Source organism: Nocardioides astragali, from assembly GCF_024436375.1.
GTDB classification, from domain to species: domain Bacteria; phylum Actinomycetota; class Actinomycetes; order Propionibacteriales; family Nocardioidaceae; genus Nocardioides; species Nocardioides astragali.
Window position 1 is genome coordinate 612718 of sequence record NZ_JAFMZM010000001.1, and the last position, 56981, is coordinate 669698.

Consider the following 56981-nt stretch of genomic DNA (forward strand, 5'->3'; position numbering starts at 1 on the left):
GCCGTTGTAGAGGAAGGACGAGGACATCTTCTTCGTCTGCTCGGTCAGGTCGTGCGGATAGGCCTCGACCACGCCACCGCCCGCCTCGGCGATGAGGTCGAGGGCACCCCTGATGGCCACTTCGGTGACGCCTCGGCGGCGGTAGCGGCGGTCGACGAAGACGCAGGTGATCCGGTAGTCGGGGTCGGCGACCTTCTCCGCGTCGTACTGCTTGCGGTGGTGGATGGTGGGCAGCTCGGCGGGCGTGCCGTACTCGGCCCACGCGATCGCCTCGTCGCCGTCCATCACGAGCGCCGCGTGCGCGGCCCCTTCCTCGACGAAGCGCTTCTTCAGCGCCCGGTTGGCCTCCGCGCCCTGTCCACGCTCGTCGGAGTCGGGGTGGAACCAGATGCACCAGCAGCCGCCGAAGATCCCGTTGTGCCGCTGCACGAGGGCGTCGAAGGCCGGCCAGGTCTCCGGGGTCAGGGGGCGGACCTCGTACGTCGCGTCAGTGCCGGTCGTCGCGCTCATGCCCCGACCGTACGACGGCTGACGGACGTTGTGCGTCCGGATCAACGCTCGTTCATGGGTGGGTCATCGAGTCGACGTCCAGCGCGGCATCGAGCTGCTCCTCGGTCAGGTCGCCGCGCTCGACGTAGCCCATGGCGATCACGGTCTCGCGGATCGTGGCGCCCTCGGCGAGCGCCTGCTTGGCGATCTTCGCGGCCGCTTCGTAGCCGATGTAGGCGTTGAGCGGCGTGACGACGGAGGGGGACGACTCGGCGTAGCGCCGCATCCGGTCGGCATCGGCGGTGATGCCGTCGACGCACCGCTCGGCGAGCAGCACGGTCGAGGTGGACAGCACATGGATCGACTCGAGGAGCGCGTGCGCCATGACGGGCATCATCACGTTGAGCTCGAAGTTGCCGGCCGCGCCGGCCCACGCGATGGTCGCGTCGTTGCCCACGACGCGGGCGCACACCATGAGTGTCGCCTCGGGCAGCACCGGGTTCACCTTGCCCGGCATGATGCTCGAGCCCGGCTGGAGATCGGGCAGGTGGATCTCGGCGAGCCCGGTCGTGGGACCCGACGACATCCAGCGCAGGTCGTTGCAGATCTTGGTGAGGCCGACCGCGATCGTGCGCAGCACCCCCGACAGCTCGACGAGCGAGTCGCGCGTCCCCTGTGCCTCGAAGTGGTTGCGCGCCTCGGTGAAGGGCTGACCGGTCCGCTCGGACAGCGCGGCGATGGCCCGCTCGGCGAACGCGGCCGGCGTGTTGATGCCGGTGCCCACGGCCGTGCCTCCCAGCGGCAGCTCACGGACCCGGGGCAGGACCGACTCCACCCGCTCGATGCCGTGACGGAGCGTCGCGGCGTAGCCGCCGAGCTCCTGCCCGAGCGTCACTGGCGTGGCGTCCATCAGGTGGGTCCGACCCGCCTTGACCGCGTCGGCGTACTCCTCGGCCTTGGCCTCGAAGGACGTCGCGAGCCGGCCGAGGGCGGGGACGAGGTCGTCGACCACGGCCAGCGTCGCCGCGACGTGGATGCTGGTCGGGAACGTGTCGTTGCTGCTCTGCGAGGCGTTGACGTGGTCGTTGGGGTGGATGTCCACCCCCGCCCGTGCGGCCAGGGTGGCGATCACCTCGTTGGTGTTCATGTTGGAACTGGTCCCCGAGCCGGTCTGGAAGACGTCGAGGGGGAACCCCCCGTCGTGCTCACCTGCGACGATCGCGTCGGCGGCGCGCACCACGGCCTCCGCCTGGTCGTGGGTGATGACACCCAACCCGGCATTCGCGGTCGCGGCGGCCGCCTTGACGTGGGCCAGCGCCTGGATGTGGCGTGGCTGCAGCGTCAGGCCACTGATCGGGAAGTTCTCGATCGCTCGCTGGGTCTGCGCCCGCCAGAGGGCCTCGCGAGGAACTTCGACCTCGCCCATGGAGTCGTGCTCGGTGCGTGTCTCGCTCACCCGCTCGACGCTACCCCCGGGCGCTCACCCGATGGAACCGCACGTCAGGGTGGAACAGGATGGTCCGCCGGGCACGCCGTAGGTCAGGTCGGCGCGGGACTCCCACTCGTCGACCCAGGCGCCGGTGTCGTAGAACGCCGTCCAGCCCGGCAGCACCCCGGTGCTGGAGCCGCTCACCGGGCGGGTCGACCCGTCCGGCAGTGTCACCTCGACGACGTCGTGCTCGCCGGCGACGTAGCCGATCACGCCGTAGTGGTGGCCCTCGCCGTCAGCGTCGGCGGCCTTGCTGCCGCCGTAGAGCCGCAGGTCGGGGTCGCCCGGCTCGGTGCCGGGCTGCACGGCCCAGACCGTACGTCGCAGCGTCCGGCCGTCGTCGATGCCGGCCATCAGGACGTCGACCTCGGCGTCCTCGCTTGTGCGGAGGTCCACGCCTCGCAGGCGGGCGACGTAGAGGACCTCGGTGCCTCCATCGAAGGTGCCCATCGGGAGGACCTCGCCCACCACGGTGCCCGACTCCTTCGTGTACTCCGCGGGTCGGACGAACCGGCACGCCATCACCCCGCACACCGAGGGCTCGGTGTCCTCGAGCAGGTCCTCGAGGGTGCGACTCTCGACGTCCTTCGGGCGCGGACGCGTCTTCTCCTGTCCCGCGGACGCCGGGCCGGCGGGGTCAGGAGCCGTGGCCTCCGGACCACCCGAGGCGACCAGGGCGGTCGGGACGCCGATCGCGCCGACGACGGCCAGCGACGCCAGCCCGGTGACGATCCGGCGGCGGGTCCGCAGGCGGCGGCCGGCGTGCCGGATCGCGGTGAGGTCGGGGGATCCGGTGGCGGCCGGCTCCGCGGCCACGAGGCGGTCGAGCTCGTCGTGATGACTGGTCATGGTCGGTCCTTTCCTGCGGTGCTGTGGGCCGAACGCAGCCGGGACAGGGCGCGGGACGCGGTGCTCTTGACCGTCCCGGTGGAGACGCCCAGCTGTCGGGCGACCTCGCTCTCGGGCGCGTCGAGGTAGTAGCGCCACACGATGATGCTGCGTTCGCGGGGCGAGAGAGGCGCGAGGAGCTCGCTGAGCTCGGAGCGGTCGTCCACGGGGGCCTCGCCACCGTGGACCCACCCGTCCCCGATCCGGTCCACCGGGACCGGCCGCCGTCGGCGTACGGAGTCGATGTAGCCGTTGACCAGGGTGCGGTGGACGTAGGCATAGGCACCCTCGCGGGTCACCCGGCCCCAGCTCGCGTAGGCCTTCGCCAGCGCGGACTGCACGAGGTCCTCGGCCTCGTGGCTGTCGTGGGAGAGCAGCCAGGCCGCGCGCCGCAGTCGCGGCCATGCTGCCGCCACGAACTCCTCGAACTCGACGTCCAGGTCACTCCGTGCCATCGAACCCCCCTCATCCTCTTCTCGCCCATCCCTACGCAGCAGGGACGTGGAAGGTTGAGTCAGCGCCGCGGGTACCGCCGAACGCCGACCCGGGGCGGCGCCAGAGCGCGTCCCGACCGTACCTTGACGAATAGGTAACCGATAGGTTACCAATGAGGCATGGACCCGTTCGCTGCACTCGGAGACCCGGTCAGGCGTGACCTGGTGGCCCGGCTGTCACGAGCGCCCGCGCGGGTCGTCGACCTGGCGGCCGACCAGGCCATCAGCCGTCCGGCCGTCAGCCGGCACCTGCGGCTCCTCGCCGAGGCTGGCCTGGTCGTGGCGGAGGACCGGGGGCGCGAACGGCACTACCGACTGCAGCCGTCCGGGCTCGACCCCGTCACCGACTGGCTGGCCGGCCTCGAGCCACCGGCCCGGTTCGCCGCGTCCGCCCTCGACGGTCTCGACCTCGAGGTGCGCCGGACGACACGCGAGCGCTCCGCCGACCGAGCCGCCGACCGATCCACCCACACCACCACCGAGGAGACGGCATGACCACCACCCCCCAGCCCACCGGGCGCAGGGAGACGAGGAACGGCGAGACCTTCCTCGTGTTCGAGCGCACCTTCCGCGCGCCGATCGAGGACGTGTGGGCAGCGGTGACCGAGTCCGACCGAATGGGCCGCTGGATCGGGGTCTGGACGGGAGATCCGGCGAGCGGCTCCATCACCTTCCGGATGACCGCGGAGGGCGACGACGTGCCCGACGAGACGATCTGGATCGACGAGTGCGTCCCGCCACGACGACTGGTCATGCGCGCGGCACAGCCCGTGGCGGAGGACCTCCTGTGGGCCTGGGAGATCGACCTCGCCGAGGCCGACGGCACGACCACGCTGACCTTCGCCCAGGGCGTGACCGACCCGGTGCTCGCGGAGAGCGTCGGTCCCGGCTGGGACTACTACCTCGACCGCCTCGTGGCCGCCGAGACCGGCGAGGACCTCGACGCGATCGACTTCGACGACTACTACCCGGCGCTCAAGGACCACTACCGCACCCAGCTGGCCTGAGACAGGGCCGTCGCACGGCGTGCCCCCTTGGTCCGCACGCGAGCGCTGGAGAGCATGGGGGCATGCGGTCACTGCGTCTCGGGATCGGCTTCGGCATGACCATCGTGCTCATGGGGGTCGGATCTGCCTGCTCGGCCCTCGGCGGCGACGACACCGAGCCGCCGTCGCGCACCGCCGACGAGCTGGCCGCGGCGCTGTCCGAGCACTCCCTCGGGGAGGTGCCACTCACCGACGAGACCGACCGCGCCGCGTTCGCCGAGCTGGTCGCGCCCCTCGGGGACGTGCCGGTCGCGGTGGAGGTGGCCTCGGTCGACGAGCCCGAGGATGCCGCCGAATCAGGGGCGACGGCGACCCTCGCCTGGCAGTGGGACCTCACCGACGCCGACGCGTGGACGTACGAGACCACGGTCGCGCTCGTGCCCGTCGAGGACGGGTGGCAGGTCGACTGGACCCCGGAGGCGCTCGCGCCCGAGCTGGCCGACGGCGACACGCTCGGCCTGCGGACGCAGAAGCCGCAGCGCGGCGACGTCATCGGCGACGGTGGTGCGGTGCTGGTCACGGAGCGCCCGGTGCTGCGCTACGGGCTGGACAAGACCAAGGTCGAGGGTCCCCAGGTCGCCCGCAGCGCTCGGCGTATCGCCCGCGTCCTCGACGTGGACGAAGCGTCGTACGTCGAACGCGCGGAGGCCATGGGACCCGAGGCCTTCGTGGAGGCGATCGTGCTGCGCGAGGACGACGCCCTCGAGGTGCTGCCCGAGTTCAGGCGGATCCGGGGAGCGCTCGCGGTGCGCGACAACATGCCGCTCGCCCCCTACCGCGAGTTCGCCGCCCCCCTGCTCGGCCGCGTCGGTCCGGCCACGGCCGAGCTGGTCGAGGGGTCAGGTGGCCGCATCGCCGCCGGCGACGAGGTGGGACTGTCCGGACTGCAGGCGCGCTACGACGAGCAGCTCCGCGGCAGTGCCGGCACAGCCGTCGTCGCCCGCGACGCGGACGACGAGCTGCGCACCCTGTTCGAGGTCCCGGCCACCGACGGCGCCGACCTGGTCACCACCCTCGACCCGGTGCTGCAACAACGCGGCGAGGACGCGCTGGCGACCCTCGGCGAAGGCGCACCGGCCAGCGCACTCGTCGCCATCCGGCCCTCGGACGGCGCGGTTCTCGCCGTCGCCAACGGCACGGGCGGGACGGGCGCGGACCTGGCGTCGACCGGCCACTACGCCCCCGGCTCCACCTTCAAGATCGTCAGTGCGCTGGCGCTGCTGCGCTCCGGCCTGACCGTCGGCGACGTGGTCTCGTGTTCTCAGACCACCGTGGTGGACGGACGCTCGTTCAAGAACTACGACGACTACCCGTCCTCGTCCCTGGGCGAGATCACCTTCACCGAGGCGATCGCCCAGTCGTGCAACACCGCCCTGATCGGCAACGCGGACCGGCTGGCGTCCGGCGACCTCGCGGCAGCCGCGCAGGCGCTCGGGCTCGGCACGGACCACGACCTCGGCTTCCCGGTCTACTTCGGCCAGGTGCCGCCGCCGACGACCGAGACCGGTGCGGCGGCCGACATGATCGGGCAGGGGGCCGTGCTCGCCAGCCCCTTCGCCATGGCCACGGTCGCCGCGTCCGTCTCGGCCGGCCGGGCGGTGCTGCCGGTCCTCCTCCCCGACCACCAGGTCGAGCAGACGCCGCCGGAGGTCCCCCTGACCGAGGCAGAGGCCGGCACGCTGCGGGGGCTGATGCGGGCGGTGGTCACGTCCGGGTCGGGACGCTTCCTGCTCGACGTGCCGGGTGAGGTCGGCGCGAAGACCGGAACCGCCGAGCACGGCGAGCCGGATGCCTCGGGGAGCCTGCCGACCCACGCCTGGATGATCGCCACCCGAGGCGACCTCGCGGTCGCGGTGTTCGTGGAGACGGGCGTGTCGGGCTCGCAGACCGCCGGACCCGTGCTCGAGGCGTTCCTGCGCTGAACCTCAGCGTCGCGCGAGGTAGAGGTAGTACTGCTCGTGACGTTCCTGCAGCAGCACCTCGTGAGCCTGCTCCTCCGCGACGCCGAAGACCTCCTGCATCGCCTCGAGCAGCTCCGGGGCGGCGTTCGCCGACCACACCACGAGCACGCCACCGGGACTCAGCAGGTCGTGGCACCGGCGCAGGAACTGCTCCTCGTAGACCGCCTCATTGGCCTCGTGCACGAGGTAGCCGGGCCCGTTGTCGACGTCGAGCAGCACCAGGTCGTACGTCGAGCGGGCCTCCGCGATCGCCATCGTGATGTCGGCGTTGACCACCGTCGCGCGGGCGTCGGCGAGCACCGCGGGCCCGTGGGGCACCGTCCCGTCGCGCATCCACTCGATGAGCGGCTCCTCGATCTCGACGACCACCGCCCGCTCCACGCGGGGGTCGGCCAGCACCCGCTGCAGGGTGAAGCCCAGCCCCAGACCGCCGATCAGCACGGCGGCCGGGTTCTCGACCAGGTCGAGGGCCTGCGCCGCGAGCTCGATCTCGCTGGTGGTCTCCAGGGTGTCCATGACGAAGACGCCGTTGACGCGCAGCTCGAGCACGTCGGGCGCCGTCTCGGACGTACGACGTCGCAGCACCACGTCGCCGCGCTCGGTCTCCGCCCGCGCGATCTCCACACTGTCCACGGGAACCATCCTGCCCATCTCTCCCTTCCTGCCCAAAGGCCCCCCGGGGTGTGCACGGGCGGCCCCGAACGGCGGCGACGTTGCTACGTTGAACAGGTGTACACCGTGGGTCGAGCTGCAGAGCTCACCGGCGTGCCTGCCGGGACCCTGCGCAAGTGGGAGCAGCGCTACGGCGTCGTCAACCCGCAGCGGACCTCGGGCAACTACCGCCTCTACGACGACGAGGCGGTGCGCCGGTTGAGCGTGATGCGCAGCCTGGTCGACGCGGGCTGGTCCGCGCAGGAGGCCGCCCGGCGCGTGATCGACGACGCGGCGACCGCGCAGGCGGAGATCGCGCGTCCGGAGGAGTCCGCGACCGACCCTCGCATCGAGGAGCTCATCGCGTGCGCGGTGGACTTCGACGTCCCCCGTCTCGAGAAGGTGCTCGACGAGGCCTTCACGGACGCTGACGTCGTCTCGGTGGTCGACGACTGGCTGATGCCGTCACTCGTGCACCTGGGCAAGGCGTGGCAACGGGGTGAGGTCACCGTGGCCGGGGAGCACTTCGTGACGTCCGCCGTGCACCGCCGGATGGCGTTCACCTTCCAGACGCTGCCGGCGGCCATGAACAGCGGCCCGCGGGCGGTGGTGGGGCTGGCGCGCGGGGCCCGCCACGAGCTCGGCGTCCTGGCCTTCGCCCTCGTGCTGCGCTCCCACGGCGTTCCGGTGACCTACCTCGGCGGCGACCTGCCGCTCGAGGCCTGGGTGGGCACGGTCGGCCTGATCTCACCGGCCGCGGTCGTGCTCGCCGTGCCGATGATCGAGGACATCCCCGCCGTCCGCGAGGCCGCGGCGGCGCTGATGCCCCTGAGCCCGGTGCTGCTCGGTGGCGCGCACCAGGACGAGGTCGAGGGTCCCCGGCACCTCGGCCACCGCGCCGGTGCCGCTGCCGTGGCACTGGCAACGCAGCTCGCCGCCGCGAGCTGAGTGGCTTGACAGGTTACGTCATACGGACGGGGCATCCGCTCGCGCCGTCCGCATGACGTCCGGTGCTCCGGTCCGGGCCAGGACGTCTCCACCGAGGGCCTTTCGAGCACGTTCTCCACAGGCCGAACGCCACCTACGGGCGCGCCGTCGGTGGGACGACGCAACCTCACCCGCATGCCGAAGCAGACTCCGTACAACGATCCGAGGTTCGCCCGCGCCCGGAAGGAGGCCGTCAGGCAGGGCGGAGTGCTGTCCCGGCCGCAGCTCTATGCACTCGGCATCACCCGCCACGAGATCCGCGGCCAGGTCCGCGCCCACCGGTGGCAGCTGGTCGGGGACCAGTCCGTGTGCCTGCACAACGGCGAGGTCTCCGACGTCGGCCACCAGTGGGCGGCCGTGTTCCAGGGTGGTCCGCGGGCCTGCCTCGACGGCGCGTCTGCGCTGGTCGCGGGAGGATTGGAGCGCTACACGGTGCTTCAGCACCGGGTGTCCGTGCCCCGCGGGGCGCGTGTTCGACGTTCGCGGCTCTACGACATCCGCCAGACGCGGCGATGGGCCGCGACCGACCTGGCTCCCTCGGGGATTCCGCGCACGCTCCCCGACGTCGCCGGCGTCCGGGCAGCCCTGTGGGCAGCGTCGGACCGACAGGCGGTCTACGTCCTGACGCTCGTCGTCCAGCAAGGTCTCGCCTCGGCCGACCAGCTGGGACTTCAAGCTCTTCGCATCAGCCGCGACCGGCGCCGCCGCCTGGTTCACACCACGATCCTCGACCTTCTCGACGGTGCCCGTTCGCTGGGCGAGGTCGACGTCGTACGCGCTCTCCGCCGGCGGGGCCTCCCACCACCGACGCGCCAGGTCCTGAGGTGCGACCGGCACAACCGCTACTACCTCGACCTCTACTGGGAGGACTTCGGGCTCGTCGTCGAGATCGACGGCATCCAGCACACCTGGGCCACGAACGTGGTCGGCGACGCGTTGCGCCAGAACTCCCTCGTCCTCGCCAGCGACCGCGTCCTCCGGCTACCGCTCCTGGGTCTGCGACTCGAGCCGGAGGCCTTCTTCGAGCAGATCGAGGAGGCGCTGGTCGTGGGTGGCTGGCGGCGACCGGTGGGGACGTCATACAGAGCGCGCCTGCGTTGACCCCCACCGTATGACGTACGCCTACTCGGCCGAGCGCACCCGGATCCCCGACTCCAGGAGCGAGCTCAGCGGCACCGTGACGGCGCCGGAGGGATCGGTGAAGAAGTCGTTGCCCTTGTCGTCGACGACGATGAAGGCGGGGAAGTCCTCGACCTGGATCTTCCACACGGCCTCCATGCCGAGCTCCTCGTACTCGATGACCTCGACGGACTTGATGCAGTCCTGCGCGAGGCGAGCAGCCGGGCCGCCGATCGAGCCGAGGTAGAAGCCGCCGTGGGCGGCGCAGGCCTCGGTGACCTGCTTGGAGCGGTTGCCCTTGGCCAGCATGACCATCGAGCCGCCGGCGGCCTGGAACTGCTCGACGTAGGAGTCCATCCTGCCCGCGGTCGTAGGACCGAACGAGCCGGACGGCATGCCCTCGGGCGTCTTCGCCGGGCCGGCGTAGTAGACCGGGTGGTCCTTCATGTACGCCGGCATCTCCTCACCGGCGTCGAGGCGCTCCTTGATCTTCGCGTGCGCGATGTCGCGCGCCACGACCAGCGGCCCCGTCAGCGACAGCCGGGTCTTGACCGGGTGCTTCGACAGCTCCGCGAGGATGTCGGCCATCGGCTGGTTGAGGTCGACGGCCACGACCTCGCCGCCGGAGATGTCGTCGGAGACGCCGTCGGTGGGCATGTAGTGGGCGGGGTCGGTCTCCAACTGCTCGAGGAAGACGCCGTCGGGCGTGATCTTGCCTAGCGCCTGGCGGTCGGCCGAGCACGACACGGCGATCGCGACCGGGCACGAGGCACCGTGGCGGGGGAGACGGACGACACGCACGTCGTGGCAGAAGTACTTGCCGCCGAACTGGGCGCCTATCCCGAACGACTGGGTGAGCTCGAAGACCTTCTCCTCCAGCTCGGTGTCGCGGATCCCGTGGGCGCTCATCGAGCCCTCGGTCGGCAGGTCGTCGAGGTAGTGCGCGGAGGCGTACTTGGCGGTCTTGAGCGCGAACTCGGCGCTCGTGCCACCGATCACGACGGCGAGGTGGTAGGGCGGGCAGGCCGCCGTGCCCAGCGACCGGATCTTCTCGTCGAGGAACTCCATCAGCCGCGTCGGGTTGAGGACGGCCTTGGTCTCCTGGAAGAGGAACGACTTGTTGGCCGAGCCGCCGCCCTTGGCCATGAAGAGGAACTTGTACTCCGGGACGTCCTTGGCCGGCGTGGAGTAGAGCTCGATCTGGGCCGGCAGGTTGGTGCCGGTGTTCTTCTCCTCGAACGTCGTCAGCGGCGCGAGCTGGGAGTAGCGGAGGTTGAGCCGGGTGTAGGCGTCGTACACACCTTTGCTGATCGCCTCGCCGTCGTCAGCCCCGGTGAGCACGCCCTCGGACTTCTTGCCCATCACGATCGCGGTGCCGGTGTCCTGGCACATCGGCAGCACGCCGCCGGCGGAGATGTTGACGTTCTTGAGCAGGTCGAGAGCCACGAAGCGGTCGTTGCCGGACGCCTCGGGGTCGTCGATGATCTTGCGCAGCTGCGCGAGGTGTCCGGGCCTCAGGTAGTGGCTGATGTCGTGCATCGCCTCCTCCGTGAGCCGCCGGATCGCCTCGGGGTCGACCTTGAGGAAGGTGCGGCCGTCGACCTCCACGGTGGACACGCCCTCGGTGGTGATCAGCCGATAGGGGGTCTCCGCGGCGCCGTTGGAGCCGGCGGTGGGCAGGAGGTCGGAGTAGCGGAAGTCAGCCGTCGTCACGAACGATCAATGTAGTCGCGCGATCGCCCCGGCGTGCGGCCGGGACCGGCGATCGGACCTCCACGAGGTCGGAGAGGCGGAGTGCGTCGATCCGCCGCAGCAGGGGTACGTGGCCCCGCGCGTTGGCGTGCGCGCGCCGCAGCAGCCGCGCGGCGATCAGGCCCTGGCCGTGCGCGAGAGAGAGCTCCGCTGCCCGCCAGCGGCAGTAGCCGGCGTCGTGGGGTCGGTGGATCCTGTCCCACAGATCTGCGGCTTCGGTCCAGTGCGTCACGGTCGCGGTGTCGTCGAGCCGGGCGAGCTCGGCCCGCCAGGTGGCGTACGTCGCGGGCATGGCCACGTGGGGCGCTGCGGGCCCGAAGGGGTCGTCGGACCACTGCCGACGCCACAGCTCGAGCATGTCCGAGAGCCCGGTCGCCAGCTCGTCGCGCCGCGGGGGATCGGCGAACGCCAGGTCCGCCGCTGCCCGGGCGGCCAGGGTGAGCAGGGTGCCGGTGTAGGGCGACCACGACGTCGTTGTCTCCTCGGCGATGCCGTCGCCGATCCGGCGGAGCGCCGTCCCCGGCTGGTCGAGCCAGAGGTCACACAGGGCCTCGACGCTCAGCTGCGCCTGCCGGTGGCTGCTGGTGTCGAAGTCGAGGGCGGCCACGGCCTCCAGGCGCTTGCTCGCGCCGTCGAGGTCGCCGCGCAGCACGTCGACCCACGAGCGCATGACGTGGAGGAAGCGGGTGGTCTGCCGAGGTCGGTCCTTGGTGTAGGGCCTGATCAGGCGCATCGCCTTGGGCACCGCGCCCTCACTGATGCGCGCCTCGACCACGTTGCAGACCAGCAGCGTGCTGAGGATGAACAACCCGATGTCGGCCTCGCGGGTCGCCTCGAGCCCCGCTTCGGCTGCCTCCGCGATCTCGTCACCACTGGCGCAGCACATCAGCAGCAGGTCGGTGTGGAAGGTCCCGAGCCACACTTCGCCGAAGTGGTCGCCTGGCACGTGCATGCGGCTCGCCTCGTCGGCCGCGCTCAACCCTGCCTGGGTGCGGCCCGCGACGACGTCATGCCAGGCGCGTTCGATCAGCACCTCGCGGTGCAGCGCGAGGTCGCCGAGCCCGGCGCTGAGGTGGAGTGCCTCGGCCGTCACGTCGTCGGCCTCCTCGTACCGTCCAGCGGCGCGCAGGGCGCTGGAGTGGTCGCCCATCGCCTGCACCCTCGCGACCTGGTCGTCGAGGTCGGCGAGGGCCGCGACGGCTTCCTGGGCGAACAGCACGGCCGTCTCCGGATCGGTGGCGACCATGACCTGGCTCGACCGGCGGAGCGCGAGCGCGTGCTCCGCAGTGGTCAGGTCGGCTCCGAGCGCACGTGCCTCGTCCACCAGTGGCGCGGCCTGGACGGTCCGACCCTGTCCGATCATCGCGTGGACTGCCTCCAGCAGCAGCTCCGCACGCGTGACTCCGGCCGCGGCCGGCGGGGGTCCGTCGCCGGGCCACAGCGCCAGCGCCCGCTCCCAGTGTGCGGTCTCCTCGGCGCGCGCCTGCCGGGCGCACGCGGCGCGGGCGGCGGTGACTCGCCACCGGAGCTCCTCACCCGGGTCCGTAGCGCGTCGCCAGTGCTCCGCGACCTCCGCGGCAGCCGGGCTGGAAGCAGCAGCAAGCACTCCGGCCACGCGTCGATGGGCCGAGGTCGCCTCTCCCGGTGTCAGCTGGGTCCGCACGGTCGCGGCGAGCATCGGATGGCCAAGGGCCACGTCGGAGGTGTCGTAGGGGCCGGCCAGCAGGTGCCGGATCACCAGCTCGCGAAGCGCCTCGTCGAGCTCGGCCCCGTCCATCGCGGCCGCGGCGCCCACCACCCCCGGGGGAAGTGGACGGTCGGCGGCGGCGGCCACCGCGACCAATGCCCGGGCGCTCGGAGTGAGGCCGTCGAGGTGGCTCGCCAAGGCGTCCGACAGGCGGTCGGGGAGCTCGTCGCGGGTCATCGACCGGGCCAGCTCCCGGGTGAACAACGGCAGGCCACGGCTGATCCTGTGGACCCGCTCGAGCTCGGTGCGGGTGGGGTGTGCGCCGACCAGGAGCCTGATCTGGTCCTCGGTCTCCTCCGCTGTCAGGGGCGGGAGGTCGATGCAGTACGTCGCGTCGCGCCGCACTCGCTTCAGCCACGCGTCCGCAGCGGACGACTCACCTCGGCGCAGGGTGCCGACCACCGGGACGCGACAGCTGCCGACGGCCAGCCGCTCCAGGCAGGCCAGCGAGCCTGCGTCCGCCCACTGCAGGTCTTCCAGGATCAAGGCCACCGGGCGCTGCCGGGCCAGGGAGGACAGGACCGACTGCACGGCGGCGAACATGCGATCGAGCGCGAAGCGGTCCTCCGCGTCGACGAACGCGGTCTCGAGCTCGGGCAGGATCCGACGCAGGGAGGGGCCGACGAAGTCGGGGCACTCGGCCAGCGCCCGGTCGAGCCACACGCCGTCGTCCTGGGCATGAACCTCCCGAAGGGCGTCTGCGACCAGGGCGAAGGGCTCTCCCGCCAGCAGTGCCCGCCCGCGAGCGTGGGCGACCCAGCACGACACCTCCTCGGACGCCGTGGCGACCAGCGTCGTCTTGCCCAGGCCGCCCTCGCCGACGACGAGGACGAGCCCGCTGCCGGCTTCGAGGTGGCGGCGCAGGACGACGAGCTCGGCCCGGCGGCCGGCGATCCTGCGCGACGAGGGGACGCGGCGGCTGCCACCGGCCGTGGCGGCGAGCCACAGCTCCCTGAACTGCGTGACGTCGCCCGACAGTGCGAGGACCAGGGCCTCGAGTGGCCCCCACGCGGGAAGGTGCGGCAGGGAGAAGACATGCGAAAGGGTGGTGTGGGAGCAACCGGCCGCCCGGGCCAACCGGCGCAGGCTGGGCCGACCGGCCTCGCTGTGCAGGCGGTGCAGCTCCTCGACGAGGTCGTGGTGGGGACCGGGCTCGAGGTCCGGCACGTGCAGTGCGCCCATGGGTCTCCTCCCACCCCGTCCTCAGTCTCAGGATCGACCGGTCGGCGGCCCTTGTCCAGCGTCCTTGGGGGAGTCAGCGGCGGCGGCTGCCCCGAGGCCTCTGCTACGGTCGCGGTGTCCCCACGGGAGCTCGCGGCAGCGGGCTGAGAGGGAGCTGAAGTCCGCTCCGACCGTTACACCTGATCCGGGTAATGCCGGCGAAGGAAGCGATCCGATGCTGTCCCATTCACGTGTGGCCCGGCTCTTCTGCCTGGTCTCCACCACCGACGAGCTCGACCTGCTCGAGGACCTTGCCGCAGCAGGCGTCACCGGCTTCCAGGTCCGCGACAAGGGCGCCACCACCCGCGAGCTGGTCGCGCTGACCCGGCTCGTGGTCGCCGCGGTGCGGCCGGCCGGCGCGATCGTCGTCGTCGACGACCGCGTCGACGTCGCGCTGGCGGCCGGGGCCGATGGCGTCCACCTCGGGGCCGACGACCTGTCGATCGCCGATGCCCGCCGCGTCGCACCGCACCTGGTCATCGGCGCCACCTGCCGCGACGCCGATGCCGTCCGGCTGGCAGCGGCCGATGGCGCCACGTACGCCGGGTTCGGGCCGGTCTTCACCACGTCCAGCAAGGCCGGCCTGCCGGCTCCTCTGGGTGTCGAGGCGATCAGGGGAGCCGCGGGGGTGCTGCCCCTGATCGCCATCGGCGGGATCGACGTCGTGGGCGCCCGCGCGTCGCGCGCGGCCGGCGCCCACGGCGTCGCCGTCATCGGCTCGATCTGGCGACATCCCGATCCCGTGGCAGCCGCGAAGGAGCTCGTGACGGCGGTCGGCTGATGCGCGTGCACGTCCTCGGCGGCGGCATCATCGGGCTCGCCTGCTCGGCGGAGCTGGTCGGGCGCGGCCACGACGTCACGGTCGTCGACCCGGCCCCGGGGTCGGGCGCGAGCCGCGCCGCCGCGGGCATGCTCTCGCCGGCGGGGGAGGCCTGGCACGGCGAGGGGACCCTGCACGCGCTGGGTGTCGCCTCCGGCCGGTTGTGGCCGTCGTACGCCGCAGCGCTGGCGCTGCCAATGCACGACTCCGGCACCTTGCTGGTCGGCGTCGACGCCGGCGACCGTCAAGAGGTCGAGCGCCAGGCCGCGCTCCTCGCCACCCACGGCGAGCGGGTCGAGGTGCTCGACGGTCGCCGGGCCCGTGCCCTCGAGCCTGCCCTCGCGCGCGTCACCGCCGCGGCCGTGCTGGCGCAGGACCGTGCGGTCGACCCCCGCGCCGTGGTGGCGGCACTGCTGTCCAGGCTCGGACCGCGCGTCGTGCCGCAGGCCCCGAGCGATCGGCCGGACGCGACGGTGATCGCCACGGGCGCGCACCTGCCGAGGCCGTACGACCATCTCGTGCGCGGCGTGCGCGGCGAGATCCTGCGCCTGAGGGGCGACGTCGGACTGCGGCGCGTGGTGCGGGGGTGGGTGCGCGGCGAGCCGGTCTACGTCGTGCCGCGTCGCGACCGCAGCGGAGGCCCGGGCGAGGTGGTGGTCGGCGCGACCTCCGAGGAGCACGACGGCCCGCCAGTGGTGACCGCCGGTGGCGTACGCCGCTTGCTGGCCGCCGCGACCGAGCTGGTGCCCGGTCTCGACCGGGCCGAGCTGTGCGAGGCGCTCGCGCGTGATCGCCCAGGCACCGCCGACAACCGGCCACTCGTCGGCCCCACCGGCGATGCCGGCGTCTTCCTCGCCGCCGGCCACTTCCGCCACGGCGTGCTGCTCGCCCCGCTGACCGCGCGACTGCTGGCCGACGCCGTGGAGGGCGCCGCCCCCGACCCCACGCTCGACCCGCGCCGCTTCGCGGCCCACACCCTGCAGGAGGACTCATGAGGATCACGCTCAACGGGTCGGTCGTCGTGACCACGGCCCCGACCGTCGCACAGCTGCTCGGCGACGTTCCGCCCGGCCGGGCGGTCGCCGTCAACCGCGAGGTGGTGCCGCGCTCTGCGCACGTCAGCCATCCCGTCACCGACGGTGACGAGGTCGAGGTCGTCGAGGCGGTGGCCGGCGGATGACCACCCCACGACGTTCTTCTCCTCCGCTGCGCTCCCCCGAACAACGACGCGGGGACCCCCGGATGAGCCCTCTCGTGATCGCGGGCGAGACCCTGGACTCGCGCCTCTTCCTCGGCACCGGCGGCCTGCCGCGGCCCGAGCTGGTGCGACCGGTGCTCGAAGCCGCGCGCCCCGCGCTGGTGACGGTGAGCATGCGGCGTACGTCCGGCAGTGCCCCCGGTGGACTGCTCGGCATCCTGCGCGACGTCGGGGCACGGGTGCTGCCCAACACGGCCGGGTGCCTCTCGGCCGGCGAGGCCGTCCACACCGCCCGGCTGGCTCGCGAGGCGCTCGGCACCACCTGGGTCAAGCTCGAGGTGGTCGGCGACGAGCGCAGCCTGCTCCCGGACGCGGTCGAGCTGCTCGACGCCGCCGAGACGCTGGTGGCCGAAGGGTTCACGGTGCTGCCCTACGCGCCGGCCGACCCCGTGCTGGCCCGGCGCCTGGTCGACGCCGGCTGTGCGGCAGTGATGCCGCTGGGGTCGCCGATCGGTTCCGGCCTGGGCGTGCTCGACCCGCACGCGATCGAGGCAGTGGTGGCCGCGGTCGACGTCCCGGTCGTGCTGGACGCCGGCATCGGCACCGCCTCCGACGCGGCCCTGGCGATGGAGCTGGGCTGCGCGGCGGTCCTGGCCGCGAGCGCCGTCACCCGAGCCGACGACCCGGTGGCGATGGCACGGGCGCTGCGCCTCGCGGTCGAGGCCGGACGGGCGGCGCGTCAGGCCGGGCGGATCCCGCGACGGGCCGCGGCCCGGTCGGCGAGCCCGCTGGTGGGCAGGGTCTCGTGATCCCGCGACTGGTGCTGCTGACCGATCGCTCCCAGCTCGCCCTCGGGCGAGGACTGAGCCGGACGGTCACCGAGTGCGTCGAGGCCGGCCTGCGTGCCGTTGTCGTGCGCGAGCACGATCTCGAACCGGCGGCCCGCACCGCGCTGGTGCGCGAGCTGACCGAGCTGCCCGGACTCCTCGTCATCTCCTCGCGCATCCACGGCGCCGCGGCGGACGGCCTGCACCTCGCGGCCCGGCAGCGCGCTCCCCAGCACGGTCGGTGGGGCAGGTCCTGCCACTCGCGCCAGGCGGTCGCCCGATCGGCGGCCGAGGGAGCGTCGTGGGCCACCTTGTCGCCGTACGCCGAGAGCGCGAGCAAGCCGGGCCGAGGCTCCGTCCTCGCCCCGGCCGACCTCGCCGGCCACCCGATCCCGGTGCTCGCCCTGAGCGGGATCGGCCCGCACAACGCCGCCGGTGCCGTTGCGGCCGGAGCCCACGGGGTTGCGGTGATGGGCGCCGTGATGCGTGCCGACGATCCGGCCGGGGTCGTGGCCGAGCTGCTGGCCGCGCTGGTGGACGTGCCGGGTCGGGACGGGCTGCGGTGAGCACGCCGCCCGTGGTCCTCACCGTCGCCGGCACCGACTCCGGGGGAGCCGCCGGGATCGCGGCGGACCTCGCCGCGATCGGACACCTCGGCTGCCACGGCGCCTGCGTCGTCACGGCCGTCACCGCGCAGGACACGACCGGCGTGCACGCCATGCACGCGGTGCCGATCGACGTGGTCGACGCCCAGGTCGGCGCCGTCCTCGACGACCTCCCGGTGGCGGTCGTGAAGACCGGGATGCTCGGCACGCCGACCGTGGTCGCGCTCGTCGCGGACCGCCTCGGCCACCTGCCGCTGGTCGTCGACCCGGTGCTGGCCGCGACCAGCGGTGCGGTCCTCGGCGACGGGTCCGTGATGGACGCCTACGTCCAGGAGCTGTTGCCGCGCGCCCTCGTGGCGACCCCCAACCACGACGAGGCCCGCGTCCTCACCGGCCGCGACGACCCACCGCCTGACCTGGCCGCTCGGTTGGCCGACCTCGGCTGCGCCGTCGTGCTGACCGGCGGGCCCGAGTGGCGGCCGGGCCGGAGGGCGACGAGCTGCACCGACTGGGTGTGCCTGCCCGGCGGACGGCCCGAGCCGCTCGCCCATCCCGCCGTCGCGACGAGCGCCGACCACGGCACGGGGTGCACGTTCGCCAGCGCTCTGGCAGCCCTGCTGGCGCATCCGTTGGCGGAGACGCGCGGACATTGCCCCCACCCGGACGCGGGCTCCCCGCCTGCGGACCTCACCGCCGACGTACTGGTGTCCGCGTGTCTCCGCGCCGCGGCCTACGTCACCATCCAGCTCACCACCAGCAGCACCTGGCGCCTCGGCCGCGGCCGTGGCCCCGTCGCCCACACACCACCAGCCCAGCCACGCCACACCTGAGGAGAGTCATGACCGTCCACGAGGCCCACACCCGCATCACCGCCGGCGAGCTCGACGTGCCGTTCACACGCGTCGCGCTGACCAACGGCGAGACGTTCGACCGCTACTGCACCGAGGGCCCCGGCTCCGACCCCCAGGTCGGGCTGCCGCCGCTGCGCGCGGACTGGATCGCTGCCCGCGCCGACACCGAGGAGTACGCCGGTCGCGAGGGTCAGCTGCTCGACGACGGTCGCTCCGCCGTACGCCGCGGCAGCGTCGCCGAGCAGTGGCGTGGAGTGGCGCGTCCACCGCGGCGGGGCACCAACGTCACCCAGATGCACTACGCCCGCAGGGGCGTCGTCACCCGCGAGATGGAGTACGTCGCCGCGCGGGAGGGCTGCGACGTCGAGCTGGTCCGCAGCGAGCTCGCGGCGGGGCGCGCGATCATCCCGGCCAACGTCAACCACCCGGAGGCGGAGCCGATGATCATCGGCAAGCGGTTCCTGGTGAAGGTCAATGCCAACATCGGCAACTCCGCGGTCACCTCGAGCATCGCTGAGGAGGTCGACAAGCTGACCTGGGCCGTCACCTGGGGAGCCGACACGGTGATGGACCTGTCGACCGGCGACGACATCCACACCACGCGCGAGTGGATCCTGCGCAACTCGCCGGTGCCCATCGGCACGGTCCCGATCTATCAGGCGTTGGAGAAGGTCAACGGGGAGGCCGACCGCCTCACGTGGGAGATCTTCCGCGACACCGTCATCGAGCAGTGCGAGCAGGGCGTCGACTACATGACGGTCCACGCCGGTGTGCTGCTGCGCTACGTCCCGATGACCGCGGACCGGATCACCGGCATCGTGTCGCGCGGTGGCTCGATCATGGCGGGCTGGTGCCTGGCCCACCACGAGGAGAACTTCCTCTACACCCACTTCGACGAGCTGTGCGAGATCTTCCGGCAGTACGACGTCAGCTTCAGTCTCGGCGACGGGCTGCGCCCGGGCTGCACGGCGGACGCCAACGACGAGGCGCAGTTCTCCGAGCTTCGGACGCTGGCCGAGCTGACGGCGCGGGCCTGGGAGCACGACGTCCAGGTGATGGTCGAGGGTCCTGGCCACGTGCCGCTCAACCTGGTCGAGGAGAACGTCGTGCTGCAGCAGGAGTGGTGCCACGGTGCGCCGTTCTACACGCTCGGCCCTCTCGCCACCGACATCGCACCGGGCTACGACCACATCACCAGTGCCATCGGCGCCGCCACCATCGCCATGCACGGCACCGCGATGCTCTGCTACGTCACGCCCAAGGAGCACCTCGGCCTGCCCGACCGCGACGATGTCAAGACCGGGGTGATCACCTACAAGCTCGCGGCCCACGCCGCCGACATCGCCAAGGGCCACCCGGGAGCGCGGGACTGGGACGACGCCCTCTCGAAGGCGCGCTTCGAGTTCCGCTGGCGCGACCAGTTCGCGCTGTCGCTCGACCCGCACACCGCGGCGTCGTTCCACGACGAGACCCTGCCGGCCGACAACGCCAAGACGGCGCACTTCTGCTCGATGTGCGGGCCGAAGTTCTGCTCGATGAAGATCAGCCAGGACGTGCGCGCGCGCTTCGGCTCGGACCTCCGAGCCGGGCTGGACCCGGAGGTGGGCATGAAGGAGAAGTCGGCCGAGTTCGTCGAGCTCGGTGGCACGGTCTACGTCGACGCCCGCGCGTCCGAGCGGTCCTGAGTTCGCGAAGTCAGGTCGCGCTTCCCAGCATGTGCAGCGCCACGAACGTGCCGAGGAAGGCGCCGCCGTAGCAGACCGCCGCGACCAGGAACCTGTGCTTGACCTGTAGCCCGTCGTAGAGGGTGAAGCGGAACCGGTGCGCGGCGTGGACCAGCATCATGACGAACGCCCCGAACAGCACGAGGAACGTGATGGGGTGCCCGACGACGGCGGCGAGGTGCGCATGGTCCGGCGGGTCGAGCCACCCGAGCGGGAAGGCCAGCGCGAACAGGAAGGCCAGCACGGGCAGGAAGATCGCGGCCATCACCCCGCCGCCGCTGAACGCCAGCCAGAGGAAGGGCTCGACCCGGAACTTCATGGGTGGGGTGCTCATCTCGTCACCAACCAGAGCACGAACGCCGACACGACGGCCAGCGCGGCGTACTGCGCCCCGATGATCGCTCTCGGCGGCACCCGCCGCCCGCCGACCTGGAGCACCATCGCCTGCGGGGTGAGCGAGAACCAGGTGACCGTGTGCAGGACGACGAAGGCGAAGGCGACCACGTTGAGCACGACCAGCCACGGCGAGGCGGCCCAGTCGAGGAAGTCGGCGTACGCCGTCTCCCCGCGACCGACGGCGCGGACGAACAGCAGGAGGTAGAGCACCAGCCACGCGATGAACAGGCTGCTCAGCTCGCGCATCACGAACACGAAGTAGCTGGGCTTGCGCGTCCACCAGAACACCGGCGGCGTACGCCGGTAGTGCAGGTCCGTGTCCGTCGCCGAGCGCTCCATGGCCTCGCCCGTCATCGTCGCAGCGCCCGGGGGAGGAGGAACATCTTGACCGACTCCTGGGCCGCCTTCAGCTTGTAGCGCTGGATCGCGGCGGCCGGGTCGACGTGCTTGGGACACACCCTGGTGCACTCACCGACGAACGTGCAGCCGTAGACACCCTCCTCCTCGATCAGCACGTCGAGCCGCTGGCGCGCGCCGTGGTCGCGCGAGTCGAGGTCGTAGCGCTCGGCCAACGCGATCGCGGCCGGCCCGATGAACTCGGGCTCGAGACCGTAGACCGGGCACGCGGCGTAGCAGAGCATGCAGTTGATGCACATGCTGAACTGTTTGTAGGCGTCGAGCTCCTCGGGCGTCTGGAGGTATTCCCCGTCGTCGACCGACTGCTCCTCGTCGCGGATGATCCAGGGGCTGACCCTCGGCAGCTTCTCCATGAAGTCGCTGATGTCGACGACGAGGTCGCGGATGACCGGGAAGTTGGCGAGTGGCTCCACCGTGACCGGCCCGGGCGCGTAGTCGCTCAGGAAGGTCGCGCACGTCAGCTTCGGCTCCCCGTCGACGTTCATCCCGCAGCTGCCACAGATGCCCATCCGGCAGGACCAGCGGTAGGCCAGGGTGGTGTCGACCTCGTTCTTGACGTGGTTGAGCCCGTCGAGGACCGTCCACTCCTCCCGCTGGGGCACGGTGTACTCCTGCCAGCCGGGGTCGCGGTCCTTGTCGGGCCGATACCTCGCGACCCGCATCGTGATCTCGTCGGTGATCTCGTCGGTGATCTTGTCTGCGATCTCGTCGGCGTCAGCCATCTCCCCCTACCTCCCGTAGATCCGCTCGCCTGGGGGCCAGCGGGTGATCGTCACCGGCAGCTGCTCGACCCGCGGCGTGCCGTCGGAATCGCGGGTCACCAGCTGGTGGACGAGGAACTTCTCGTCGTCACGACTCGGGAAGTCCGTGCGTTGATGGGCCCCCCGTGACTCCTCGCGCTGCATCCCGGACGCGAGCATGCACTCGGCCACGTCGAGGAGGTTGGCCAGCTCGAGCGCGCCGACGAGCTCGGTGTTGAAGGTCCGGCTGGTGTCGCGGACGCCGATCCTCTTCGCCCTCTCCTGCAGCTCGCGCAGCCGGTCGGCTCCCTTGGTCATCTCCTCGCCGGTGCGATAGATGCCGGCCGATTCCTCCATGGTGGCCTGCATCTCCGTACGGATCGTGGAGACGTCCTCCTCCCATGGCACCCGGTCGAGCAGGTCGTGCTCGATCCGGCGCGCCTCGTCGGCGGCCTGGGCCGCGACCACGTGCGGCGCCGCGGTCGCACCGGAGGCGTGCTCCGCCGCGGCGCGTCCCGCCCGGGCGCCGAAGACCAGGCACTCCGGCAGTGAGTTGGACCCGAGCCGGTTGGCGCCGTTGATGCTCACGCATGCGGTCTCGCCCGCGGCGTAGAGCCCCTCGAGGCCGGCCGCGCCGTTCACGTCGGTGTGGACGCCGCCCATCATGTAGTGGACCACCGGTCGCACGGGGATCAGGTCGGTGACCGGGTCGATGCGCTCGTACTTCAGGCACAGCTCGCGCACGAACGGCAGCCGGGCGTCGATGAGCTCGGCTCCCAGGTGGCGCAGGTCGAGGTGGACGACCGCGCCGTAAGGCGTGTCCAGCGTGCGGCCCATCTCCTCCTCGTGCACGAAGGCCTGGGAGATCCGGTCGCGCGGGCCGAGCTCCATGCTGCGCAGCTCGGGGGTCGGCGTCGGCTTCCCGAGGTCGTAGTCCTGGAGGTAGCGATAGCCGTCCTTGTTGAGCAGCCAGCCGCCCTCGGCCCTGGTGGCCTCGGTGATCAGGATGCCGGAGAAGGGAAGGCCGGTGGGGTGGTACTGGACGAACTCCATGTCCTTGAGCGGAGCGCCCGCCCGGAAGGCCAGCGCCATGCCGTCGCCGGTGTTGATGTTGGCGTTGGTGGTGAAGGGGAAGACCTTGCCGCATCCACCGTTCGCGAGCACGACGGACTTGGCCGTGATCGCCTGGATCCGCCCGGTGTGCAGGTCGACGGCCACGAGCCCGTGCACCCGCCCGTCGTCGACCAGCAGCCGCGTCACGAACCACTCGTCGTAGCGCGTCACCTCACGGAACTTCAGCGTGGTCTGGAACAGCGCGTGCAACATGTGGAAGCCGGTCTTGTCGGCGGCGTACCAGGTGCGCTTCTTCTTCATGCCGCCGAACGCGCGGACCGCGATGTGCCCGTCCGGTTGCCGGCTCCAAGGGCATCCCCAGTGCTCGAGCCGCAGCAGCTCGCGCGGGGCCTCGTGGACGAACGCCTCGATCGCGTCCTGGTCGCCGAGCCAGTCGCTCCCCGAGATCGTGTCGTAGATGTGCTCCTCGAGACTGTCGTCCGCCGCGGCCACCCCTGCGGCGCCGCCCTCCGCGGAGACGCTGTGGCTGCGCATCGGATAGACCTTGGACACCACCGCGACGTCCAGGGTGGGATCGGTCTCGGCCACTGCGATGGCGGCACGAAGCCCGGCGAGACCGCCGCCGACGATGAGCACGTCGTGGGCGGCGACGACCGCGCCGTCATTCACCCCGGAGCTCCTCGTCGAGGACCACTCGCCCGTGGTGGTTGACGACCTGGTTGTGGACGCTGCCGTCGTGGAACTCCTCGTGGTGCGTCTGGCACCCACATGCGAAGCGCAGGTCTCGTGTCGCCAGGCCTTGCAGGTCCTCGGTGACGAGCTCGTCGCCGTCCTGCACCCTGCCGCACGGCGCGGTCATGGCCTCGAACCTTTTCGCGGTGGACGTCACGGCGCACCTCCTGCAGCGGGGCGGGAGGACGCGCCCCTACCTACCTACAGATTCCTCCTCACCGCCCGGAATGTGAAGAGGAGCTGAGCTGCACGTGCTACGCCTGGCGCCAAGGGGCGACGAGGGCGGTGAGGTCGGAGGACAGCTCCTGCTGCAGCTTGGGACCGAAGGTCACCCGGTGCACGCCCATCACCTGCAGGTCCTCCAGCGACCCGGCGGCCGAGCCGGTGCGCGGGTTGGCGATGACGTTGACGGGTCCGGAGACCGCGTCGAGCACCGCCTGCAGGGACGCGGCATCCGGTACGCCGACGGGGTAGACGCACCGGGCTCCCGCCTCCTCGCAGGCGAGCAGCCGGGTGATCGCCTCGCCGACCGGGTCGGAGAACTCGTCCTTCTTGAGGAACACGTCGGTGCGGGCGTTGATCACCACGTCGACCCCCGCTGAATCGGCAGCCTGGCGGATCGCGCCGATGTAGTCGGCGTGCTCGGCCGCGGAGCGCATCCGGCCCTCGGAGTGCACGGTGTCCTCGATGTTGAGGCCCACCGCGCCGGCCTCGAGCATCCGCTCGACGAGCTCGGCGGCGGCGGTGTCGTAGCCGGACTCGAGGTCGGCGGTCACCGGGACGTCGGGCACGGCCGAGCAGATGCGGCGTACGCCGTCGAGGGCGTCGTCGAGCGACATGTCCTCCTTGTCGCCCTGGCCGCGGGAGTCGGCCAGCGGGTGGCTGCCGATGCTCAGCGCCGTGAAGCCGGCGTCCGCGACGACCCGGGCGGACCAGGCGTCCCAGACGTTGGGGAGGACCAGCGTGGAGCCGGTGTGGTGCAGCTCGAGGAGGGTGGTGGCGCGGGTGGCGATGTCCATGCCCCGAGGCTGCCACGCCGGTGGGCACGGGCATAGAGGCCGTCCGCGCCGCGTTGCACCGGCATGGACGTACCCGAGGCCGTGCACGACTCGATCGTCATCGGCGCCGGCCAGGCGGGTCTCGCCGCGTCGTACTTCCTGCGCCAGCGCAGGATCGAGCACGTCGTGCTGGACGCCAACCCGTACCCGGGCGGCGCCTGGCAGCACCGGTGGGCCTCCTTGGGCATGGACGACGTCCACGGAGTCGCCGACCTGCCGGGCTCGACGGCTCCCACGCGATCCGCCCGGGCCGCCAACGCCGTGGTGCCGAACTACTTCGGTGACTACGAGCGCGAGCAGGGCCTCCCGGTGGTGCGCCCGGTCCGGGTCGACCGCGTCGAGAGCGAGGGCGACCTCCTCGTCGTCCGCGCGGGTGAACAGGAGTGGCGGACCCGGACCCTGGTCAACGCGAGCGGGACCTGGACCCGCCCGTTCGTGCCGTTCTACCCCGGCATCGGCTCGTTCGCGGGGGAGCAGGTGCACACTGCGCACTACCCGGGCGCGGAGCACTTCCGCGGCAAGCGGGTCCTGGTCGTCGGCGGCGGCGCGTCGGCCGTGCAGTTCCTCGGCGAGCTGGCTCCGGTGACGGAGACGCTGTGGGTGACGCGGCGACCGCCCGTGTGGCGCGAGGACTTCGACGCATCCGCAGGCCTCGCGGCGGTGACCGCGGTCGAGGAGCGCGTACGCCGTGGGCTGCCGCCCGCGAGCGTGGTGAGCGTGACGGGGCTGGCGCTGCGCCCCCAGGAGCAGGAGGCTGCCCGGCTCGGTGCCTACGAGCGGCTGCCGATGTTCGACCGGATCGAGGCCGACGGCGTGCGGTGGTCGGACTCGCCGCGCGCAGCCGGTCGGTTCGAGCGCGTCGACGCGATCCTCTGGGCGACCGGGTTCCGGCCGGCTGTCGACCACCTCGCGCCGCTGGGCCTGCGGACGCCGGAGGGTGGGATCGAGCTGGAGCCGGTGCGCGGCAACGTGCAGGGGGCCACCACCGCGGTGCGCGACCCCCGCGTGCAGCTGGTCGGCTACGGGCCGTCGGCGAGCACGATCGGCGCGTCGCGGGCCGGTCGGCAGGCGGCGCTGGCGGTCTCCCGGGCACTGGAGTCCCGAGCCGCCTGAGGGACCGATCTCGACTGTCGCTGTCAACATCTGTCAGCCCGTGTCAACCACCGTCGCGGCGGCCGCACGGTAGTCCCATCAGCCGATCCGAGAGCGGATCGGCACCACGAAGGGACACCATCATGAACACGACCACCACCATCCGCCGTCAGATCGCCGCATGCGCCATCGCCGCCATCGTCGTCCCGGCATTCGCCGCCTGCGGTGAGGAGATCGCGCCGCCGACCCAGGACGTCGGCCGCAACCAGGTCGACAAGCAGGACCGTCAGGCACCGGCGCCGCGCACCACGGGAAACCGGTTCGACTTCGGCGACGAGTACGGGACGGCGAAGGTCCCCGAGCGCAAGGCTCGGCCGGCCGGGAGCGGGACCCGGAACCGGATGGACTTCGGGGACGACGGCCGCTGAGGACCCACGGGGAGAGGGCGGCGACCGGCCGGGTCGTCGCCCGGTCCCTGTCCCTGGCCGGGCAGGCGGCCGGTCGTCGCCCACCTCCTCACGTCTTGCCGCGCGTCCGGACGATCGCCTCGGACAGCGGCACGTGCTCTCGGGCGTCGGTCGCCGCTCGACCGAGCAGTCGACCCGCGACCGTGCCACGACCTTCGCGGAGCGCGACCTGCGCACCCCGCCAGCGGCAGTACGCCGCGTCGTGGGGGCGGGTGAGTCGGTCCCACTCCGAAGCTGCGGAGACCCAGGCCTCCACGGTCCCGTCGCCCCGGATCCTCGACAGCTCGGCGCGCCACGACCTGGACCAGGCGGGAACGGCCACGTCGAACGCCTCCTCGCCGAACGGGTCGACGAGCGCACCTGCCGCCATGTCGCGGAGCTGATCCGTCACCCGGTGACGCTCCGTCGCGGTCGCGGTCGCGGTCGCATTCGCGATCTCGAGCCGGTCGGCGTGCGCCCGCGCATGGACGCAGACCAGAGGCGCGGCCATCCGCGCGGCCTGGGTCGACAGGGTCACGTCCAGCGCCTCCTGGAGGAGCGCTAGTGCCGCGTCGACCTTTCCGGCCCAGAGCTCGACGTCCGCATGCCACGGGATCCCCTCCGCCCAGTTCTGGTTGTGGTTGCGGACCAGGGCGTCGGCGGCGCGAGACCGTTCGAGCGCGGCGCGCACGTGGCCTTGCCGGAGCTCCACCGCACCGAGCATGAGGTGGCCGATCGCCGTGTCCACGGTGGGGCCCGAGCGCGTCACCGGACGGAGCACCTCATGGGCTGCCCCCACGTCGCCCGAACGCAAGTGTGCCTCGCACACGTTGATGCGGAGCACCATGCCCACCTCGGTGTGCACCAGGTTCCGGGCCTCACCCTGTCGCAAGGCATCGCGGGCGGTCTCCTCGACGTCTGCGCCTGGCGCCGCGGCGTGCAGCAGGATGTCCGTGGTGGTCGCGGCGAGCGCGAGGTCGCCCAGCGGGTCGGGTTCCGGCAGCTCGGTGGTGAGTGCGCGACGTGCAAGGGTGAGGGCTGCTTCGAAGTCGCCGGTGTGCATCGTCAGCCAAGCCTCCCCGCCCAGGATGCGTCGCCTCCACCGCGGGTCGTCGAACTCCTCGAGCGCGTCGAGGACGCGATGCAGGTTTGTCTGTGCCTCTGCATAGCGACCCGTCAGGACGAAGGCGGTGCCCCGATTCGCGAGCAGCGCCATCAGCTCCGCGGACGGCGGCAACGCGTCGTGCAGGGTGAGTGCCTCGTCCAGAAGGACCAGACCGTGTTCCGTGCTCCCTTGCTCGCACAGGACCCTGCCGACCCGGTGCAGCATCGCAGCGCGTTGGCGGTCAGGAAGATCGAGCGCCTCGGCCCGCCGGGCCAACGCCCCGCTCACCTCGGTCTCACCGATCTCGAACGCGGTGTCGAGTGCCGGGACCAGCACGTCCCACAGCTCCATGTCGGCCGGGACACTGCCGCGGTCCCACAGCTCCAACACGCGCAGCCAGGCGTCGAGCTCGTCCCGGTAGGCGAACCTGTCGCCAGCCCGGCGCGCGGCAGCCACCCGATACGTGGCCTCGAGGTCTGGACGCCCCGCCGCCTGCCAGTGCCCGGCGATCTCGCCGGGCTCGATGTCAGGCTCCGTGGCCAGCGCCTCCGCCAGGCGGGCATGCACGCGCGCTGCCTCGCCGGGCAGCAGCCGGCGCTCGATCGCCTCGGTGAACAAGGGATGCGCCAGACCTGCGTCGTTCCCTGCGTGAATCCGCAGGAGGCCGCGGCGCTCCAGTGTCCTGAGCGCGCCGTCCGCCTGGTCGGCTTCCAGTCCGCTCGCGGAGAGCAGGGTCGCGGGTCCCAGCCGCCGCTGCGCCACCCCGAGCACCCGCGCCACCCGCCAAGATGCCCCGTCCAGGTCCCCGATCCTGCGGTCGAGGAGCTCCGCCAATTGCCTCGGCAACCCGGCATCAGGCGCCATCGTCGCCAGCTGGGCGGTGTAGAGCGGGAGACCCTGGCTGCGGACGTGGATCAGCTCGACGGCGTCGCCGTCGAGCTCCGACCCCATCAGCAGCCGGAGCTGCTGGGCGGTCTCGCCCGGGCTCATCGGTCCGAGGTCGACCGAGGCCACCCCCGGAGTCCACCGGGCTCGCGAGAGCCACTCAGAGTGACCCGCGGACACGTCCGGGTCGTCGGAGCGCCAAGTGACCACGAGCGGGACGTCCGACGGACGATTCACCAGGTGCGTCAGGAGGTCGAGGGTGCTCCGGTCCGCCCAGTGGCAGTCCTCCACGTGCAGGGCCAGGGAGCGTGTGGCCGACATCGCTCCCAGGAGTGCGCCGATCGAGGAGAAGAGCCGTTCCAGGCCCCACGGATCGTCCTGTTGAGGCGCGGGCGCGTCATCCTGCAGCTCAGGCAGCAGGCGACTCACGGAGGCGCGCACGTACGGCGGGCAGTCGGCGAGTCCTTCCTTCATCCACTGCGCGTCATCGATCAGGTAGAGGCCTCGCAACACGTCGACGACTGGCAGGAGCGGCACCTCGCTCGACAGCTGGAGGCAATGTCCGACGGCGACGACCGTGTCGACGGACGCGGCCGCCGCACCGACGAGCGTCGTCTTGCCGATGCCGGCCTCGCCGGTGACGAGGAGGAGCCCGGTGCCGGACTCGAGGTGTCGTCGTACGGCGGCCAGCTCGGCGGTGCGTCCGGCGATGGGCGGCGTCGGGGCTGGGCTGCCGTCGGCCGGGCCGGACGCGCTCAGCCAGAGGTGGTGAAAGGCCGCGGGGTCGCCGCCCATGGCCTCGACGAGCAGCTCGAGGGTGCCCCAGGTCGGGAGGGCGGGGGCGGAGAAGACTTTGGAGACGGTGGTGTGGGAGACGCCCGTGTCGCGGGCGAGGGTGCGCAGCGAGGGCCAGCCGGCACGGTGGTGGAGGTCGTGCAGGGCGGCGACCAGGTCGCGGTGCGGGCCCGGCGGCAGGTCTGCGCGGGGGAGTGCGCTCATGTCGGAGCCCGCGTCGCCGCGATGGCGTCCGACAGCGGAACGTGCTCACGGGCATCGGTCGCCGCTCGCGCCAGGAGCCGGGCGGCGATGGTTGCCTGGCCCTCACTCACCGCGACCTGGGCTGCGCGCCAGCGGCAGTACGCCGAGTCGTGGGGGCGGGTGAGCCGATCCCACTGGGCGGCGGCACGGCTCCAGACCTCCGCCGTGGTCTTTCCATCGATCCGGGAGACCTCGGCACTCCACGACGCCAACAGGGCCGGGACGGCTGCGCCGAGCGCCCCTGGGCCGAACGGGTCGACCGTCGTGTCCGCCGGCAGCCGGTGGAGCCGCGCGCTGACCCGACGACGCTCTGCCTCTCCTGCCTGCCTGGCGTCGAGATCGTCGGCGTGAGCACGCGCGAGCATGCTGAGAAGCGGCGCGGCCAGGCGTGAGGCCTCCCCAGTGAGAGCGATGGCCAGGGCCTCGTGCAGGAGGGACAAGGCAAGCTCGGGCCGTCCGGCCCAGAGCTTGACCTCCGCGTCGAGCGGAACGCCCTCCGTCCAGTTCTGGTCGCGGTTGCGGACCTGCTTGTCGGCGGCGGAGCACCGGTCGAGCGCCGCGTCCAGGTGGCCCTCGCGCAGCTCGACCGCGGCCAGGACGGCGTGGGCGGAGGCGGTGGTCGTGGAAGCCACGGTGGAGGCGACCTGCTCGATGACCTCGCGGGCCGCCCGCACGTCGCCCGCCCGCAGATGGGCACAGGCCACGTTGGCTCGCACCAGGACGTTGAGATAGGTCTGCTCCAGGTTCCAGACCTCGACCTCGTGCAGCGCATCACGCGCGGCTTCCTCGACGCGAGCGGCCGGGGCGGCGGCGTGGAGCAGGATGTCAGTGATGTTGATCGCGAGGGACACGTCCGCGATGGGATCCGGTTCGGGCAGCACGATCTCCTGGGCGCGTCGGGCCTCCGCCAGCGCGGCCTCGACGTCACCGGCCCACATCCGGAGCCAGGCCGACCAATTGAGGACTCGCCGTCTCTGTCGCAGGTCCTCCCGCGCGTCGAGCGCGTCCAGGGCCCGTCGGAGGTCCGACTGCGCCTCCGCGAAGCGGCCGGCCTGGATGAAGAATCCGATCCGTACGTCCAGGACCTCCACCAGGTCGACGGACGGTGGCAGCCGTGCGAGCAGCGCGACCGCCTGGCCCAGATGGTCCACGGCCGGTTCGACCATCCCCTGGTGCCACCTGAACTCGCCGGCTCGCTGCAACACCCGCGCGCGGGCACGGTCGGGCAGGTCGAGGTCCAACGCCCGCTGGACCAGTGGCTCGCCGGTGTCGAAGTCAGCGAGCTCCATCGATGCGTAGAGAGCCCTGGACAGCACGTCCCACAGCTCGATGCCTTCCCCCACGTGGCCGGCGTCCCAGAGCTCCAGCACCCGCAACCACGCATTCAGCTCATCCCGGTAGGCGAACCGCTCGCCCGCTTGGCGGGCCGTTGCCAGCCGCGGTGCGACCTCGAGGTCGGGACGCCCCGCCGCCTGCCAGTGGCCGGCGATCACGCCGGGCTCGTCGTCTGGCTGAGCAGCCAGCGCCTCCGCCAGCCGGGAGTGCACGACTGCGGCTTCGCCGGGGACGAGCCTGCGCGCGATGGCCTCCACGAACAGAGGGTGCGCGAGCCCCGCGTCGTCTCCGTTGGTACGACGCAGGATCCGCCGTTGTGCCAGCGTCCGCAGCGCGTCATCCAGGTCGACAGGGTCCAGGCCGCTCGCGGCGTGCAAGGTCTCGCGATCCAGCGGCCTCTGGGCGACGCCGAGGACGCGAGCGACGTGCCATGCGGCGCCGTCGAGGTCACCCAGCCGCCGGTCGAGGAGCTCCGCGAGGTGACGGGGCAGCTCCTTGTCCGTCGGGGCCTCCAGGAGCTGTGCGGTGTACAGCGGAAGTCCCTGGCTCCTCGCCTGGATCCTCGCCACGGCTTCTTCGTCGATGTCTGTGCCCGCGAGCAACCGCAGCTGGTGCGCCGTCTCGTCGAGGGTCAGCGGCCCGAGGTCGAGCGTGGCCACACCCGAGGTCCACCGAGTCCTGGACAGCCACTGGGAATGACCGTCCGCGACGTCGGGGTCGCCCGTGCGCCAGGTGGCGACGACGGGGACTCCGGATGGACGAGTCGTCATGTGGGCCAGGAGGTCCAGCGTGCTGCGATCCGCCCAGTGGCAGTCCTCCACGTGGAGCCCGAACGGCCTGGTCGAGGCAAGCGCTTGCAGGGTGCCCACGACCGAGGTGAACAGACGCTCCAGCCCCCAGGGGTCCTCATGCAGCTGCGTCCCCTCACCGGCCCCGAGCTCAGGCAGCAAGAGGCTCAACGACGTGCGCACGTACGGGGGGCAGTCCGCGAGCGCCTCCTTGATCCATTGGCCGTCGTCGCACGCGTAGGTGAGGCGCAGCGCATCCACCAGCGGCAAGAGCGGCACCTCGGCGGAGAGCGGCAGGCAGTGTCCGACGGCGACGAACACGTCGGTGGCCTCCGCGGCGGCGGAGACGAGGGTCGTCTTGCCGATGCCCGCCTCGCCGGTGACGAGCAGCAGCCCGCTGCCGCCCTCGAGGTGGCGTCGTACGGAGTCGAGCTCGGACGTACGTCCCGCTATGCGCGGCGTCGTGGTGGCGCTGCCGCCGATGGGGCTGGACGCAGTGAGCCAGAGGTCGTGGAAACGGGCGGGGTCGCCGTCCATCGCCTCGACGAGCAGCTCGACGGTTCCCCAGCTCGGCAGGGACGGTGCGGAGAAGACCTTGGAGACGGTGGTGTGGGACACGCCGGTGTCGCGGGCGAGCGTGCGCAGGGACGGCCAGCCGGCGCGGTGGTGGAGGTCGTGCAGGGCGGTGACCAGGTCGCGGTGCGGGCCGGGCGGCAGGTCTGCGCGGGGGAGTGCGCTCACGAGCCTGCCCTCCCTTCCGTCGTGCGGGGCACACCACCAGAATCGACCCGCTCCACCGGCCTGTCCACGTGATTGCTGCGTGGTCCGGACCGCCGTGCTGCCTGAGGCCCCGATCTCCTCGACTGCGGAGGCCGTCGCAGGGCCTCGTTGGGGTGGTGCGGGGGACAATCGCGACATGGGTCCACGAGCGTGGGGCGGTGCGTCGGTGGCCGCGCTCGCCCTCGTGGCGTGCACCTCGACGCCCTCGGCGGACACCAGGACCGCGCCGGGCGCCGGAGCCGACGACGCGGTCGTGACACCGGGGCCGGGCGAGATCACCCTGGCCTTCGCCGGCGACGTGCACTTCGAGGCCGACCTGCGCCGGCTGCTGTCGCGGCGAGGAGCCCTGGGTCCCGTCGCACGCACGCTGCGTAGCGCCGACGTGGCGATGCTCAACCTCGAGTCGCCGATCACCGACCGGGGGACGCGGGACCCCAAGGAGCTCGAGGCCCCGGGCAATCGCTACCACTTCCGCACCTCGCCGCGCGCGCTGGACGTCCTCGCCGATGCCGGGGTCGACGTGGTCAGCGTGGCCAACAACCACGTCGGCGACTTCGGCCAGGCCGGACTCGCCGACACGCTCGCCGCCGGCCGCGCCAGTGACATCGCGATGGTCGGCGCAGGCCGTGACGTGGCTGAGGCGTTCACCCCGCACCGCATCCGGGTGGACGACGTCGGCGTCGCGTTCCTCGCGGCGGACGCGGTCTTCCGTGAGGGGGCGAGCGACGTGTGGGCCGCTGGCGCGGACAACGCGGGCGTGGCCGCCGCGCGCGAGGCGCGGCCGGAGGAGCTGCTGGCCGCCGTGGAGGACGCTGCCGAGCTCGACGACGTGGTGGTCGTCTACCTGCACTGGGGCCTGGAGTACCAGGCCTGTCCCAGCCAGCGGCAGCGGTTGCTCGCGCGCAACCTGGCGGAGGCCGGGGCGGACGTCGTGGTGGGCAGCCACACCCACGTCCTCGGCGGATCGGGCTGGTCAGGTGACACCTACGTCAGCTACGGCCTGGGCAACTTCGTCTGGGACCACGACCGCCAGCCCGACACCGGTGTCCTCACCCTCACCGTGGACGCAGACGGCGTGGTCGGCGACGCGTGGACGCCGGCGCGCATAGCTCCGGGCGGCAAGCCGCGCCCGGTCCGCGGGGCCGGTCGGGCCGAGGCCATCGAGGCCTGGGAGGACGGCCGGTCCTGCACGGGCTTGGGCGCCGCCCGCGGCGAGGCGCAGGCGGACGACCCTGCGTACGCCGCCACGATCCAGAGGATCGACGCCAGGCTCCGCCAGCGCATGCAGGCCAGCCACCGCGCGGGCTGCCCGGTGCCGTTGCGCGACCTGCGCTACCTCCGGATGACCCACCGCGACTTCGACGGCCGGGCGCGCACGGGCGAGATGGTCGTGCACCGCAGGTGGGCGCGTGGGGTCGCCGACGCCTTCGGCGAGCTGTACGAGGCGGGGTGGCCGATCGCGCGCATGCGCCTGGTCGACGACTACGACGGCGACGACGACAGGTCGATGGCGGCCAACAACAGCTCGGGGTTCAACTGCCGTCGCGTCGCGGGTCAGCGGAGCTGGTCGGCACACGCCTACGGGGCGGCCATCGACCTCAACCCGGTGCAGAACCCCTACGTCCGCCCGGGTTCCGTCGTGCCGCCGAGCGGCAGGCCGTACGCCGCTATCGACCGCGGCAGCACGGCACCCGTGCCGCTCGGCGTGATCCGGGCGCGGGACCTCCCGGTCCGCGCGTTCGCCCGCCTCGGGTGGCAGTGGGGCGGCTACTGGCGCTCGTCCAAGGACTACCAGCACGTCGCGGACCCGGCCACGCCCTAGCCTGAGCAGCATGGGCCTGCGACTGGTGGCGACCGACCTCGACGGGACTCTTCTGCGCGACGACCACACCCTCAGCCTCCGCACTCGTGCGGCCCTCGAGATGGCGCGCGGTGAGGGCGTGCTCGTCGTGCCCGTGACCGCGCGCCAGCCGATCGGCGTACGCCACCTCGCGGAGGCGGCAGGCTTCACGGAGTGGGCGGTCTGCTCGAACGGGTCGCTGGGCGTGCACCTCACCACGGGGGAGAGGCTCTTCGAGGAGGAGGTCGCCGTCGCGGCGCAGCGGCGTTTGGTCGCGGCTCTCGCCGAACGGGTTCCGGGCCTGTTCCACGTCAGCGTCCGCGACGGCGGAGACAGCTTCGTGGCGCAGACGGGCTACGCCGCGCTGGCGACGTTCGACGACCACAAGCGCGATGTCTCGACCATGGGAGGCCACGACCTCGACGTGGTGCTGGCCGAGCCGAGCCTCAAGCTCATCGTGCGCCACCCCCACCTGACCGTGACCGATCTCCTCGCCGCCGTGCGTGGCCTCGGCCACGACGACGTCGCGGCGACCCACTCCGGCGCGCCCTTCGTGGAGGTGATGGCGGCGAGCGTGAGCAAGGCGTGGGGTGTGGCGCGGTTGTGTGAGCGCCTAGGCATCGACCGCGAGGACGTCGTGGCCTTCGGTGACGCCCCCAACGACGTGGAGCTGCTGGCTTGGGCTGGTCACGGCGTCGCGGTGGCCAATGCCGCACCCGCGGCGTTGGCTGCAGCCGACGAGGTCACCGCGAGCAACGAGGAGGACGGGGTGGCCCTGGTCCTCGAGCGGCTGCTCGGGGCCTGAGCTGCTGACGCCTGTCATGCCCCGGGGCGGCGCCGGCTCGGTAGGCTGGCGCCATGGGGGAGATCGAGAACCGCCCGCACGACCCGTCGCAGATGCGCATCTCCGACGCCGACCGCCAGCGCGTCGCCGACGTGCTGCGCGACGCCGCCGGTGACGGCCGCATCGACCTAGGTGAGCTCGAGGAGCGGCTCGAGCTCACCTGGCAGGCGAAGACCTACGGCGAGCTGGTGCCCATCACGATCGACCTGCAGGCCACCGGCCCGGTCACCCCTCCCGCGGCGACACCCGCGCGTCGTACGCCGTCCGCGGTGCCCGCGGTCGGTCACCACTCCTCGACGGCGATCATGGGGGAGTGCAAGCGCCAGGGCGTCTGGGCGGTGCCTGAGCACCACAGCGCCTTCGCGCTGATGGGGTCGGTCGTCATCGACCTGCGCGAGGCCCAGCTCGCCGCCCACCACACGCAGATCAACGCCAGCTCGATCATGGGCGAGGTCAAGATCATCGTCCCGGCCGACATGCACGTCGTGGTCGACGGGACCCCGATCATGGGGGAGTTCGGCCAGGCCAAGGACAAGGTCCCGGCCCAGCTGGGTCCGCACTCGCCGACCATCCGCGTGCGTGGCATGGCGATGATGGGGTCGGTGACCGTGCAGCGACTGCCGCCGCCCGGGACGCCGAAGAAGTTCCTCGGCTCCTACTGACCGCGGCGAGCGTTGGCCGGCCCCGTGGATCCGCGCACGACCAGGTGGGTCGGCAGCGTGAGACGGGTCTGCTCGGGCGGGCGTCCCGCCAGCAGGTCCAGGACCATGCGGCTGGCCGCCTGCGCCTGCTCGACCACGTGCTGATCGATGGTCGTGATGTCGAACAGCTCGCCGAGCTCGTGGCCGTCCACCCCGATGAGGGACACGTCCTCAGGCACCCGGAGTCCGTGCCGGCGCAGCACGGTGGTGGCAGCCACGGCGATGTCGTCGGAGTAGCAGAAGACCGCGGTGGGGGGCTCGTCGAGCGCCAGCAGCCGCTCCATCCCGACGGCCCCCGCCGTCACGCCGTAGGGGGCAGTGACGAGCAGCGCCGGGTCGTGGGGCAGGCCGTGGCGCGCCAGCGCGTCGAGGTATCCGGTCCGACGATGCCGGTCGCTGGCCCACTTGGCGCCGTCGGTGTCGCTGGTGCGGATCATCCCGATCCGGGTGTGTCCCAGGCCGATCAGGTGCTCGACGGCCTCGACGCCGATGGCGACGTCGTCGACGTACACCGACGGGAAGTCGCGCAACCGGAAACCCGCGACGACCACCTCCACCCCCATCAGGTCCAGCCGGTCCTCCTCCTCCGGCCGGATCGGCAAGGTGATGAGGACGACGGCGTCGACCTTGCGGCGGGTGGGCAGGTCGCGGAAGAACTGTGCCCGTTTCTCCGCCGAGCTCACCTGGTAGATCAGCACGTCGAGGTCGGCACTGCGCAGTGTCGACTCGACGGTGGCAAGCATGGTGCAGGCGAACCAGCTGTCCAGGCGCGGGAGCACGATGGCGACGCTGCGGGTCGCCCCGCGCAGCGACGCCGCAGCCGGCGAGACGACGTAGTCGAGCTCGTCCACGATCGACAGCACGCGACTCCGGGTCCGTGCACTGACCCCGGGGAGGTCACGCAGCGCGCGAGAGACAGTGGCGATCGAGACCCCGGCACGCCGCGCGACGTCGGCCATGTTGACGGGGGTGGCCGGAGTCTGGTCGTCGGTCATCACTGAACCTCCCGCCCGCGCGTCACTAGGGTGAGCCCGTGACCGCATCGCACTCGTCGTCCCCGCTCGCCCTGGGCGTCGCCACCGCGTCCTACCAGATCGAGGGCGCGGTGACCGAGGACGGCCGCGGCCCGTCCATCTGGGACACGTTCACCGCCCAGCCGGGTCGGATCCGTGGCGGTGACGACGGCGCGGAGGCCTGCGACTCCTACCACCGCCTGGACGACGACGTGGCGCTGATCCGCGGCCTCGGGGTCGACGCCTACCGCTTCTCGCTGGCGTGGCCCCGGATCATGCCCGAAGGTCGCGGGCGGGTGGAGACGCGCGGTCTCGACTACTACGAGCGGCTCGTCGACGCCCTGCTCGCCGCCGGCATCGAGCCCGTCGCCACCCTCTACCACTGGGACCTGCCGCAGCCGCTCGAGGACGCCGGAGGTTGGCCGGCACGCCAGACGGCCGAGGCCTTCGTCGAGTACGCCGGCGCGGTGCACCGGCGCCTGGGCGATCGCGTGACGTCGTGGGCCACCCACAACGAGCCGTGGTGTGCGGCCTACCTCGGCTACGCCGCCGGCGTGCACGCGCCGGGTCGCCGCGAGGGGGCTGCGGGTCACCGCGCAGCGCACCACCTCATGCTGGGGCACGCCTGGGCGCGCGAGGCGCTGCCCGGGGCCCACGTCGGCATCGTCCTCAACCTGGCGCCGGTCTGGGCGGAATCCCCGGAGGCGGAGCGGGTCGCCGACGGCGTGGACGCGATCCGCAACCGGGTGTGGCTCGACCCCCTGGTCGACGGGGCGTACGACGACAAGCTCCTTGCCGTCGCACCGGTGCTGGCCGACGCCGAGCTCGTGCGCCCGGGCGACCTCGAGTCGGTCAAGGGATCCGCCGACTGGCTGGGCATCAACTACTACACGCCCGTCCGGCCGCAGGTGGCTGCCGGGCGGGGGGAGGCGCATCCCGAGCAGGACGCCTACCCCGGTGTGGAGGGTCTCGAGCTCGTGGTGCGCGAGCCGCGCACGGACATCGGCTGGGAGATCGAGCCGCGGGGCCTCGAGGAGCTCCTCGTGCAGACCTACGAGCGGACCGGACTGCCCCTGGTCATCACCGAGAACGGCGCGGCGTGTGCCGACGCCGACGTCGTGGACGGGAGGGTCGAGGACGCAGATCGCATCGACTACCTCCGGGGCCACCTGGCTGCGGTGGACCGGGCCCGAGAGGCCGGTGCCGACGTGCGCGGCTACTTCGTGTGGACCCTGCTCGACAACTTCGAGTGGGCCGAGGGCTACGCCAAGAAGTTCGGGCTGGTCCACGTCGACCGGTCCTCTCCCTCGTTGCCGCGGACGCCCAAGGCGTCGTACCACTGGTTCGCCGAGCAGGTGGCGGCGCCCGCGCAGGGGCGAGGCGCCGCCGGCCTGCTCACCCCTTGACGCTCCCCGCCAGCAGGCCGCGAACGAAGTAGCGCTGGAGCGACAAGAACACGACCAGCGGCACGACCAGGGAGACGAAGGCGCCCGCGGAGAGCAGGTGCCAGTCCTCGCCCCGCTGCCCCGCCAGGGCAGCCAGGCGCACCGTCAGCGGTGACACCGACGGGTTGCCGCCGGCGAAGACGAGTGCCACCAGCAGGTCGTTCCAGACCCAGAGGAACTGGAAGATGCCGAAGGCTGCGATGGCTGGGGTCATCAGCGGCAGCATGATCCTCGAGAAGATCTGCACGTGCCCGGCTCCGTCGACGCGCGCGGACTCGATGAGCTCCCCGGGGATCTCCCGCATGAAGTTGTGCAGCAGGAAGATCGCCAGTGGGAGCGCGAAGATCGTGTGGGAGAGCCACACCGTGTAGAAGCCGCCCCCGGGAGCGTCGTTGCCGGCGAGCGGCATGAGGTTGAACGGCGGGTCCACGTAGAGCCGCAGCAGCGGGATCATCGTCACCTGGATGGGCACGATCTGCAGCGCGAAGACCGCGACGAAGAGCGTGTCACGACCCCTGAACGGGATCCACGCGAACGCGTAGGCCGACATGACCGCCAAGCTGATGGGGATCAGGACCGACGGGATCGTGATGACCACCGAGTTGATGAGGTAGGTCGCCAGGTCGACGTCCGCGCCGCTGATGACCTGCCTGTAGGAGTCGAGCGTGAACTGCGGGTCGGTGATGACGTTCCACCACCCGTTGGTCTTGACCTCCGCCTCGGGGCGGAACGAGGAGACAAAGAGGCCGAAGGTCGGCAGTGTCCACAGGATCGCGATGACGATCGCGGCCGCCGAGGCCCAGCGTCCGGAGAGGCTCTCCCGTGCGGCGCTGCTGGCCGTCCTGGGCGGTCGAGTCGGGGTCCCGGCTGCGGGAATCGTGGGGGTCGTGGTGGTCATCGTGCCTCCAGACGACGCATCTGACGGATGTTGTAGACGACGATCGGCGTCACGAGGACGAAGATCAGCGTCGCGAGCGCCGCACCGAGGCCGAAGTCGAACGACCTGAAGCTCTGGACGTAGAACTCGTACGCCAGGACGCTGGTGCCGAACTGCCCGCCGGTCGCGGTGCGGACGATGTCGAACACCTTGAGCGTGGTGATGCTGATCGTGGTGAGCACGACGATCAGCGAGGGCCGGATGCTCGGCACCGTGATGTAGCGGAACAGCTTGAGCCCGTTGACGCCGTCGAGCCTGGCCGCCTCGACGATGTCGTCCGGGATCGCCTTGATGGCCGCCGAGAGGATCGTCATCGCGAAGCCTGCCTGGACCCAGACGATGATCACGATGAGGAAGAGCGTGTTCCAGGGCTCGGTGAGCAGGAAGCGGTAGGTGTCGAAGCCGGCCTCCTTGAGGAGACCGTTGAGGACACCGAGCTGCCCCTGCTCCTTGTCCTTGTAGTCGTAGACGAACTTCCAGATGATCGACGCTCCGACCAGGGAGATCGCCATGGGCAGGAAGATCAGCGCCTTGGCGAACTTCTCGAAGCGGGACCGGTCGATGAGCACGGCGTAGACCAGGCCTATGCCCGTCGCGAGGAGCGGTGTCAGCACCACCCAGACGGCCGTGTTCTGCAGCACCTGCAGCAGGTCGTCGTTGGTGAAGATCCTGCGGTAGTTGTCGAGGCCGGCGAAGTTGGCGCCGTCGCCGCCGAGCAGCGGTTGGTAGGCGGAGCCGAAGAACGACTGGTAGATCGTGCGGGCGGCGGGGTAGAGCAACCCCACCGCGATCAGCAGCATGGACGGGGCGATGAACGCAGCCGCCTGGATCCGCTCGCCGCTCCGCGAGCGAAGTCGGGTCGTGAGGAGCAGGATCACTCCCATCACGGCGAAGAAGAGCACGACGGCGAACGCCATCTGGACGAGCTTGTCGGTGGATGTCATCCGATCCTCCAGGGTCGGGGGAGGGGAACGGAGCGCCCGGGGCTGACCCGGGCGCTCCGTTCACCGGGTCAGCTCGGCCAGGAGTCCTCGATCTTGTCGAGGGTCGCCTGGGTGTCGGCACCTGTGATCCAGTTGGTCATCTCCGACCAGAACGAGCCGGCACCGACCGCGCCGGGCATCTGGTCCGAACCGTCGAAGCGGAAGACCGCCTCGGGGTCCTGGAGGATTTCCGCCGACAGCTGGTCGATCGGGCTCTTCAGGTTGGCGATGTCGAGACCGGTGTTGGCGCTCACCCAGCCACCCGGGGTGGCCTTGGCCTTCTCGTTGGCCCAGACGTCGGAGGACAGGAAGGTCTGGAAGGCCTGGACCTCCGGGGCGTCGCGGAACGCCGCGACGAACTCGCCGCCGCCGAGGACCGGCGTGCCGAACTCCTCGTTGGTCGTCGGCAGGTAGAAGGCGAACGCGTCGCCGGTCTCGGACACGTCCGTGCCCTCGGGCCACTGCGCGGCGTAGAAGGAGGCCTGGCGGTGCATCGCGCACTCACCGTCGAGGATCGGCATGCCGCCCTCCTGGAACGCGGTGGTCGCGATGGACTTCACGTCGCCGATGCCGCCGTTGACGTAGTCGGGGTTCTTGAGGATCTCGCCGACCCGGTCGAGCGAGTCGACGATGGCCGGGTCGTTGAAGGGGATCTCGTGGTTGACCCACTGGTCGTAGACGTCGGGACCGGCGTCGCGCAGGACGACGTCCTCGAGCCAGTCGGTGGTGGGCCAGCCCGTGGCGTCACCGGACTCGATGCCCGCACACCACGGCTTGGTGCCCGAGTCAGCGATCTCGTCGGAGAGGGCGATCATGTCGTCCCAGGTCTCAGGGACCTCCCACCCGTTCTCCTCGAACATCGACGGCGAGTACCAGACGAACGACTTCACGTTGGCGCCGAGCGGGGCGGCGTAGAACGTGTCGTCGACCGTCCCGTAGGCCTTCCAGTCCTCGCCGAAGAACTCGTCGACGTTCTCACTGACGGGCTCGGGTGCCTCCACCACTGCGTCGGTGTCGCGCACCAGCGTCTGGAGGAGACCAGGCTGCGGGATGTAGGCGATGTCGGGTGCGTTGCCGCCCTGGACGCGGACGACGAGCTGGGCCTCGAACTCAGAGGACCCTTCGTAGGCCACCGTGGCGCCGGTGCAGTCCTCGAAGACCTTGTAGGACTCCTTGTGGACCGCGTCCTCGGGCGCGATGATCGACGTGTAGACGCTCACCTCCTTGCCGCTGAGGTCGCCGAACTGCTCGAGCTGGGCGCACTCGGGCTTGCCGGCTCCGGGCGCGTCACCGCTGACCTCGTTGTTGCCATCGCCTCCGCCGTCGTCGGCGCAGGCAGCGAGTCCGAGGCCGGACATCGCGATGACCGCGACAGTGGCCAGACTCTTTCGGGTCCGTGTGTTCTTCATGTCGACGTTTTCCCTCTCTATGGGTGCGGCCATGGCGGGATGGATGCCTCGGCTCGTCGGTGCGGGTGCTGGCTGTCTCGTGTGACAGACATCACCCCATGATGAAAACGTTTGCGTTGTGATGCGTCAACCGCTGACCGAGTCACGGTTCCGTAACGGTCGTCCGCTGGAGTTCGGGGTAGGGTGCGGCACGTGTGACGGGGCTCACGTCCCGTTGCTCATTTCCCTTCCACTACGGATCGTCCGGCACGTACCTGCCGGTGAAGGAGCAGACAATGGCAACAGTGACGTTCGAGAAGGCGCAGCGGTGGTATCCGGGTGCCGATGAGGCGGCGGTGCCGGGCATCGACCTGGAGATCAACGACGGCGAGTTCATGGTGCTCGTCGGCCCGTCGGGGTGTGGGAAGTCCACGACCTTGCGGATGCTCGCGGGGTTGGAGGAGGTCAACGACGGCAAGATCTTCATCGGGGACCGCGACGTGACCAACGTCCCGCCGAAGGACCGTGACATCGCGATGGTGTTCCAGAACTACGCGCTCTATCCGCACATGTCGGTCGAGGAGAACATGGCGTTCTCCCTCAAGATGGCCAAGGTCCCGACCGAGGAGCGCAAGAAGCGGGTCGCGAAGGCGGCCGAGATCCTCGGCCTGACGGAGTTCTTGCAGCGCAAGCCCAAGGCGCTCTCGGGCGGGCAGCGGCAGCGGGTCGCGATGGGGCGGGCGATCGTGCGTGCCCCGCAGGTGTTCTGCATGGACGAGCCGCTGTCCAACCTGGACGCCAAGATGCGGGTGCAGACCCGCACCGACATCGCGCGGCTCCAGCAGGATCTCGGTGTCACCACCGTCTACGTCACCCACGACCAGGTCGAGGCGATGACGATGGGCGACCGGGTCGCGGTGATGAAGCTCGGTGTGCTGCAGCAGGTCGACACCCCGCTGAAGCTCTACGACAAGCCGGCCAACCTGTTCGTCGCCGGTTTCATCGGCTCACCGCAGATGAACCTCCTCGAGGGCGTCGCGGCCGAGGACGGCACGGTCAAGGTCGGGGGCTACAACGTTCCCGTCGACCCGACCGCCGAGCGCAAGATGAGCGGGCGCATCACGGTCGGGGTCCGCCCCGAGAACTGGCGTCTCGTCTCCGACGCCGAGAGCGGCCTGCCGGTGCGGGTCACGGTCGTGGAGGAGCTCGGCGCCGACAGCTTCGTCTACGGCACCTGCGACGTCGAGGGCGTGCCCTCCAGCGTGATCGTCCGCATCGCCGGGCGGCACCACCCGCAGAAGGGCGAGATGCTCTACGTCACGACCGACCCCCAGCACGTCCACGTCTTCGACACCGACACCGGGGAACGTCTCTCCGCCTGACGGACCGATCCCGTCGACGCAGGCCCCGGGAGCAGCGCTCCCGGGGCCTGCGTCGTGATTCGCCATACTGTCTCCCGTGACCTCGGACGCTGGCTTCCAGGACAGGATCGAGGCGTGGGCCCCCGACCTGCGCCGGACGCTCGAGCGGGTCTACGGACCCGACGCGGCTCCCGACGTGACCGCTCGGCTGCTGGACCTGGCTCGTGCCGCGCACGAGTCGCGTCCCGACGACCTGGGTGAGCTCGACGAGCGGCGCCTGCGCGAGCCCGACTGGTTCCAGCTGCCCTCGATGATCGGCTACGCGGCGTACGCCGACAGGTTCGGCGGGACGCTGGCGGAGGTCGGGGAGCGGACGGCGTACCTGCGCGACCTGGGCGTGGGCTACCTCCACCTGATGCCGCTGCTGACCCCCCGACCGGCTCCCAACGACGGCGGCTACGCGGTGATGGACTACCGGTCCGTGCGCCCCGACCTCGGCACCACCGACGACCTGCGCTCGCTCGCGACGACGCTGCGCGAGCAGGGCATCAGCCTGTGCCTCGACCTGGTGCTCAACCACGTCGCGCGCGAGCACGAGTGGGCCGTCGCGGCCCGGGCGGGTGACCGCGACAAGCGCGCCTACTTCCACGTGTACGACGACCGCGCTGAGCCCGACGCCTACGAAGCCTCGCTGCCGGAGGTGTTCCCCGACTTCGCACCGGGCAACTTCACGTGGGACGACGAGCTCGCCGGGTGGGTGTGGACGACCTTCAACGACTACCAGTGGGACGTCAACTGGTCCAACCCGTCGGTGCTGTGCGAGTACGCCGACATCATCCTGGGCCTGGCGAACCTGGGTGTGGAGGTGTTCCGGCTCGACGCGATCGCCTTCCTCTGGAAGCGGCTCGGGACCGACTGCCAGAACCAGCCCGAGGTGCACGAGCTCACACGCGCGCTGCGCACCGTCGCGCGGATCGCGGCTCCGGCCGTCCTCTTCAAGGCCGAGGCGATCGTGGGCCCGACGGACCTGCCCGCCTACCTCGGCGTGGGCGACCACGCCGGCCGGGTGAGCGACCTGGCCTACCACAACGGCCTCATGGTGCAGGTCTGGTCGATGCTCGCGTCAGGAGACGCGCGCCTGGCCGCGTACGCCCTCCAGCAGCTGCCGCCGCCACCGTCGACGACCGCCTGGGTCACCTACGCCCGGTGCCACGACGACATCGGCTGGGCCATCTCCGACGAGGACGCGCGCGCGGTCGGGCTCGACCCGGTCGCGCACCGACGGTTCCTGTCCGACTGGTACTCCGGCGCCCATCCGGGGTCCTGGGCGCGCGGACTCGTGTTCCAGCAGAACGAGGCGACGGGGGACCGGCGCATCTCCGGCACCCTGGCGTCGCTGGCCGGGCTCGAGGCCGGTGATCCGGGCGCCACTGCGCGCATCCTGCTGGCGCACGCCCTGATCCTCTCGTTCGGCGGAATCCCCGTGCTCTGGATGGGCGACGAGGTCGGGCTGCTCAACGACCCTGGGTGGGCCGACGAGCCGGCGCACGCCGCGGACAACCGCTGGGCGCACCGCCCGCAGATGCCGTGGGACCTCGTCGAGGGGCACGCAGACCCCCACGGCATCGAGGCCGGCATCCGGGACCTGATCGACGTACGCAGGGACCTGCCACAGCTCCACTCCGCCACGCCGACCGAGGTCTGGGACCCGCGAGACCCCCGTGTGCTCCTGCTCGTCCGCAGGCACCCCGACGGACCGCTGCTCGCCGCCCACAACGTCTCCGGCGAGGAGGCATGGGTGGCCGCGGACGTCCTGCACTGGCTCGGGCTGCACACCCCTGGCCTGCGCGACGCCATCACGGGCACAGCTCCGGAGCTGCACGACGGTGCGGTTCGGCTCGCGCCCTACGCCGCCGCGTGGCTCCACGACAGCGACCTGGTCTCGGGAGACCAGCTCCGGGGCCGCTGACGGTCCTCGTCTCAGCGGCGCAACGTGCGGGCGCCTTCGGCTCCGAGCCGGCCCCCAGCACCCCCGCTCGCCGCCGCGGTGGCCAGGACCGCGGTCGTCAACGGCAGGTGCTGCCGGGCGTCGCGCAGCGCAGCGTCGATCAGACCGGACGCGACGGTCCGCCGCCCGGACCGGATCGCAGCCTGCGCACCCCGCCACCTGCAGTACGCAGCCGGGTGCGGTCGCCGGACCCGATCGAACAGCGCGCCGGCGGCGACCCACAGGTCCGTCGTGTCGCGCCCGACCCCTCTCGCGACCTCGGCGTCGTACGTCTGCGCCACGGCAGCCGCGACGTGGTCGTCGTCGGAGACCAGGATCAGGTCCTCCAGGACGTCCATGAGCGAGGTGACCTCGGACACCGCTCGAGAATCGCCAGCGGCAACAGCAGCCTCCGCCGCAGCCCGTGCCGCCAGGGCCGGCATCGCGCCGGCGTGGACGTGGCTCCCTTGCGAGACCCACCTGTCCAGCACGGATCGTGCGCAGTCCCACGCCTCGACGGGACGTCCGCTCCACAGCAGCAGCTTCGTGCGCACCTCGCCGAGATAGTCCTGCGAGGCTTGCGCCCCGAGCTGGTGCCTCATGATCTCGTCCAGCCGCGTCTGGGCCCCGACGAGGTCGCCTCGAGCGATGTCGATCTCCGCACGGGTGAGGTGGAGTGCCCAGCGCTCGTGCCGGAACTCGCCGTCCGCCGCTCGGCCGACGGCGCGAGCGGCCCGCTCGACGTCGCCGGCGAGCAACCATGCCTCCGCCGTGTTTGAGCGCGTTGTCGACACGAGCTGGCTGTCGATGTGCAGCTCGTCAGCCACCCGCAGGGCGCGCTCGGTCGCGGCGGCCACCTCGCTCGCGGGTGCCCCGACCTCGAGCAGGACGTCGCTGTGCACCATGGCGATGTAGGCGTCGCCGAGTGGATCGGGCACCGCGGGCGGTCGGGCGGCCGCACTGATACGTTCCAGTCCCAGGCTGCGGCGTCCCGCGGCGAAGTCGAACCACCCTTGGGCAGCGAGCAGTCGACGGTGCTGGAGCTCGTCACCCACGTCGGTGTTGACCTCGATGGCGAGCTCGATGTCGGCCATCGCCTCCTCCCAGCGGCCCAGGTCCTGCCGCAGCCAGGCCCTGGTGCGCAGGGAGTCGACCCGGTGCGCGCCGGAAGGGAGCGTGGCGAACAAGGTCACCGCGCGCTCGGCGAGCCCCAGTGCCGTCTCGGCGTCGTCCAGGACCCCTGCGAAGTCCGCGGCGAGCATGCACAGCTCGGCCTCCTCCGCCGCGTCGAGATCGTGCCGGCGCCGCGCGCCATCGGCGAGCTCAGCGGCGCGACGAGTCTGGGAGGACGCCTCCAGGGCGGACATCGCGGCGACGGTGGCGCGGAACCGTGACAGCGAGGGGGAGCCGGCAACCTGCAGGTCGTCCGGCCAGATCGCCAGGGCGCGCAGCCACTGGTCGGCAGCCTGTGCCTTCGCGAATCGCGCCTCAGCGTCCCGAGCCGCCCGGATGCGCCACGGGAGCTCCTCGGCGGGCACACCCGCCGCCTGCCAGTGGGTGGCCACCTCAGCCGCCGGCGCGTCCGCGTCGTCGGCCAGCGCCTGTGCCAGGCGACGGTGCTCGGTCGGCGCCTCACCGGGCACCAGCATCCGCAGCACCGCCTCGCCCAACAGGGGGTGTCGCAGCTCCACGGTGCTCGAGCGGTGGTCCGCGCGGAGCAACCGACGGTCCCGCAGCTCGCGGAGGGCCGCGGTCAATCGAGACTCGTCGAGCTGGGCGGTCGCAGCGATGACGTCGTACGGCAGGCCGCGCCCGGCGATCCCCAGCGCCCGGGCGACGCACCAACAGCTCTCGTCGAGCTCGCGAAGGCGGGTGACGAGCACGTCCTCGAGCAGTGGGGGCAGATCTACTCCGTCCGAGGTCGCGAGCTGCTCGGTGAACAGGGGCAGCCCCTGGCTACGGGCGTGGATCCGGTCCACTGCCGCGGGCGAGACCTCACCGCAGATCATCTCGAGCTGTTCGGCACTCGCGGCGCGGTCGAGCGGCTCGAGCGCCAGCACCGTCACGTGCGGACTGCGTTGCACGCGACGGAGCCATTCCACCTTGTGGGCGGGGACATCAGGGTCCTCGGAGCGCCAGGTGACGATGGCGGGAACGCGTGGCGGCCTGGCCACGAGGTTCTCCAGGAGGTCCAGCGTGGCGTCGTCGGACCAGTGCAGGTCCTCGATCACCACCGCCAGCGGATGCTGCTCCCCCAACGCCACGACGAGGGAGGCGACAGCCGAGTAGAGGCGCGGACGCGACCACTCGTCCTCGGGGTCCTCCTGCTGGGCCAGAGGAGCCACCTCCGGCAACAGCCGAGCCACCGACGGAGCCACGTACGGCGGGCAGGCGCGCAGCGCCTCGGTCACCCACCGTCCATCATCGAGGGTGTACGCCGATCGCAGGATGTCGGCGATCGGAAGCAGCGGCACTTCTCGCGACAGCGGCAGGCAGGACCCCAGCAGGACCCGTGCCCTCGCTGCGGCCAGATCGGCGGCACACTCCACGAGTCGGGTCTTGCCCATGCCTGCCTCACCACTGACCAGGAGCACCCCGCTCCCGGTCTCCGCGTGGCGTCGCACGACTCCGAGCTCGGCCCGACGACCGGCGAGCATGCGCGATGCCGTCGAGGTGTCGTCGCTCGCCCCCGAGCTCGCCCTGACCCACAGGCCACGAATCGTGGGGACGTCGCCGCCCATCGCCTCGACCAGCAGCTCCACGGTCCCCCATGCCGGTAGCCGGGGGGAGGAGAAGGCGTGGGACACCGTCGTGTGCGAGCAGCCGACCTCGGCTCCCAGCCTCCGCAAGCTCGGCCAGCCGGCCTGGCGGTGCAGCTCGTGCAGTGCCTCGACGAAGTCGTCATGTGGGCCGCCGGGCAGGTCCGGACGGGGCAGTGCGCCCACCATCCACCTCCGTCCTCTACCCCGTTCCTGCAGGATGCGCCGCCTCCGAGGAGCGTGTCCATGGCATTTCCCCGGTGGTCCTGACCGGGTCCGGCCAGCTCCGTCAACCGGTGTCAACCAGGTGGCCGCGAGCCGCAGTGTCGTGTCAGGCGCCGGACGAGCCGGGGCCACATCCCGAGAGGAAAGCACCATGAACACATCACACGCCGGCCGCACCATCGCTGCTGCCGCCGCCATCGCCGGGACCTTCTTCGCCACGACAGCCTGCGGTGTGGAGAAGAGCGCGACCGGCACGATCAGCAAGCCGGCCCAGGCACCCAGTGCCGAGACCAGCGTCCCGGCCCACCGCTCCTACCCCGCCGACGGGCGGGAGAACCGCCCGGGCCAGAAGACCTTTCCTGCCGACGGTCGGGAGCACCGCAACCCTGCTCCCGAAGCGTTCACGGGGAAGCACAAGCAGCCCGTCGACTGGTGACGCGACCGCTCACGCAACAGTGCCGGTGACCTGACAGGTCACCGGCACTGTTCTGCGTCGCCCCGGATCAGGTGGTGGCCTGGTCTGAGCCGGGCTGCACGCTGTCCTGCGCCTCACCGACCTCCTCGGCCTTGGCCATCGCGTTGCCACCGGGCACGATCCCCGCCTTGGAGGAGTCCATGGTGAGGTTGTCGCCGCTCGCCGGGTCGAACAGGTGGATCTTGCGGGCGTCGACCCAGATCTTCGCGTCGTCGCCCTCGCTGATCCGGCTCGCGCCGTCGAGCGAGACCACGAGCTGGGTGCGCAGCGACTCGCCGTCGAGGTCGCGCTCGAGCTGCTGGAGCTGCTTCTCCACCTCCGGCGGCGCCTCGAACGGGATGTAGGCGTAGGCCTCGTTGCCCAGCCACTCCACGACGTCCACCGTGGCGTTGAACGTCGCCTCCTCGGTCACCTTGTCGCTGTCGACGACGCTGGCGTCCTCGAAGTGCTCCGGCCGGACGCCGGCGATCAGCAGGCCCTTGTCCTGTGCCTTCGCCGCCTTGTCGTCCGGGATCGTCACCGTCCCGAACGGCAGCTCCACCTGGTTGCCCTTCACCGTCGCTGGGAGGAAGTTCATCGGCGGCGAGCCGATGAAGCCGGCGACGAACAGGTTGGCCGGGTTCTCGTAGAGCTCACGAGGCGTGGCGAGCTGCTGCAGGACGCCACGCTTGAGCACCGCGACCCGGTCGCCCAGCGTCATCGCCTCGGTCTGGTCGTGGGTGACGTAGACCGTGGTGATGCCCAGGCGCTTCTGCAGGCGGGCGATCTCCGTACGCATCTGCCCGCGGAGCTTGGCGTCGAGGTTGGACAGGGGCTCGTCGAAGAGGAACGCCTCCGCATCGCGGACGATGGCACGACCCATCGCGACGCGCTGGCGCTGCCCGCCCGACAGGTTGCCGGGCTTGCGCTCGAGGTGCTCGTCGAGCTCCAGCGTCTTCGACGCGTCGCGCACCTTCTTGTCGACCTCGGAGTCCGAGGCGCCCGCCAGCCGCAGCGGGAACGCGATGTTCTCGTAGACGGTGAGGTGGGGGTAGAGGGCGTAGTTCTGGAACACCATCGACAGGTTGCGGTCGCGCGGGGCCAGGTCGTTGACCTTCTTCCCGCCGATGATCATGTCGCCGTCGGTGATGTCCTCGAGGCCGACGATCATCCGCAGGAGCGTGGACTTCCCACACCCCGACGGGCCGACGAGGATGAGGAACTCCCCGTCCGCCACGTCGATGCTCACGTCGTTGACGGCCGGGAAGCCGTCGCCGTACTGCTTGACGATGTTCTTCATCTCGATGGCAGCCATGAGCTGATCACCCCTTCACTGCGCCGGAGGTCAGGCCGGCAACGATCTTGCGCTGGAAAAGCAGGACGATGACGATCACCGGCAACGTGACGATGACCGACGCCGTCGCAAGCTGCGCGTACGGCGGGTTGAACGGGTCGGGGCCGACGAAGAACGACATCTGCGCCGGCACCGTCCGTGAGGACGTCGTGGAGGTCAGTGAGATCGCGAGCACGAACTCGTTCCACGCGAAGAAGAAGGTCAGGATCGCCGCGGTGAACACACCGGGTGCGGCGAGCGGCACGATGACCTTGCGGAACGCCTGCCACGTCGTGGCGCCGTCGACCTGTGCTGCCTGCTCCATCTCCCATGGGATCTCGCGGAAGAAGGCCGACAGGGTCCAGATCGCCAGCGGCAGCGTGAAGGACATGTAGGGGATGATCAGGCCGGGCCAGGTGTTGAAGAGCCCGAACGTGGTCCACATGTCGAACAGCGGACCCACCAGCGCCACCACCGGGAACATCGCGATCGCGAGGGCGAGCGAGAGCACGAAGCGCTTGCCCTTGAACTCCAGCCGCGCGATGGCGTACGCCGCCAGCGTGGCGAGGATGACCGAGAGCACCGTGGCGATCAGCGAGATGCCGAACGAGTTGATGAGAGCCCGGGTGAAGTCGCCGTTGTCGAGGATGGCGCTGTAGTTGTCGAACGTGGGGTCCTTGGGGAGGAACTGGGCGCTGCCCGTCGCCGTCTCGCCCTCGGACTTGAACGACAGCGAGAGGATCCAGGCCACCGGGAACAGGCACCACAGCATGATCATGATGAACCCGATCCACGTGCCGATCGTGGTCTTGCCTCTCATCAGCCCTCACCCCTTGCCTGTGCCAGGTCGACCTTGAACAGCTTGACGATCAGCCACGCCAGCAGCAGCACGGACAGGAACAGGATCACCGACAGTGCGGATCCCAGTCCCAGCTGCATCTGCTCGATGACTTGTCGATAGGTGAGGAACGAGATCGACTCGGTGTCCTGCGCACCTCGCGTCATCACGAAGATGTTGTCGAAGATGCGGTAGGCGTCGAGCGCCCGGAAGAGCACCGCGACCATGATCGCCGCGCGCATGTTGGGCAGGATCACCTTCCATAGCCGCTGCCACCAGGTGGCGCCGTCGACCTTCGCCGCCTCGAGCATGTCCTCGCTGACCTGGGCCAGGCCCGCCAGGAGGAGCAGTGCCATGAAGGGCGTGGTCTTCCAGATCTCCGAGACCATGATCGCGAACATCGCGGGCCAGTGGTCGCCGAACCAGTTGGTGTCCTCGGCGATCCACGGCAGCCAGTTGAACCACGAGTTCACGAAGCCGTTGTTGAGCGAGAACGCGAACTGCCAGGCGAATGCCGAGACCACCGTGATGATGCCGTAGGGGATCAGGATCGAGGTCCGCATGACACCGCGTGCGAACACGATGCGGTGCATCACCATGGCGAACGCGAACCCGATGACCAGCTCGACCGCCACCGTCACGACCATGATCAGCAGCGTGTTCCACGTGTCGCGCCAGAACAGGCTGTCGCTCAGCACCGTCACGTAGTTGTCGATGCCGATGAACTCGCGGTCGTCGGGTGCCGTCAGCCGGTAGCGGAACAGTGACAGGTAGAGCGCCTGGATCATCGGCCACGCCGTGACGAGGAGCATCAGCACCACGGCCGGCGCGACCAGCTTGATGCCGAGCCTGTTCTCCGCCGAGGTGCGGTCGCTGACCGTCTTCTTGGGTGAGCGCTTGACGTCGCGCTCCGAGTCGGGTGCCACGGTCGTGGTCACAGCAGCTTCCCTCCCTTCAGGATCTCCTCGATGAATGCCTGGGAGGACTCGGGGGTCTCGGAGTCGACGCCGGCAGGCGGGTGCCACGTGCCCTGGATGGAGCTGGAGACGTCGCTCCAGTAGGGGGTCACGGTGCGGGGTGCCGAGGCGTCGACGCTCTCCTGGAACAGCGCCAGCAGGTCCTCGGGGTAGAGCTCGGCGAGGGCGGGGTACTCGTAGCCCGCGGTGCTGGCCGGCATGTTGCCGGTCATCTCCGCGTTCTTGCCCTGCTGCTCGGGCTCGACGAGACAGGCCGCCGCCTCGAGGGCGAGGTCCTTGTCGTCGGAGTACGCGCTGACGCCGATGCCGATGCCACCGTAGGGCGGACGCGAGTCCTCGCCCTCGACGGCCTGCGGGTAGCGGGTGTAGCCGATGTCCTCGGCCACCTCGGGAGCGGTCTCGTCGTAGTTGTGCCAGATGTAGGTCCAGTTGACCAGGAACGATCCCTGGTCGGAGCCGAACGTCGAGCCGGCCGTGCCCTCGTTGGAGACGCTGAGGTCGGAGGGCGCCGCCTCGGAGGAGGCGAGCTTCTCGATGATGCCCGCTGCCACGGTCCCGGGCTCCTCGGCGATCGTCAGGTCCGCGTCGACTCCCTGCTCGGCGTTCTCGAGGAGCGTGCCGCCCGCGCTCTCCACGAGCGCGTTGATCCACACGACGTAGCCCTCGTACTTGTTGGCCTGCACGCCGATCTTGCCGCCGTTCTCGCTGGCGACGTCGATGATCTGGTCCCAGGTGACGGGCTGTGACATGTCGATGCCAGCCTTCTCGACGAAGGACTTGCGATACCAGAGGACCTGCGTGTTGGACCAGAACGGGAAGACGACGAGCTCGTCCTCCCACGTGGCCGCCTCGATGGCACCCTGGAAGGTGCCCTGCTCCTCCAGCTGGGAGATGGCGTCCTGCGGCACGTCGGCGAGGAATCCGGCGTCGGCGAACTCGGCCGTGAACGGCGGGTCGAGCGACATCAGGTCGATGGCCGGGTCCTTGGCCGCGAGGCGCCGCGCCAGCTGGATGCGCTGCTGGCTCGCGTCCTGCGGCAGGACCTGGGTGGTGATCGTGTAGTCGTCGGTGGAGCAGTCCTCGGCGATCGCTGCCTGGCCGCCGGCGTCGGGGTTGATGTACCAGACCAGCTCGGGTTTTCCGCCGTCCCCGCCGCATGCCGCCAGGAGGCTGCTGGCGAGCGCCAGGGTGACCGCCGAGCCGGCAATGCGTCGAGACCGCGGACGACCGCGTGGTCGGGTCGATGAACGTGATGCCATGCGCCCTCCTATGTTGTGACTCCAGTCACTGGTCTATCGGCTGCGGCTACTGTTGGCAACCGCTCCTCACCCCATCGAGCCTGCCCAGAACCCGTAACGAGAGAGGTCCATGTGACGCGCTGGTTCGCGCCCGGACGCATCAACGTCATCGGCGAGCACACTGACTACAACGACGGCTTCGTTCTTCCGATGGCACTGGCGATGGGCTGCACCGCCACGATCGAGGACGCCGGCGACGGGTGGACGGTCGTCTCCGCGCAGGCTCCCGAGCCGGTCACCGTCGCCCCCTCCGGGCTCGAGGACCGGGCGGAGGTGCCCGAGTGGGCGTCGTACGTGCTGGGCGCGCTCTGGCTGCTCCGCGACGACGGCGTCGAGGTGCCTGCGCTGCGCATCGAGGTCGACTCCGACGTGCCCTCGGGTGCGGGCCTCTCGTCCTCGGCGGCGCTCGTGTGCTCGGTCGTACGGGCCCTCGACGACCACCTGGGCCTCCGGCTGGGTGACGACGGTCTCCTCGACCTGAGCCGTCGCGTCGAGAACGACGCCGTGGGCGCCCCGACCGGCGGGATGGACCAGCTGATCAGCCTGCGCGGCGAGGCCGGCCACGCGCTGTTCTGCGACATGCGCGACCTGACGTCGCAGCCGGTGCCGTTCGACCCGTCGGCCGCCGGCCTGACCCTGCTCGTGGTCGACACCCGAGCTCCGCACCGCCACGCGGACGGGGAGTACGCCGCCCGCCGCAGCGGGTGCGAGGAGGCGGCCCGGCGGCTCGGGGTGCGAGCACTGCGCGACGTCACCGATGCCGAGGCCGCGGTCGCCCGGCTCGACGACGAGGAGCTCCAGCGCTACGTCCGGCACGTCGTCACCGAGGACGACCGGGTCCTGGCTGCGGTGCGGGTCCTGCGAGAGGGGCGGCTGGCCGAGCTGGGCCCGATGCTGTCCGAGTCGCACGCCTCGATGCGCGACGACTTCCGGATCACCGTGCCCGAGGTCGACACCGCGGTCGAGGCACTCATGGGCGCCGGCGCGATCGGCGCCCGGATGACCGGGGGAGGGTTCGGCGGCTGCGTCATCGGGCTGCTGCCCGACGACGCCGTCGAGGCGTCGGGGGACGACGTACGCCGGGCCTTCGCGGACGCTGGCTACGGCGAGCCGGCCCTCTTCACGGCCTCCGCCGAAGCCGGCGCCCGACCCGTCTAGCCGGCGCGGTCGGCCGTCCGGGCGATCGCCTCGACGAACGTCTCGAAGAGGGCAGGCGGGAGGTCGTGGCCCATCCCGTCGACCAGCACCAGCTCGGCGCCGGGGATCGCGGCGGCTGTCGAGCGCCCGCCGCTGACGTGGACCATCTTGTCGGCCATGCCGTGCACGACGAGTGCCGGGACGCGCAGGCTGCGCAGACGCTGGGTGCGGTCGGGCTGCGTGAGGACCGCCAGCATCTGCCGCATCACGCCGCTCGTGCTGTAGCCGCGGTCGAAGGTCTCGCCGGCGCGCCGCGCCAGCACCTCGGGATCCGCCGGATATGCGGCGGAGCCGATCACGTCCCAGAACGCCACGCTGGTGGCGATGTAGGACTCGCGCCCCGGCTTGCGCGGCGCGATGAGGGCAGGGAGGAGGCGCGGGTCCTGCCACCCCACGGTGCGCCTGCCCGTGGTCGACATGATGCTCGTCAGTGAGCGCACCCGCTGGGGATGGTCGAGGGCCACCGTCTGGGCGATCATGCCGCCCATCGAGATCCCGGCGAGATGGGCCGACTCCAGGCCGAGGTGGTCGAGCAGCGCGACGGCGTCGCCGGCGAGGTCCGCCATCGAGTACGGCGCCTTGACCTTGCGGCCGGCGAACGCCCCGATGAGCTGTCCGCGGGTCACCCGGGCCCGCATCCTGGTGGAGCGACCGGCGTCGCGGTTGTCGTAGCGGATGACGTAGAAGCCCTCCGACGCGAGCATCAGGCAGAGCTCGTCGTCCCACCACGTCATCGGGCCGCCGAGACCCATCACCAGCAGCAGCGGCTCCCCCTCGGGGTCGCCGAACCTCTGGTAGCACAGCTCGACGTCGTTGCCGACGGGCGCGAGCAGCTCGCCGGAGACGACGGGCGCCTCGGTGCTGGCGCGACGGGACGTAGACATGCCTCCAGTGAACACGACCGTGATCCCCAAAAGAACGCATAAAGGGGTGACGTCCCCCATTCCGTTGGGGTTCTGGGCTACGTTCGATGATTGTGACCCAGCGCACAGTGGCGGCATTCCTGACGCCAGAGGGCTTCGCACAGCCCTCGGTGGCCGCCGTGCTGCGTGAAGGATCGGTTGTCGCCGAGGCCGGGCGCTATGCGGTGCACGCCTTCAGCGCCCGCGGGGCGCGACGACGTACGCCCTACGGTTCGCGACCGGTGCGCGTCAGCGAGCCGGTGCTCATGGTTCCCGGCTTCCTCGCGGGTGACTCCTCGCTCGGCCCGATGAGCCGGACGCTGCGGCAGCAGGGCTTCCGCACCTACCGCGCGGACATCCGCGCCAACGTCGGGTGCACGCTGGCCGCCGCCGCCCAGCTCGAGGAGCGGCTGGAGGAGATCACCCAGCGCCGCGGCTCGCGGGTGCGGATCGTCGGCCACAGCCTGGGCGGGATGCTGGCCCGCGGCGTCGCGGCCCGTCGCCCCGACCTGGTCGCGGGGATCGTCACGCTGGGCAGCCCGATGCTGGCGCCCGGCGCCCACCACGCCTCACTGGCCCGCAGCGTCGACCTGCTCGTGCGCCTCAACCGCGCTGGTCTGCGCAACCTGATGACCGAGGACTGCGTGGCAGGCAACTGCGCCCAGGAGAGCTTCGCCCAGGCGCGGGCCGAGCTGCGCGACGACGTGGACTTCACCGCGATCTACTCCCGCCGCGACGGCATCGTCGACTGGCGGGCGTGCGTCGACCCAGCTGCCCACGCGGTCGAGGTCCGCTCGTCCCACGTGGGCATGGCGTTCGACCCCGTGGTCATAGCGGCGGTCTCGGCGGCCCTGCGACCGGCCGTGGTGCCGTCAGCTGTCGAAGTCGATCGGGGAGAGATCGCGTAGCTTCGAGAGCCGGTGCTCGGCGGTGATCGACCGGACGGTGCCGCTGCGCGAGCGCATCACGAGCGAGTGGGTCGTGACGCCCTCGCCGCGGTAGCGCACGCCGCGCATGAGCTCGCCGTCGGTGATGCCGGTGGCCACGAAGAAGGCGTCGTCGCCGGTGACCAGGTCGTCGGTGCCGAGCACGAAGTCGGCGTCGAGATTGTGGCCGGCGTCCAGCGCGCGCTGCCGCTCGTCGTCGTCCTGAGGCCACAGCCGGCCCTGGATCTTGCCGCCGATGCACTTCATCGCGCAGGCCGCGATGATGCCCTCGGGGGTGCCGCCGACGCCGAGCATCAGGTCGACGCCGGTGTCCGGGCGGGCAGCCATGATCGCGCCGGCCACGTCGCCATCGGTGATGTACTTGATGCGAGCCCCGGTGTCCCGGATGTCCTCGACCAGTCCGGCGTGGCGTGGCCTGTCGAGGAGCACGACCGTCACGTCGTGGATGGAGAGGCCCTTGGCCTTGGCCACGCGCGCGATGTTCTCCTTCACCGGCAGCCGGATGTCGACCCGGTCAGCGGCTTCGGGCCCGGTCGCCAGCTTGTCCATGTAGAAGACCGCGCTGGGGTCGTACATCGTGCCGCGCGGCGACACCGCCAGCACCGCGATCGCGTTGTTCATGCCCTTGGCGGTCAGCGTGGTGCCGTCGATCGGGTCGACCGCCACGTCGCACTCGGGCCCGGTGCCGTCGCCGACCTCCTCGCCGTTGAAGAGCATCGGGGCGTTGTCCTTCTCGCCCTCGCCGATGACGACTGTGCCGCGCATGCCGATCGTGGAGATCATCGCGCGCATCGCCTCGACGGCCACACCGTCGGCGTCGTTCTTGTCGCCCCGCCCCACCCAGCGGCCGGCTGCCATGGCCGCGGCCTCGGTGACCCGCACCAGCTCGAGGGCGAGGTTGCGGTCGGGCTTGCCGGTGGTGGGGCTCATGGCGCACACGTTATCGGCCCCCTTGTCCGGGTCGGTCGCGTGCTCCGTACCGGCTCACGGCCGTCGCCTTCGCCGACAGCCACACCTCGAGTCCGGGCACCAGGCCGAGCTCGGTGGCGGCGGCCGGGGTGACGTCGGCCAGCAGGTCGGGGCCGGCGTGCACCAGCAGGCGTACGGCGTCGCCGTGCGGCGCGACCGTGCCGATCGGACCGTGCCAGCGGAGCCGGGAGGAGCCCACCGGCTCGGCCAGGGACACGACGACGGCGTCGGGCGTGAACGCCATCAGGTCCCTGCCGTCCTCGACGAGGTTGAGCCCGACGAGCCTGGCCACGTGGGGGGTCCGGGGCTCGGCTGCCACCTCGGCCGGAGGGCCGACCTGGGCCACCTGCCCGGCGTCGAGGACGAGCACCCGGTCGGCGAGGGTGAGCGCGTCGATCGCGTCGTGGGTGACCAGCAGGGCGATGCCGGGAAAGTCGCGCAGGTGCCGGCCGAGCTCGAGGCGCAGCGCCATCTGGACCGAGACGTCGAGCCCACTGAAGGGCTCGTCGAGCAGCAGCACGGCGGGGTCGGTGGCCAGGGCCCGCGCGATCGCCACCCGCTGGGCCTGCCCGCCGGAGAGCTCACGCGGACGACGGTCGGCCAGGTCGGCGATCCCGAATCGCTCGAGCCAGTCGCGCGCCACCGCCTCGGCGGCTGCCCGGCTCCGGCCGCGGGCGCGCGGCCCGAACGTGACGTTGTCGAGCGCGGTGAGGTGCGGGAAGAGGCTCTGGTCCTGGAAGACGTAGCCGACCCGGCGCTGCGGCACGTCGAGGTCGGTCCACTCCTCGCCCTCGACGCTCACCCGGCCGGGCGCCAGTCCCGCGATCG

General features: G+C 71.3%; 50 protein-coding genes and 1 riboswitch (2 of these 51 only partly in view). Of the genes, 23 read left to right on the forward strand and 27 right to left on the reverse strand.

Translation table 11 applies throughout. From position 1 onward, the window contains the following. The 4 genes in view from J3P44_RS03090 to J3P44_RS03105 are tightly spaced (at most 52 nt apart) and all read right to left on the reverse strand, a layout consistent with a single transcriptional unit that may run on beyond the window. Window positions 1-510, reverse strand: the 5' portion of a protein-coding gene (locus J3P44_RS03090) for a GNAT family N-acetyltransferase (protein WP_255888762.1). The gene continues 93 nt to the left of window position 1, outside the view; the window shows 510 of its 603 coding nt (coding positions 1-510); it begins with the start codon at window positions 508-510; its stop codon lies beyond the left edge, outside the window. A 52-nt stretch (window positions 511-562) separates the two neighbouring features. Then, window positions 563-1945, reverse strand: coding sequence for a class II fumarate hydratase (locus J3P44_RS03095; protein ID WP_255888763.1), 1383 nt, complete (start codon window positions 1943-1945; stop codon window positions 563-565). Between the two features lie 24 nt (window positions 1946-1969). Continuing rightward, the gene (locus tag J3P44_RS03100; protein WP_255888764.1) at window positions 1970-2827 is read right to left on the reverse strand and encodes a hypothetical protein; all 858 of its coding nucleotides are present in this window, start codon (window positions 2825-2827) and stop codon (window positions 1970-1972) included. After that, window positions 2824-3321: a SigE family RNA polymerase sigma factor gene (locus J3P44_RS03105; RefSeq protein ID WP_255888765.1), complete on the reverse strand. Its 498-nt coding sequence runs from the start codon at window positions 3319-3321 to the stop codon at window positions 2824-2826. Before J3P44_RS03105 ends, J3P44_RS03100 begins: the two co-directional genes overlap by 4 nt. A 159-nt stretch (window positions 3322-3480) precedes the next feature. On the opposite strand from J3P44_RS03105, the gene J3P44_RS03110 reads away from it, so the two are divergent. The 3 genes from J3P44_RS03110 (at window position 3481) to J3P44_RS03120 (ending at window position 6328) form a co-directional block, all read left to right on the forward strand. After that, window positions 3481-3855 (forward strand): ArsR/SmtB family transcription factor, encoded by a 375-nt coding sequence (locus tag J3P44_RS03110; RefSeq protein WP_255888766.1) that lies wholly within the window; start codon window positions 3481-3483, stop codon window positions 3853-3855. After that, window positions 3852-4367 (forward strand): SRPBCC family protein, encoded by a 516-nt coding sequence (locus J3P44_RS03115; protein ID WP_255888767.1) that lies wholly within the window; start codon window positions 3852-3854, stop codon window positions 4365-4367. Before J3P44_RS03110 ends, J3P44_RS03115 begins: the two co-directional genes overlap by 4 nt. A 62-nt stretch (window positions 4368-4429) precedes the next feature. Next, window positions 4430-6328, forward strand: a complete 1899-nt coding sequence (locus J3P44_RS03120; RefSeq protein WP_255888768.1) for a penicillin-binding transpeptidase domain-containing protein — start codon at window positions 4430-4432, stop codon at window positions 6326-6328. Between the two features lie 3 nt (window positions 6329-6331). Here the strand turns inward: J3P44_RS03120 and J3P44_RS03125 are convergent, their stop codons facing one another. Beyond that, the gene (locus J3P44_RS03125) at window positions 6332-7000 is read right to left on the reverse strand and encodes a spermidine synthase (protein ID WP_255888769.1); all 669 of its coding nucleotides are present in this window, start codon (window positions 6998-7000) and stop codon (window positions 6332-6334) included. 105 nt (window positions 7001-7105) lie between these two features. Here J3P44_RS03125 and J3P44_RS03130 point away from each other — a divergent pair, with 105 nt between their 5' ends. Together J3P44_RS03130 and J3P44_RS03135 are read left to right on the forward strand one after the other, a co-directional pair. Further along, a complete protein-coding gene (locus J3P44_RS03130; protein WP_255888770.1) occupies window positions 7106-7966 on the forward strand; it encodes a MerR family transcriptional regulator in 861 nt (286 codons plus the stop codon). Window positions 7967-8140: 174 nt separating this feature from the next. Next, window positions 8141-9106, forward strand: a complete 966-nt coding sequence (locus J3P44_RS03135) for a putative endonuclease domain-containing protein (protein WP_255888771.1) — start codon at window positions 8141-8143, stop codon at window positions 9104-9106. A 21-nt stretch (window positions 9107-9127) separates the two neighbouring features. Here the strand turns inward: J3P44_RS03135 and J3P44_RS03140 are convergent, their stop codons facing one another. Beyond that, a complete protein-coding gene (locus J3P44_RS03140; protein WP_308212212.1) occupies window positions 9128-10837 on the reverse strand; it encodes a fumarate hydratase in 1710 nt (569 codons plus the stop codon). Continuing rightward, the gene (locus J3P44_RS03145) at window positions 10824-13805 is read right to left on the reverse strand and encodes an ATP-binding protein (protein WP_255888772.1); all 2982 of its coding nucleotides are present in this window, start codon (window positions 13803-13805) and stop codon (window positions 10824-10826) included. The genes J3P44_RS03140 and J3P44_RS03145 overlap by 14 nt, the downstream gene beginning before the upstream one ends. Window positions 13806-13917: 112 nt before the next feature. Next, window positions 13918-14028: riboswitch (TPP riboswitch) on the forward strand. On the opposite strand from J3P44_RS03145, the gene thiE reads away from it, so the two are divergent. The 7 genes from thiE (at window position 14020) to thiC (ending at window position 19830) form a co-directional block, all read left to right on the forward strand. Beyond that, complete coding sequence (gene thiE / locus J3P44_RS03150; protein WP_255888773.1) at window positions 14020-14625, forward strand: thiamine phosphate synthase; 606 nt, start codon at window positions 14020-14022, stop codon at window positions 14623-14625. It overlaps the preceding riboswitch by 9 nt. Then, complete coding sequence (locus J3P44_RS03155) at window positions 14625-15659, forward strand: FAD-dependent oxidoreductase (RefSeq protein ID WP_255888774.1); 1035 nt, start codon at window positions 14625-14627, stop codon at window positions 15657-15659. Before thiE ends, J3P44_RS03155 begins: the two co-directional genes overlap by 1 nt. Next, window positions 15656-15844, forward strand: a complete 189-nt coding sequence (gene thiS, locus J3P44_RS03160) for a sulfur carrier protein ThiS (protein ID WP_255888775.1) — start codon at window positions 15656-15658, stop codon at window positions 15842-15844. Before J3P44_RS03155 ends, thiS begins: the two co-directional genes overlap by 4 nt. 62 nt (window positions 15845-15906) lie before the next feature. Beyond that, window positions 15907-16671, forward strand: coding sequence for a thiazole synthase (locus J3P44_RS03165; RefSeq protein ID WP_255888776.1), 765 nt, complete (start codon window positions 15907-15909; stop codon window positions 16669-16671). After that, complete coding sequence (locus J3P44_RS03170) at window positions 16668-17255, forward strand: thiamine phosphate synthase (RefSeq protein ID WP_255888777.1); 588 nt, start codon at window positions 16668-16670, stop codon at window positions 17253-17255. Before J3P44_RS03165 ends, J3P44_RS03170 begins: the two co-directional genes overlap by 4 nt. After that, the gene (thiD, locus tag J3P44_RS03175; protein WP_255888778.1) at window positions 17252-18124 is read left to right on the forward strand and encodes a bifunctional hydroxymethylpyrimidine kinase/phosphomethylpyrimidine kinase; all 873 of its coding nucleotides are present in this window, start codon (window positions 17252-17254) and stop codon (window positions 18122-18124) included. The genes J3P44_RS03170 and thiD overlap by 4 nt, the downstream gene beginning before the upstream one ends. 8 nt (window positions 18125-18132) lie before the next feature. Next, window positions 18133-19830 (forward strand): phosphomethylpyrimidine synthase ThiC, encoded by a 1698-nt coding sequence (thiC, locus tag J3P44_RS03180; RefSeq protein WP_255888779.1) that lies wholly within the window; start codon window positions 18133-18135, stop codon window positions 19828-19830. 10 nt (window positions 19831-19840) lie between these two features. Here thiC and J3P44_RS03185 read toward each other — a convergent pair whose 3' ends face one another. The 6 genes from J3P44_RS03185 to J3P44_RS03210 all read right to left on the reverse strand — a co-directional run bounded on the left by J3P44_RS03185 (window position 19841) and on the right by J3P44_RS03210 (window position 24247). Further along, window positions 19841-20203, reverse strand: a complete 363-nt coding sequence (locus J3P44_RS03185) for a succinate dehydrogenase/fumarate reductase transmembrane subunit (RefSeq protein ID WP_255888780.1) — start codon at window positions 20201-20203, stop codon at window positions 19841-19843. Then, window positions 20200-20619: a fumarate reductase subunit C gene (locus tag J3P44_RS03190; protein ID WP_255888781.1), complete on the reverse strand. Its 420-nt coding sequence runs from the start codon at window positions 20617-20619 to the stop codon at window positions 20200-20202. Before J3P44_RS03190 ends, J3P44_RS03185 begins: the two co-directional genes overlap by 4 nt. Beyond that, window positions 20616-21404, reverse strand: coding sequence for a succinate dehydrogenase/fumarate reductase iron-sulfur subunit (locus tag J3P44_RS03195; RefSeq protein WP_255888782.1), 789 nt, complete (start codon window positions 21402-21404; stop codon window positions 20616-20618). The genes J3P44_RS03190 and J3P44_RS03195 overlap by 4 nt, the downstream gene beginning before the upstream one ends. Window positions 21405-21410: 6 nt before the next feature. Then, on the reverse strand, window positions 21411-23165 hold the full coding sequence (gene frdA / locus J3P44_RS03200; RefSeq protein WP_255888783.1) for a fumarate reductase (quinol) flavoprotein subunit: 1755 nt from the start codon (window positions 23163-23165) through the stop codon (window positions 21411-21413). Next, the gene (locus J3P44_RS03205) at window positions 23158-23385 is read right to left on the reverse strand and encodes a hypothetical protein (protein WP_255888784.1); all 228 of its coding nucleotides are present in this window, start codon (window positions 23383-23385) and stop codon (window positions 23158-23160) included. The genes frdA and J3P44_RS03205 overlap by 8 nt, the downstream gene beginning before the upstream one ends. A 97-nt stretch (window positions 23386-23482) precedes the next feature. After that, a complete protein-coding gene (locus tag J3P44_RS03210; RefSeq protein WP_255888785.1) occupies window positions 23483-24247 on the reverse strand; it encodes an isocitrate lyase/PEP mutase family protein in 765 nt (254 codons plus the stop codon). A gap of 63 nt (window positions 24248-24310) precedes the next feature. On the opposite strand from J3P44_RS03210, the gene J3P44_RS03215 reads away from it, so the two are divergent. Both J3P44_RS03215 and J3P44_RS03220 read left to right on the forward strand, forming a co-directional pair. Then, window positions 24311-25399 carry a flavin-containing monooxygenase gene (locus tag J3P44_RS03215; RefSeq protein WP_255888786.1) on the forward strand — a complete coding sequence of 363 codons (1089 nt, stop codon included), beginning with the start codon at window positions 24311-24313 and terminating at the stop codon, window positions 25397-25399. 122 nt (window positions 25400-25521) lie between these two features. After that, window positions 25522-25806 carry a hypothetical protein gene (locus J3P44_RS03220; RefSeq protein ID WP_255888787.1) on the forward strand — a complete coding sequence of 95 codons (285 nt, stop codon included), beginning with the start codon at window positions 25522-25524 and terminating at the stop codon, window positions 25804-25806. 88 nt (window positions 25807-25894) lie between these two features. Here the strand turns inward: J3P44_RS03220 and J3P44_RS03225 are convergent, their stop codons facing one another. Further along, window positions 25895-28813, reverse strand: a complete 2919-nt coding sequence (locus J3P44_RS03225; protein WP_255888788.1) for an ATP-binding protein — start codon at window positions 28811-28813, stop codon at window positions 25895-25897. Then, entirely contained in the window at window positions 28810-31716 is a 2907-nt protein-coding gene (locus tag J3P44_RS03230) for an ATP-binding protein (RefSeq protein WP_255888789.1), read from the reverse strand. Before J3P44_RS03230 ends, J3P44_RS03225 begins: the two co-directional genes overlap by 4 nt. Window positions 31717-31891: 175 nt before the next feature. On the opposite strand from J3P44_RS03230, the gene J3P44_RS03235 reads away from it, so the two are divergent. The 3 genes from J3P44_RS03235 to J3P44_RS03245 are packed head-to-tail and all read left to right on the forward strand — an operon-like array spanning window position 31892 to window position 35101. Then, entirely contained in the window at window positions 31892-33577 is a 1686-nt protein-coding gene (locus tag J3P44_RS03235; protein ID WP_255888790.1) for a CapA family protein, read from the forward strand. A 10-nt stretch (window positions 33578-33587) separates the two neighbouring features. After that, on the forward strand, window positions 33588-34400 hold the full coding sequence (locus J3P44_RS03240; protein ID WP_255888791.1) for a Cof-type HAD-IIB family hydrolase: 813 nt from the start codon (window positions 33588-33590) through the stop codon (window positions 34398-34400). A 53-nt stretch (window positions 34401-34453) separates the two neighbouring features. After that, on the forward strand, window positions 34454-35101 hold the full coding sequence (locus J3P44_RS03245; RefSeq protein ID WP_255888792.1) for a DUF1707 SHOCT-like domain-containing protein: 648 nt from the start codon (window positions 34454-34456) through the stop codon (window positions 35099-35101). Here the strand turns inward: J3P44_RS03245 and J3P44_RS03250 are convergent. Then, window positions 35095-36135 carry a LacI family DNA-binding transcriptional regulator gene (locus J3P44_RS03250; RefSeq protein WP_255888793.1) on the reverse strand — a complete coding sequence of 347 codons (1041 nt, stop codon included), beginning with the start codon at window positions 36133-36135 and terminating at the stop codon, window positions 35095-35097. The genes J3P44_RS03245 and J3P44_RS03250 overlap by 7 nt on opposite strands. A 38-nt stretch (window positions 36136-36173) precedes the next feature. Between J3P44_RS03250 and J3P44_RS03255 the strand changes: the two genes are divergently transcribed. Further along, entirely contained in the window at window positions 36174-37559 is a 1386-nt protein-coding gene (locus tag J3P44_RS03255; protein WP_255888794.1) for a GH1 family beta-glucosidase, read from the forward strand. Here the strand turns inward: J3P44_RS03255 and J3P44_RS03260 are convergent. The 3 genes from J3P44_RS03260 to J3P44_RS03270 all read right to left on the reverse strand — a co-directional run bounded on the left by J3P44_RS03260 (window position 37549) and on the right by J3P44_RS03270 (window position 40927). Next, on the reverse strand, window positions 37549-38496 hold the full coding sequence (locus J3P44_RS03260) for a carbohydrate ABC transporter permease (protein WP_255888795.1): 948 nt from the start codon (window positions 38494-38496) through the stop codon (window positions 37549-37551). The genes J3P44_RS03255 and J3P44_RS03260 overlap by 11 nt on opposite strands. Next, window positions 38493-39479 carry a carbohydrate ABC transporter permease gene (locus tag J3P44_RS03265; RefSeq protein ID WP_255888796.1) on the reverse strand — a complete coding sequence of 329 codons (987 nt, stop codon included), beginning with the start codon at window positions 39477-39479 and terminating at the stop codon, window positions 38493-38495. Before J3P44_RS03265 ends, J3P44_RS03260 begins: the two co-directional genes overlap by 4 nt. Window positions 39480-39547: 68 nt before the next feature. After that, window positions 39548-40927, reverse strand: coding sequence for an ABC transporter substrate-binding protein (locus tag J3P44_RS03270; protein WP_255888797.1), 1380 nt, complete (start codon window positions 40925-40927; stop codon window positions 39548-39550). A 275-nt stretch (window positions 40928-41202) separates the two neighbouring features. Between J3P44_RS03270 and J3P44_RS03275 the strand changes: the two genes are divergently transcribed. Both J3P44_RS03275 and J3P44_RS03280 read left to right on the forward strand, forming a co-directional pair. Next, window positions 41203-42288, forward strand: a complete 1086-nt coding sequence (locus J3P44_RS03275; RefSeq protein WP_255888798.1) for an ABC transporter ATP-binding protein — start codon at window positions 41203-41205, stop codon at window positions 42286-42288. Between the two features lie 289 nt (window positions 42289-42577). Then, on the forward strand, window positions 42578-44236 hold the full coding sequence (locus J3P44_RS03280) for an alpha-amylase family protein (RefSeq protein ID WP_372496483.1): 1659 nt from the start codon (window positions 42578-42580) through the stop codon (window positions 44234-44236). 11 nt (window positions 44237-44247) lie between these two features. Here J3P44_RS03280 and J3P44_RS03285 read toward each other — a convergent pair whose 3' ends face one another. Next, window positions 44248-47202 (reverse strand): ATP-binding protein, encoded by a 2955-nt coding sequence (locus J3P44_RS03285; RefSeq protein WP_255888800.1) that lies wholly within the window; start codon window positions 47200-47202, stop codon window positions 44248-44250. Window positions 47203-47389: 187 nt separating this feature from the next. Here J3P44_RS03285 and J3P44_RS03290 point away from each other — a divergent pair, with 187 nt between their 5' ends. Continuing rightward, window positions 47390-47674, forward strand: a complete 285-nt coding sequence (locus J3P44_RS03290) for a hypothetical protein (RefSeq protein ID WP_255888801.1) — start codon at window positions 47390-47392, stop codon at window positions 47672-47674. 67 nt (window positions 47675-47741) lie between these two features. Here the strand turns inward: J3P44_RS03290 and J3P44_RS03295 are convergent, their stop codons facing one another. From J3P44_RS03295 to J3P44_RS03310, 4 genes are read right to left on the reverse strand one after another with little or no spacing between them, the layout of a single operon-like run. Continuing rightward, complete coding sequence (locus tag J3P44_RS03295) at window positions 47742-49007, reverse strand: ABC transporter ATP-binding protein (RefSeq protein ID WP_255888802.1); 1266 nt, start codon at window positions 49005-49007, stop codon at window positions 47742-47744. A gap of 7 nt (window positions 49008-49014) precedes the next feature. Beyond that, complete coding sequence (locus tag J3P44_RS03300; protein ID WP_255888803.1) at window positions 49015-49845, reverse strand: carbohydrate ABC transporter permease; 831 nt, start codon at window positions 49843-49845, stop codon at window positions 49015-49017. Next, window positions 49845-50801, reverse strand: coding sequence for a carbohydrate ABC transporter permease (locus tag J3P44_RS03305; protein ID WP_255888804.1), 957 nt, complete (start codon window positions 50799-50801; stop codon window positions 49845-49847). The genes J3P44_RS03300 and J3P44_RS03305 overlap by 1 nt, the downstream gene beginning before the upstream one ends. Continuing rightward, entirely contained in the window at window positions 50798-52099 is a 1302-nt protein-coding gene (locus tag J3P44_RS03310) for an extracellular solute-binding protein (protein WP_255888805.1), read from the reverse strand. Before J3P44_RS03310 ends, J3P44_RS03305 begins: the two co-directional genes overlap by 4 nt. Window positions 52100-52210: 111 nt before the next feature. On the opposite strand from J3P44_RS03310, the gene galK reads away from it, so the two are divergent. Continuing rightward, window positions 52211-53296, forward strand: a complete 1086-nt coding sequence (gene galK, locus J3P44_RS03315) for a galactokinase (RefSeq protein WP_255888806.1) — start codon at window positions 52211-52213, stop codon at window positions 53294-53296. Here the strand turns inward: galK and J3P44_RS03320 are convergent. Continuing rightward, the gene (locus tag J3P44_RS03320; RefSeq protein WP_255888807.1) at window positions 53293-54219 is read right to left on the reverse strand and encodes an alpha/beta fold hydrolase; all 927 of its coding nucleotides are present in this window, start codon (window positions 54217-54219) and stop codon (window positions 53293-53295) included. The genes galK and J3P44_RS03320 overlap by 4 nt on opposite strands. Window positions 54220-54311: 92 nt before the next feature. Between J3P44_RS03320 and J3P44_RS03325 the strand changes: the two genes are divergently transcribed. Further along, window positions 54312-55145 (forward strand): alpha/beta fold hydrolase, encoded by an 834-nt coding sequence (locus J3P44_RS03325; protein WP_255888808.1) that lies wholly within the window; start codon window positions 54312-54314, stop codon window positions 55143-55145. Here J3P44_RS03325 and glpX read toward each other — a convergent pair. Both glpX and J3P44_RS03335 read right to left on the reverse strand, forming a co-directional pair. Then, on the reverse strand, window positions 55110-56114 hold the full coding sequence (glpX, locus tag J3P44_RS03330) for a class II fructose-bisphosphatase (protein ID WP_255888809.1): 1005 nt from the start codon (window positions 56112-56114) through the stop codon (window positions 55110-55112). The two genes, J3P44_RS03325 and glpX, sit on opposite strands and share 36 nt — an antisense overlap. A gap of 10 nt (window positions 56115-56124) precedes the next feature. Then, on the reverse strand, window positions 56125-56981 hold the 3' portion of the coding sequence (locus J3P44_RS03335; RefSeq protein ID WP_255888810.1) for a sulfate/molybdate ABC transporter ATP-binding protein. Its footprint extends 115 nt past the window's final position; the window shows 857 of its 972 coding nt (coding positions 116-972); its start codon lies off the right edge, out of view; it ends in the stop codon at window positions 56125-56127.

Bases quoted from the DNA above. Each gene is read 5' to 3' on its own strand.
- J3P44_RS03100 (WP_255888764.1), bottom strand. From the start codon at position 2,827: ATGACCAGTCATCACGACGAGCTCGACCGCCTCGTGGCCGCGGAGCCG.
- J3P44_RS03105 (WP_255888765.1), bottom strand. From the start codon at position 3,321: ATGGCACGGAGTGACCTGGACGTCGAGTTCGAGGAGTTCGTGGCGGCA.
- J3P44_RS03110 (WP_255888766.1), top strand. From the start codon at position 3,481: ATGGACCCGTTCGCTGCACTCGGAGACCCGGTCAGGCGTGACCTGGTG.
- J3P44_RS03115 (WP_255888767.1), top strand. From the start codon at position 3,852: ATGACCACCACCCCCCAGCCCACCGGGCGCAGGGAGACGAGGAACGGC.
- J3P44_RS03120 (WP_255888768.1), top strand. From the start codon at position 4,430: ATGCGGTCACTGCGTCTCGGGATCGGCTTCGGCATGACCATCGTGCTC.
- J3P44_RS03135 (WP_255888771.1), top strand. From the start codon at position 8,141: ATGCCGAAGCAGACTCCGTACAACGATCCGAGGTTCGCCCGCGCCCGG.
- J3P44_RS03145 (WP_255888772.1), bottom strand. From the start codon at position 13,805: ATGGGCGCACTGCACGTGCCGGACCTCGAGCCCGGTCCCCACCACGAC.
- thiE (WP_255888773.1), top strand. From the start codon at position 14,020: ATGCTGTCCCATTCACGTGTGGCCCGGCTCTTCTGCCTGGTCTCCACC.
- J3P44_RS03155 (WP_255888774.1), top strand. From the start codon at position 14,625: ATGCGCGTGCACGTCCTCGGCGGCGGCATCATCGGGCTCGCCTGCTCG.
- thiS (WP_255888775.1), top strand. From the start codon at position 15,656: ATGAGGATCACGCTCAACGGGTCGGTCGTCGTGACCACGGCCCCGACC.
- J3P44_RS03165 (WP_255888776.1), top strand. From the start codon at position 15,907: ATGAGCCCTCTCGTGATCGCGGGCGAGACCCTGGACTCGCGCCTCTTC.
- thiC (WP_255888779.1), top strand. From the start codon at position 18,133: ATGACCGTCCACGAGGCCCACACCCGCATCACCGCCGGCGAGCTCGAC.
- J3P44_RS03185 (WP_255888780.1), bottom strand. From the start codon at position 20,203: ATGAGCACCCCACCCATGAAGTTCCGGGTCGAGCCCTTCCTCTGGCTG.
- J3P44_RS03190 (WP_255888781.1), bottom strand. From the start codon at position 20,619: ATGACGGGCGAGGCCATGGAGCGCTCGGCGACGGACACGGACCTGCAC.
- J3P44_RS03195 (WP_255888782.1), bottom strand. From the start codon at position 21,404: ATGGCTGACGCCGACGAGATCGCAGACAAGATCACCGACGAGATCACC.
- J3P44_RS03210 (WP_255888785.1), bottom strand. From the start codon at position 24,247: ATGGACATCGCCACCCGCGCCACCACCCTCCTCGAGCTGCACCACACC.
- J3P44_RS03215 (WP_255888786.1), top strand. From the start codon at position 24,311: ATGGACGTACCCGAGGCCGTGCACGACTCGATCGTCATCGGCGCCGGC.
- J3P44_RS03220 (WP_255888787.1), top strand. From the start codon at position 25,522: ATGAACACGACCACCACCATCCGCCGTCAGATCGCCGCATGCGCCATC.
- J3P44_RS03225 (WP_255888788.1), bottom strand. From the start codon at position 28,813: ATGAGCGCACTCCCCCGCGCAGACCTGCCGCCGGGCCCGCACCGCGAC.
- J3P44_RS03235 (WP_255888790.1), top strand. From the start codon at position 31,892: ATGGGTCCACGAGCGTGGGGCGGTGCGTCGGTGGCCGCGCTCGCCCTC.
- J3P44_RS03240 (WP_255888791.1), top strand. From the start codon at position 33,588: ATGGGCCTGCGACTGGTGGCGACCGACCTCGACGGGACTCTTCTGCGC.
- J3P44_RS03245 (WP_255888792.1), top strand. From the start codon at position 34,454: ATGGGGGAGATCGAGAACCGCCCGCACGACCCGTCGCAGATGCGCATC.
- J3P44_RS03250 (WP_255888793.1), bottom strand. From the start codon at position 36,135: ATGACCGACGACCAGACTCCGGCCACCCCCGTCAACATGGCCGACGTC.
- J3P44_RS03260 (WP_255888795.1), bottom strand. From the start codon at position 38,496: ATGACCACCACGACCCCCACGATTCCCGCAGCCGGGACCCCGACTCGA.
- J3P44_RS03265 (WP_255888796.1), bottom strand. From the start codon at position 39,479: ATGACATCCACCGACAAGCTCGTCCAGATGGCGTTCGCCGTCGTGCTC.
- J3P44_RS03270 (WP_255888797.1), bottom strand. From the start codon at position 40,927: ATGAAGAACACACGGACCCGAAAGAGTCTGGCCACTGTCGCGGTCATC.
- J3P44_RS03275 (WP_255888798.1), top strand. From the start codon at position 41,203: ATGGCAACAGTGACGTTCGAGAAGGCGCAGCGGTGGTATCCGGGTGCC.
- J3P44_RS03280 (WP_372496483.1), top strand. From the start codon at position 42,578: ATGATCGGCTACGCGGCGTACGCCGACAGGTTCGGCGGGACGCTGGCG.
- J3P44_RS03285 (WP_255888800.1), bottom strand. From the start codon at position 47,202: ATGGTGGGCGCACTGCCCCGTCCGGACCTGCCCGGCGGCCCACATGAC.
- J3P44_RS03290 (WP_255888801.1), top strand. From the start codon at position 47,390: ATGAACACATCACACGCCGGCCGCACCATCGCTGCTGCCGCCGCCATC.
- J3P44_RS03295 (WP_255888802.1), bottom strand. From the start codon at position 49,007: ATGGCTGCCATCGAGATGAAGAACATCGTCAAGCAGTACGGCGACGGC.
- J3P44_RS03300 (WP_255888803.1), bottom strand. From the start codon at position 49,845: ATGAGAGGCAAGACCACGATCGGCACGTGGATCGGGTTCATCATGATC.
- J3P44_RS03310 (WP_255888805.1), bottom strand. From the start codon at position 52,099: ATGGCATCACGTTCATCGACCCGACCACGCGGTCGTCCGCGGTCTCGA.
- J3P44_RS03320 (WP_255888807.1), bottom strand. From the start codon at position 54,219: ATGTCTACGTCCCGTCGCGCCAGCACCGAGGCGCCCGTCGTCTCCGGC.
- glpX (WP_255888809.1), bottom strand. From the start codon at position 56,114: ATGAGCCCCACCACCGGCAAGCCCGACCGCAACCTCGCCCTCGAGCTG.